At 40.9% G+C, this 57,671-nt stretch carries 61 protein-coding genes (1 of these 61 running past the window's edge); 38 read left to right on the plus strand and 23 right to left on the minus strand.

Annotated elements, in window-relative coordinates; translation table 11 throughout:
• Nucleotides 1-167: 167 nt before the first annotated feature.
• From aat to RBR61_RS05035, 3 genes are read right to left on the minus strand one after another with little or no spacing between them, the layout of a single operon-like run.
• Nucleotides 168-863, minus strand: a complete 696-nt coding sequence (gene aat, locus RBR61_RS05025) for a leucyl/phenylalanyl-tRNA--protein transferase (protein WP_320342518.1) — start codon at nt 861-863, stop codon at nt 168-170.
• Nucleotides 860-3,040 (minus strand): ATP-dependent Clp protease ATP-binding subunit ClpA, encoded by a 2,181-nt coding sequence (clpA, locus tag RBR61_RS05030; RefSeq protein ID WP_320342519.1) that lies wholly within the window; start codon nt 3,038-3,040, stop codon nt 860-862. The genes aat and clpA overlap by 4 nt, the downstream gene beginning before the upstream one ends.
• A complete protein-coding gene (locus tag RBR61_RS05035; protein WP_320342520.1) occupies nt 3,040-3,339 on the minus strand; it encodes an ATP-dependent Clp protease adaptor ClpS in 300 nt (99 codons plus the stop codon). Before RBR61_RS05035 ends, clpA begins: the two co-directional genes overlap by 1 nt.
• A gap of 137 nt (nt 3,340-3,476) precedes the next feature.
• On the opposite strand from RBR61_RS05035, the gene bioD reads away from it, so the two are divergent.
• The 17 genes from bioD to dxs all read left to right on the plus strand — a co-directional run bounded on the left by bioD (nt 3,477) and on the right by dxs (nt 21,481).
• Entirely contained in the window at nt 3,477-4,124 is a 648-nt protein-coding gene (gene bioD, locus RBR61_RS05040; protein ID WP_320342522.1) for a dethiobiotin synthase, read from the plus strand.
• A gap of 22 nt (nt 4,125-4,146) precedes the next feature.
• Entirely contained in the window at nt 4,147-5,037 is an 891-nt protein-coding gene (locus tag RBR61_RS05045) for an aspartate carbamoyltransferase catalytic subunit (RefSeq protein ID WP_320342523.1), read from the plus strand.
• Entirely contained in the window at nt 5,027-5,965 is a 939-nt protein-coding gene (locus tag RBR61_RS05050) for an aminodeoxychorismate synthase component I (RefSeq protein WP_320342524.1), read from the plus strand. Before RBR61_RS05045 ends, RBR61_RS05050 begins: the two co-directional genes overlap by 11 nt.
• A 14-nt stretch (nt 5,966-5,979) precedes the next feature.
• The gene (locus tag RBR61_RS05055; protein WP_320342525.1) at nt 5,980-7,377 is read left to right on the plus strand and encodes an ATP-binding protein; all 1,398 of its coding nucleotides are present in this window, start codon (nt 5,980-5,982) and stop codon (nt 7,375-7,377) included.
• A gap of 44 nt (nt 7,378-7,421) precedes the next feature.
• Complete coding sequence (locus RBR61_RS05060; protein ID WP_320342526.1) at nt 7,422-8,402, plus strand: transaldolase; 981 nt, start codon at nt 7,422-7,424, stop codon at nt 8,400-8,402.
• Nucleotides 8,399-9,595 carry a PilT/PilU family type 4a pilus ATPase gene (locus tag RBR61_RS05065; protein WP_320342527.1) on the plus strand — a complete coding sequence of 399 codons (1,197 nt, stop codon included), beginning with the start codon at nt 8,399-8,401 and terminating at the stop codon, nt 9,593-9,595. Before RBR61_RS05060 ends, RBR61_RS05065 begins: the two co-directional genes overlap by 4 nt.
• Before the next feature lie 63 nt (nt 9,596-9,658).
• Nucleotides 9,659-10,195: a 50S ribosomal protein L25/general stress protein Ctc gene (locus RBR61_RS05070; protein WP_320342528.1), complete on the plus strand. Its 537-nt coding sequence runs from the start codon at nt 9,659-9,661 to the stop codon at nt 10,193-10,195.
• Complete coding sequence (gene pth / locus RBR61_RS05075; protein WP_320342654.1) at nt 10,195-10,755, plus strand: aminoacyl-tRNA hydrolase; 561 nt, start codon at nt 10,195-10,197, stop codon at nt 10,753-10,755. Before RBR61_RS05070 ends, pth begins: the two co-directional genes overlap by 1 nt.
• Nucleotides 10,756-10,785: 30 nt before the next feature.
• Nucleotides 10,786-11,856 carry an LptF/LptG family permease gene (locus RBR61_RS05080; RefSeq protein WP_320342529.1) on the plus strand — a complete coding sequence of 357 codons (1,071 nt, stop codon included), beginning with the start codon at nt 10,786-10,788 and terminating at the stop codon, nt 11,854-11,856.
• A 64-nt stretch (nt 11,857-11,920) separates the two neighbouring features.
• Nucleotides 11,921-13,132, plus strand: coding sequence for a diaminopimelate decarboxylase (gene lysA, locus RBR61_RS05085; protein WP_320342531.1), 1,212 nt, complete (start codon nt 11,921-11,923; stop codon nt 13,130-13,132).
• 1 nt (nt 13,133) lies between these two features.
• Nucleotides 13,134-13,910 (plus strand): HAD-IIA family hydrolase, encoded by a 777-nt coding sequence (locus RBR61_RS05090; RefSeq protein ID WP_320342533.1) that lies wholly within the window; start codon nt 13,134-13,136, stop codon nt 13,908-13,910.
• Nucleotides 13,907-15,001, plus strand: coding sequence for a prephenate dehydratase (gene pheA / locus RBR61_RS05095; protein ID WP_320342536.1), 1,095 nt, complete (start codon nt 13,907-13,909; stop codon nt 14,999-15,001). The genes RBR61_RS05090 and pheA overlap by 4 nt, the downstream gene beginning before the upstream one ends.
• Nucleotides 14,988-16,082 (plus strand): histidinol-phosphate transaminase, encoded by a 1,095-nt coding sequence (hisC, locus tag RBR61_RS05100; RefSeq protein ID WP_320342537.1) that lies wholly within the window; start codon nt 14,988-14,990, stop codon nt 16,080-16,082. Before pheA ends, hisC begins: the two co-directional genes overlap by 14 nt.
• A gap of 18 nt (nt 16,083-16,100) precedes the next feature.
• A complete protein-coding gene (gene fliF, locus RBR61_RS05105) occupies nt 16,101-17,801 on the plus strand; it encodes a flagellar basal-body MS-ring/collar protein FliF (RefSeq protein ID WP_320342538.1) in 1,701 nt (566 codons plus the stop codon).
• Nucleotides 17,802-17,814: 13 nt separating this feature from the next.
• A complete protein-coding gene (gene fliG, locus RBR61_RS05110; RefSeq protein WP_320342539.1) occupies nt 17,815-18,843 on the plus strand; it encodes a flagellar motor switch protein FliG in 1,029 nt (342 codons plus the stop codon).
• 1 nt (nt 18,844) lies between these two features.
• Nucleotides 18,845-19,648 (plus strand): flagellar assembly protein FliH, encoded by an 804-nt coding sequence (gene fliH, locus RBR61_RS05115; RefSeq protein WP_320342540.1) that lies wholly within the window; start codon nt 18,845-18,847, stop codon nt 19,646-19,648.
• A 9-nt stretch (nt 19,649-19,657) separates the two neighbouring features.
• Nucleotides 19,658-21,481, plus strand: coding sequence for a 1-deoxy-D-xylulose-5-phosphate synthase (gene dxs, locus RBR61_RS05120; protein WP_320342542.1), 1,824 nt, complete (start codon nt 19,658-19,660; stop codon nt 21,479-21,481).
• On the opposite strand, the gene pgeF is transcribed toward dxs, so the two are convergent.
• Nucleotides 21,462-22,187: a peptidoglycan editing factor PgeF gene (gene pgeF / locus RBR61_RS05125; protein WP_320342543.1), complete on the minus strand. Its 726-nt coding sequence runs from the start codon at nt 22,185-22,187 to the stop codon at nt 21,462-21,464. The genes dxs and pgeF overlap by 20 nt on opposite strands.
• Nucleotides 22,188-22,215: 28 nt before the next feature.
• Here pgeF and ovoA point away from each other — a divergent pair, with 28 nt between their 5' ends.
• The 6 genes from ovoA to RBR61_RS05155 all read left to right on the plus strand — a co-directional run bounded on the left by ovoA (nt 22,216) and on the right by RBR61_RS05155 (nt 27,632).
• Nucleotides 22,216-24,315: a 5-histidylcysteine sulfoxide synthase gene (gene ovoA, locus RBR61_RS05130; RefSeq protein ID WP_320342545.1), complete on the plus strand. Its 2,100-nt coding sequence runs from the start codon at nt 22,216-22,218 to the stop codon at nt 24,313-24,315.
• Entirely contained in the window at nt 24,312-25,493 is a 1,182-nt protein-coding gene (locus RBR61_RS05135; RefSeq protein WP_320342546.1) for a pyridoxal phosphate-dependent aminotransferase, read from the plus strand. Before ovoA ends, RBR61_RS05135 begins: the two co-directional genes overlap by 4 nt.
• Nucleotides 25,490-25,729 (plus strand): hypothetical protein, encoded by a 240-nt coding sequence (locus RBR61_RS05140; RefSeq protein ID WP_320342547.1) that lies wholly within the window; start codon nt 25,490-25,492, stop codon nt 25,727-25,729. Before RBR61_RS05135 ends, RBR61_RS05140 begins: the two co-directional genes overlap by 4 nt.
• Nucleotides 25,716-26,144 carry a pyridoxamine 5'-phosphate oxidase family protein gene (locus tag RBR61_RS05145; RefSeq protein WP_320342548.1) on the plus strand — a complete coding sequence of 143 codons (429 nt, stop codon included), beginning with the start codon at nt 25,716-25,718 and terminating at the stop codon, nt 26,142-26,144. Before RBR61_RS05140 ends, RBR61_RS05145 begins: the two co-directional genes overlap by 14 nt.
• Before the next feature lie 222 nt (nt 26,145-26,366).
• Nucleotides 26,367-27,059, plus strand: a complete 693-nt coding sequence (locus tag RBR61_RS05150) for a dUTP diphosphatase (RefSeq protein ID WP_320342549.1) — start codon at nt 26,367-26,369, stop codon at nt 27,057-27,059.
• Nucleotides 27,060-27,062: 3 nt separating this feature from the next.
• Complete coding sequence (locus RBR61_RS05155) at nt 27,063-27,632, plus strand: ATP-binding cassette domain-containing protein (protein ID WP_320342551.1); 570 nt, start codon at nt 27,063-27,065, stop codon at nt 27,630-27,632.
• Here RBR61_RS05155 and crcB read toward each other — a convergent pair.
• The 7 genes from crcB to RBR61_RS05190 are packed head-to-tail and all read right to left on the minus strand — an operon-like array spanning nt 27,622 to nt 32,752.
• Complete coding sequence (crcB, locus tag RBR61_RS05160) at nt 27,622-28,011, minus strand: fluoride efflux transporter CrcB (protein WP_320342553.1); 390 nt, start codon at nt 28,009-28,011, stop codon at nt 27,622-27,624. The two genes, RBR61_RS05155 and crcB, sit on opposite strands and share 11 nt — an antisense overlap.
• Nucleotides 27,980-28,678, minus strand: coding sequence for a lysophospholipid acyltransferase family protein (locus RBR61_RS05165; protein WP_320342554.1), 699 nt, complete (start codon nt 28,676-28,678; stop codon nt 27,980-27,982). Before RBR61_RS05165 ends, crcB begins: the two co-directional genes overlap by 32 nt.
• Complete coding sequence (locus RBR61_RS05170) at nt 28,656-29,801, minus strand: GW dipeptide domain-containing protein (RefSeq protein WP_320342555.1); 1,146 nt, start codon at nt 29,799-29,801, stop codon at nt 28,656-28,658. Before RBR61_RS05170 ends, RBR61_RS05165 begins: the two co-directional genes overlap by 23 nt.
• Nucleotides 29,798-30,472, minus strand: coding sequence for a phosphoribosylformylglycinamidine synthase subunit PurQ (gene purQ, locus RBR61_RS05175; protein ID WP_320342556.1), 675 nt, complete (start codon nt 30,470-30,472; stop codon nt 29,798-29,800). Before purQ ends, RBR61_RS05170 begins: the two co-directional genes overlap by 4 nt.
• Nucleotides 30,469-30,711 carry a phosphoribosylformylglycinamidine synthase subunit PurS gene (purS, locus tag RBR61_RS05180; RefSeq protein ID WP_320342558.1) on the minus strand — a complete coding sequence of 81 codons (243 nt, stop codon included), beginning with the start codon at nt 30,709-30,711 and terminating at the stop codon, nt 30,469-30,471. The genes purQ and purS overlap by 4 nt, the downstream gene beginning before the upstream one ends.
• Before the next feature lie 5 nt (nt 30,712-30,716).
• Nucleotides 30,717-31,430 (minus strand): phosphoribosylaminoimidazolesuccinocarboxamide synthase, encoded by a 714-nt coding sequence (gene purC, locus RBR61_RS05185; RefSeq protein ID WP_320342559.1) that lies wholly within the window; start codon nt 31,428-31,430, stop codon nt 30,717-30,719.
• Between the two features lie 5 nt (nt 31,431-31,435).
• The gene (locus RBR61_RS05190) at nt 31,436-32,752 is read right to left on the minus strand and encodes a S41 family peptidase (protein ID WP_320342560.1); all 1,317 of its coding nucleotides are present in this window, start codon (nt 32,750-32,752) and stop codon (nt 31,436-31,438) included.
• A gap of 141 nt (nt 32,753-32,893) precedes the next feature.
• On the opposite strand from RBR61_RS05190, the gene RBR61_RS05195 reads away from it, so the two are divergent.
• The 8 genes from RBR61_RS05195 (at nt 32,894) to RBR61_RS05230 (ending at nt 42,053) form a co-directional block, all read left to right on the plus strand.
• Nucleotides 32,894-33,334 carry a hemerythrin domain-containing protein gene (locus tag RBR61_RS05195; RefSeq protein WP_320342562.1) on the plus strand — a complete coding sequence of 147 codons (441 nt, stop codon included), beginning with the start codon at nt 32,894-32,896 and terminating at the stop codon, nt 33,332-33,334.
• Nucleotides 33,335-33,349: 15 nt separating this feature from the next.
• On the plus strand, nt 33,350-34,648 hold the full coding sequence (locus RBR61_RS05200; protein WP_320342563.1) for a hypothetical protein: 1,299 nt from the start codon (nt 33,350-33,352) through the stop codon (nt 34,646-34,648).
• A gap of 2 nt (nt 34,649-34,650) precedes the next feature.
• Entirely contained in the window at nt 34,651-35,166 is a 516-nt protein-coding gene (locus RBR61_RS05205) for a shikimate kinase (RefSeq protein ID WP_320342565.1), read from the plus strand.
• Complete coding sequence (locus RBR61_RS05210) at nt 35,159-35,581, plus strand: DUF255 domain-containing protein (RefSeq protein ID WP_320342566.1); 423 nt, start codon at nt 35,159-35,161, stop codon at nt 35,579-35,581. The genes RBR61_RS05205 and RBR61_RS05210 overlap by 8 nt, the downstream gene beginning before the upstream one ends.
• Nucleotides 35,578-36,870: a histidinol dehydrogenase gene (gene hisD / locus RBR61_RS05215; RefSeq protein ID WP_320342567.1), complete on the plus strand. Its 1,293-nt coding sequence runs from the start codon at nt 35,578-35,580 to the stop codon at nt 36,868-36,870. Before RBR61_RS05210 ends, hisD begins: the two co-directional genes overlap by 4 nt.
• Before the next feature lie 210 nt (nt 36,871-37,080).
• On the plus strand, nt 37,081-37,719 hold the full coding sequence (locus tag RBR61_RS05220) for a 4Fe-4S dicluster domain-containing protein (RefSeq protein WP_320342568.1): 639 nt from the start codon (nt 37,081-37,083) through the stop codon (nt 37,717-37,719).
• Nucleotides 37,719-38,624: an NrfD/PsrC family molybdoenzyme membrane anchor subunit gene (nrfD, locus tag RBR61_RS05225; protein ID WP_320342569.1), complete on the plus strand. Its 906-nt coding sequence runs from the start codon at nt 37,719-37,721 to the stop codon at nt 38,622-38,624. The genes RBR61_RS05220 and nrfD overlap by 1 nt, the downstream gene beginning before the upstream one ends.
• Before the next feature lie 12 nt (nt 38,625-38,636).
• Nucleotides 38,637-42,053, plus strand: coding sequence for a molybdopterin-dependent oxidoreductase (locus RBR61_RS05230; RefSeq protein ID WP_320342570.1), 3,417 nt, complete (start codon nt 38,637-38,639; stop codon nt 42,051-42,053).
• Nucleotides 42,054-42,133: 80 nt separating this feature from the next.
• Here RBR61_RS05230 and RBR61_RS05235 read toward each other — a convergent pair whose 3' ends face one another.
• From RBR61_RS05235 to RBR61_RS05270, 8 genes are all read right to left on the minus strand, one after another.
• Nucleotides 42,134-42,640: a protein disulfide oxidoreductase gene (locus RBR61_RS05235; protein WP_320342572.1), complete on the minus strand. Its 507-nt coding sequence runs from the start codon at nt 42,638-42,640 to the stop codon at nt 42,134-42,136.
• A gap of 14 nt (nt 42,641-42,654) precedes the next feature.
• Nucleotides 42,655-44,304 carry an anion permease gene (locus RBR61_RS05240; RefSeq protein WP_320342574.1) on the minus strand — a complete coding sequence of 550 codons (1,650 nt, stop codon included), beginning with the start codon at nt 44,302-44,304 and terminating at the stop codon, nt 42,655-42,657.
• Nucleotides 44,305-44,394: 90 nt separating this feature from the next.
• Complete coding sequence (locus RBR61_RS05245) at nt 44,395-44,934, minus strand: peptidylprolyl isomerase (RefSeq protein ID WP_320342575.1); 540 nt, start codon at nt 44,932-44,934, stop codon at nt 44,395-44,397.
• Between the two features lie 161 nt (nt 44,935-45,095).
• Nucleotides 45,096-45,380, minus strand: a complete 285-nt coding sequence (locus RBR61_RS05250) for an HU family DNA-binding protein (RefSeq protein WP_137015307.1) — start codon at nt 45,378-45,380, stop codon at nt 45,096-45,098.
• Nucleotides 45,381-45,475: 95 nt separating this feature from the next.
• Nucleotides 45,476-45,709 carry a hypothetical protein gene (locus tag RBR61_RS05255; RefSeq protein ID WP_137015309.1) on the minus strand — a complete coding sequence of 78 codons (234 nt, stop codon included), beginning with the start codon at nt 45,707-45,709 and terminating at the stop codon, nt 45,476-45,478.
• A 4-nt stretch (nt 45,710-45,713) separates the two neighbouring features.
• The gene (locus RBR61_RS05260) at nt 45,714-45,953 is read right to left on the minus strand and encodes an XRE family transcriptional regulator (protein WP_320342577.1); all 240 of its coding nucleotides are present in this window, start codon (nt 45,951-45,953) and stop codon (nt 45,714-45,716) included.
• A 242-nt stretch (nt 45,954-46,195) separates the two neighbouring features.
• Nucleotides 46,196-47,869 (minus strand): flagellar assembly protein A, encoded by a 1,674-nt coding sequence (locus RBR61_RS05265; RefSeq protein ID WP_320342579.1) that lies wholly within the window; start codon nt 47,867-47,869, stop codon nt 46,196-46,198.
• Nucleotides 47,850-48,527, minus strand: a complete 678-nt coding sequence (locus tag RBR61_RS05270; RefSeq protein WP_320342580.1) for a hypothetical protein — start codon at nt 48,525-48,527, stop codon at nt 47,850-47,852. The genes RBR61_RS05265 and RBR61_RS05270 overlap by 20 nt, the downstream gene beginning before the upstream one ends.
• Before the next feature lie 116 nt (nt 48,528-48,643).
• On the opposite strand from RBR61_RS05270, the gene fbaA reads away from it, so the two are divergent.
• Complete coding sequence (gene fbaA, locus RBR61_RS05275) at nt 48,644-49,717, plus strand: class II fructose-bisphosphate aldolase (protein ID WP_320342582.1); 1,074 nt, start codon at nt 48,644-48,646, stop codon at nt 49,715-49,717.
• A 16-nt stretch (nt 49,718-49,733) separates the two neighbouring features.
• Here the strand turns inward: fbaA and RBR61_RS05280 are convergent, their stop codons facing one another.
• Nucleotides 49,734-50,075: a hypothetical protein gene (locus RBR61_RS05280; RefSeq protein WP_320342584.1), complete on the minus strand. Its 342-nt coding sequence runs from the start codon at nt 50,073-50,075 to the stop codon at nt 49,734-49,736.
• Nucleotides 50,076-50,154: 79 nt separating this feature from the next.
• Here RBR61_RS05280 and cmoA point away from each other — a divergent pair, with 79 nt between their 5' ends.
• Entirely contained in the window at nt 50,155-50,862 is a 708-nt protein-coding gene (gene cmoA, locus RBR61_RS05285; RefSeq protein WP_320342586.1) for a carboxy-S-adenosyl-L-methionine synthase CmoA, read from the plus strand.
• 223 nt (nt 50,863-51,085) lie between these two features.
• Here cmoA and RBR61_RS05290 read toward each other — a convergent pair whose 3' ends face one another.
• Together RBR61_RS05290 and nth are read right to left on the minus strand one after the other, a co-directional pair.
• Nucleotides 51,086-51,262: a hypothetical protein gene (locus tag RBR61_RS05290; RefSeq protein WP_320342658.1), complete on the minus strand. Its 177-nt coding sequence runs from the start codon at nt 51,260-51,262 to the stop codon at nt 51,086-51,088.
• 101 nt (nt 51,263-51,363) lie between these two features.
• On the minus strand, nt 51,364-52,005 hold the full coding sequence (gene nth, locus RBR61_RS05295; RefSeq protein ID WP_320342587.1) for an endonuclease III: 642 nt from the start codon (nt 52,003-52,005) through the stop codon (nt 51,364-51,366).
• Nucleotides 52,006-52,091: 86 nt separating this feature from the next.
• Between nth and RBR61_RS05300 the strand changes: the two genes are divergently transcribed.
• A complete protein-coding gene (locus RBR61_RS05300) occupies nt 52,092-52,922 on the plus strand; it encodes a peptidylprolyl isomerase (protein WP_320342588.1) in 831 nt (276 codons plus the stop codon).
• An 11-nt stretch (nt 52,923-52,933) separates the two neighbouring features.
• Nucleotides 52,934-53,785, plus strand: a complete 852-nt coding sequence (locus RBR61_RS05305) for a 1-aminocyclopropane-1-carboxylate deaminase (RefSeq protein WP_320342589.1) — start codon at nt 52,934-52,936, stop codon at nt 53,783-53,785.
• On the opposite strand, the gene RBR61_RS05310 is transcribed toward RBR61_RS05305, so the two are convergent.
• Nucleotides 53,778-54,455: a nitroreductase gene (locus tag RBR61_RS05310; RefSeq protein ID WP_320342591.1), complete on the minus strand. Its 678-nt coding sequence runs from the start codon at nt 54,453-54,455 to the stop codon at nt 53,778-53,780. The genes RBR61_RS05305 and RBR61_RS05310 overlap by 8 nt on opposite strands.
• A gap of 144 nt (nt 54,456-54,599) precedes the next feature.
• Here RBR61_RS05310 and RBR61_RS05315 point away from each other — a divergent pair, with 144 nt between their 5' ends.
• From RBR61_RS05315 to rnpA, 3 genes are all read left to right on the plus strand, one after another.
• The gene (locus RBR61_RS05315; protein ID WP_320342593.1) at nt 54,600-57,176 is read left to right on the plus strand and encodes an AAA family ATPase; all 2,577 of its coding nucleotides are present in this window, start codon (nt 54,600-54,602) and stop codon (nt 57,174-57,176) included.
• 116 nt (nt 57,177-57,292) lie between these two features.
• Complete coding sequence (rpmH, locus tag RBR61_RS05320; protein WP_137015337.1) at nt 57,293-57,427, plus strand: 50S ribosomal protein L34; 135 nt, start codon at nt 57,293-57,295, stop codon at nt 57,425-57,427.
• A protein-coding gene (rnpA, locus tag RBR61_RS05325; protein WP_320342656.1) for a ribonuclease P protein component crosses the window boundary here: on the plus strand, nt 57,415-57,671 show its 5' portion. The gene runs 97 nt beyond the window's last position; 257 of the gene's 354 nt are visible here — the first part of the coding sequence; it begins with the start codon at nt 57,415-57,417; its stop codon lies off the right edge, out of view. The genes rpmH and rnpA overlap by 13 nt, the downstream gene beginning before the upstream one ends.

Raw genomic sequence — 57,671 nt, forward strand, 5'->3', positions numbered from 1 at the left:
CCCATTCCGAACCCAGAAGCTAAGCCTCTCATCGCTGATAATACTGCACCTTTCAGGTGTGGGAACGTAGGTCGCTGCCTAGTTGGTCATTTCCTCTACAATATAAATAATCAAAACAAAAGCATGAAAACTTATTCAATCAATCCAATTTATTTAAATCAAATCTTTTAATCAGTTAGCAACGACTTTTCAATATTCCATCTATGTTCTATATTGTGCATATTTACTCTTTTTAATCTATCCAAAAAGTACTCTCTTGCGACCTCTTTTGCACCTAGGCTTTTTAGATGCTCTGTCGGTACCTGACAATCTATAAAGTCATATCCCCAAAATTTTAGATGTTTTACCAAAACTCCGTAAGCAGATTTTGATGCATCGTTTACGAGAGAGAACATGGACTCTCCGCAAAATACTTTACCTACGACAACCCCATAAAGCCCGCCTACAAGTTTTCCATCTTTATAGCTCTCAACGCTATGTGCCATACCCATACCATGAAGAAGGGTGTACGCTTCTATAATATCGTCTTGTATCCAAGTACCGTTTTGGTTATCTCTCTTTACAGTGCTGCACTGTTTTATAACCTCTGTAAAGTTTGTATCAAACCTGTACTCGAATTTTTTCATGCTTTTTTTTAAAGAGCGGCTTAGTCTGAAATCATCCAACTCCATAATAAGCCTGGGGTCGGTTGACCACCATATAACAGGGTCATCTTTGCCGTACCACGGAAATATGCCGTTTTGGTAGGCGCGAATGAGCCTAGACGGATTTAAATCGCCTCCCCAGGCGACTATGCCGTCTTCGTTTGCGCTGTTTGGGTCAGGAAAGAGCAGGTCGTATTTTGAGAGTTTTGGTATATTCAAACGCCGGACTCTTTAAATTTTAAAATCAATTTTTTGTTAAAAGAGACATTTACACTTCCGCCGTTTTTCAGTTTGCCAAAGAGTATCTCATCACTGAGCTTGTTTGTTATATTGTCATGAATATATCTTTTGATCGGTCTTGCACCCATTTCAGGAGAGTAGGCGCTTTTGGCGATAAACTCTACGGCTTTTGGGGATAGTGTTACGGTTATTTTTTTCTTTTTTAGGTCACTGTTTAGCTCTTCTATAAATTTCTCTACAATGCCTTTGACAATTTCACTATTTAGTTGAGAAAACTCTACAACCGCATCAAGCCTGTTTCTGAATTCCGGGGTAAAAAAGAGTTTAAGCTCCTCATTTTTCGAGAGCGAATCATCTTTATTAAATCCCATAACGCTTCTGGCAGTCGCACCTACATTTGATGTCATTATTAATATAACGTTTTGAAAATTAGCCTTGTATCCGTTATTGTCGGTCAGGGTTGCATTATCCATGATCTGAAGTAAAATATTTACAAGATCAGGATGTGCTTTTTCGATCTCATCTAGGAGTAAAACAGTATATGGGTGTCTTTTTATAGCTTCTGTCAAAAGACCTCCCTGCTCATATCCGACGTAGCCAGGAGGTGCTCCGACAAGACGGCTTACGGCATGCTTTTCCATATATTCGCTCATATCAAATCTCTCAAAATTTATGCCTAGAGTTTGACTGAGAGAGAGGGCTAGTTCCGTTTTGCCGACTCCGGTTGGGCCGGAGAACAGAAATGATGCAATAGGTTTGTTCTGCGGAGTAAGACCTGCTTTGGATATTTTTATCGCTTTTGCAACTTCTGCTACAGCTCTGTCCTGTCCTATTACTTTTTTACGTAAATTCTCTTCCAGATTTGCAAGAGAGAGTGTTTCGTCATGAGTCACTTTTGAGTTTGAAATACCGACAATTTTTGAGATGGTGTTTTCGATATCATTTGAACCTACAACTCTTTTTTTCTTGTTTTTAAGATGAAAAGATGCGGCGGTCTCATCTATAAGGTCGATCGCTTTGTCCGGCAAGAATTTATCAGTAATATATCTTTTGGAGAGATCAATAGCAGTTTTTAAAGCCTTGTCGGTAAAGGTCACATTGTGATATTCTTCATATTTGCTCTTTAGCCCTTTTAATATTTTATATGTTGTTTTAGCAGACGGCTCGTTGATATCTACTTTAGAGAATCTTCTGCTTAGAGCCTTGTCTTTTTCAAAACCGTTTCTGTACTCTGCAAATGTAGTCGCGCCCATGCACTTTAGTTCGCCTGATGCAAGGGCAGGTTTTAGCTGATTTGCCGCATCCATAGTTCCGCTTGTCGCACCCGCACCTATAAGAGTGTGGATCTCATCTATAAAAAGAATGGCATTTGGGATTGATTTTAACTCATCCATAACGCCTTTTAGACGTTTTTCAAAATCTCCTCTATATTTTGTTCCTGCAAGCATTGCTCCCAGATCAAGTGCATAAAGCTCTGTATTTTGTATGATGGGAGGAACTTTGAGAGCGACTATGTTTAGCGCCAACCCCTCTGCAATAGCTGTTTTTCCGACACCAGCCTCTCCTACTAAAATAGGGTTGTTCTTTTTTCTGCGGCATAGTATCTGTGTGACTCTTTGTATCTCGTCGTCTCTGCCGATCACCGGGTCTATTTTTCCCTCTCTTGCTTTTAGAAGCAGATTTATAGAGTATTTTTCAAGGTATGAGTCATTCTCTTTTAAGTTCTCTTTCTCGTTGGTATGTGAAATAACTTCCAAAATATCCAGTCTTGAAATATGAGACTCTTTTAAGAGTGCGTAAGCAAAGGAGTTCACTTCATCATAGATGGCAACTAGCAGGTCTCCTATATCAGCGCTCTGCTGACCTGAGCCTTGAATATGTTTTATCATTCTCTCGATCAGTCTTGAGAGTGCAAGACTCTCAAATGGCTCCTCTTCTATATTTTGCTCAAGTGTACCTATGTTTGTGTCTATATAGTTTTTCATAAGCTCTTTCATCTTAGCTACGTCTCCGCCGCATGCGAATATGATCTTCGCACCTTCGGGTGAGTTTAGTATCTGGTAAAAGACGTGTTCAATGGTAATATACTCATGTCTAAGCTCTTTTGCATATAGAATAGATTTTTGAAAAACTTCGTTTAATGTATAACTTATCACTACTCTTCCTCCATCTCGGCTCTGAGAGGAAATCCGCTCTCTCTGGCTCTTTTATGCACCTGCATAACCTTGGTCTGTGCTATCTCGTGGGTATAGACACCACAAATACCTTTGTCTTTTTTATGAACTTCAAGCATGATAGCCTCTGCTTCCTCATAACTTTTATGAAATATGCTCATGAGAACATCTACGACAAAGTCCATAGAAGTATAGTCGTCATTTAAAATAAATACTTTATATTTTTTAGGATATTTCAGCGATATCTCGTTGATGGTCTCTAAATCTGTATTTGTTGCCATAATTTTCCTATAATAAATTTTCTTACAAAACCAAAAACAGATTCGCTGAGGCTTCGCTGGGCTGCAGAATCGCTCACTTAGTTTTTAATTTTGTAAGCAGTCTAATTGTTAAAAATTATAACAAAATAGAGATAACTATGACAAAACGAATTTTCGTAACTGCTACAAACACAAATATAGGCAAAACATATACGACAAAACTTCTTCTTAGAGAGTATGCTTCCCGCGGTCTTAAGGTAGGCGTAATAAAGCCGATAGAGACCGGTGTCGTCAACGGATATGCAGAGGACGCTGAGGAGCTTTTGGAGGAGGTGAAAGAGCTAAATACCAAACTATGGCATCTTGAGGCCGAGGATATAGCACCGATCATCTATGAGATGGCAGCAGCTCCGTTTGTCGCTTCAAACAATGCACCGCTTGATCTGAAAAAAATATTGACAAAAATAGAGGAGCTTGAAGCCTTCTGCGACATCATTATCATTGAAGGTGCCGGCGGGCTTTACGTTCCCATTGATGAGAAGTATATGATGGTCGATCTTATCTCGCTGCTTAATGCAAAAGCTCTTCTTGTAACTCACTGCTCTCTTGGCTGCATAAACGACACGCTGCTAAGCAAAAAAGCTTTAGAAGAGAGAAAAATAGAGCACGCTGTGGCGTTTAACTGCAAAGAGGATGATGAGAGCTTCTCTAAAATATCCGAGCCCTACTTTTTAAAAACGGATTTTAGGGTTTTAAAACTCTCCCGTGATATTGATATTATATGTGATGTCTTGTATAATTTATGAATTATTTTAAAAAAAGAGCGTTATGAAACATTTAACTACGACTGCAGATTTTACGGTTAAAGAGATAGAGGCAATATTACAAGATGCCGACCTGTTTGGCAAGAGCATAAAAGATGGTGCAAAGCTTGATAAGATATTAGAGGACAAGATCATAGTCACGCTCTTTTTTGAAAACTCTACAAGGACAAGAAGCTCTTTTGAGATAGCAGCAAAGAGGCTTGGAGCGGAAGTTGTGCATCTGGATGTCGCGAACAGCTCTACCAAAAAAGGCGAAACACTCGTAGATACGGCAATGAATCTTGATGCAATGAGCCCGCATGCTATAATTGTCAGACATCAAAACTCCGGTGTTCCTAAAATCCTCTCAAATCATACCAACGCTTCGATAATTAATGCCGGAGACGGTGCTCACGCTCATCCTACTCAGGCACTTTTAGACCTTTTTACGCTTAAGAAGCATTTTGGTGATGTAAGGGGAAAAAAGATAGCGATCGTGGGTGATATAAAAAATTCAAGAGTTGCAAACTCCAATATTGAACTGCTTGGCAGATTCGGCATGGAGGTCATTTTAGTCGCTCCTCCGCAGTTCTTGCCAAAGACAGATCTAAGAAGTACACATTTTTTAAAAGAGATCATTGATGAAGTGGATGTCATCATGAGTCTAAGAACACAGACCGAGAGACACTCTTCCCAGACCTACGCATCTCTAAAAGATTATGCAAGCGACTTCTGTATAACGACCGAGCTTTTGGGGGAGAGAGATATAGTGCTGCTTCACCCTGGGCCGGTGCATAGAAATATAGATATTTGCGACGCACTGTTGGCAGATAAGAGGTGCAAAGTTTTAGAACAGGTCTCAAACGGCGTAGCGATCAGAATGGCAGTGCTTAAAAAACTTATTTATGACGTTTGATGATCTAAACTCTCTGGGCAAAAAGAGGGAGCCTTTTTTATTTATTTCCGACTTTTGGGCAAAAAACCTCAAAGTCATCCCTCTTGGCGAACTTGACTCACAAGACGTCGAATACTCCACTACAAAAAACTACTCTATAAAATCTCATGCGGACTTTTTTGATAAGCAGACAGTCTCATTTGGCGACTATAAAAAAAAGTTTGACCTTGTGATAGATAGAATAAAAGCGGGCGACACCTATCTTTTAAATCTCACACAGCCTACAAAAGTAAAGAGCGAGATGAGCCTAAAAGAGATGTTTGTATGTGCAAATGCGCGCTATAAGCTTAGATACAAAGATGAGTTCGTCTGCTTCTCTCCCGAGCAGTTTGTTGAGATAAAAGGCTCTAAGATATCAACCTTTCCTATGAAAGGCACCATAGATGCCTCAATACCAAATGCAAAAGAGCTTATATTGAACAATCCAAAAGAGATGGCTGAACATGTTATGGTAGTGGACCTGCTAAGAAATGATCTCTCCATCATGGCAAAAAATGTCAAAGTAGAGGAGTTCAGATATATAACAAAAATAGAGGCGGGAGATAAAGAGCTTCTGCATGTAAGCTCGCACATAAGCGGAGATGTGGGGAGCGATTGGCATGCAAAAATCGGGGATATTTTAAAAACGCTCTTGCCTGCGGGAAGTATAAGCGGAGCGCCAAAAAAGAGCACTTTAGATATAATTGACGAGGTTGAAGATTATGAGAGGGGATACTTCAGCGGAGTATTCGGTGTCTATGACGGCAAAACGTTTGAGAGTGCGGTTATGATAAGGTTTATCGAGAAAACCAAAGACGGCTATATCTACAAAAGCGGCGGAGGAATAACTCTGGAGAGTGATGCCAAAAGCGAGTATGAAGAGCTTTTAAACAAAGTTTATCTGCCATAAAAGAGGAGATAGTAATGCTTAAACTAGATGGTTTTTTTACAAGTGGATGGGATTTTAACGAGACACAGCAGGACCTGAAAAACAGATATCAGATGGTAAATATCGGTATACTGCTCTCCGGAGGCGGACTGATATACGGGATAATAGGAAACTATGTAAGAGAGATCCCAGGTTTTATCCCCATAGAGATCACCCTTTTATTTATGAATATCATAATGTTTTTTGCTCTAAGAAGGTATCGCCACTTTTTTGAGTTCTTTGCAATGACCATGACGCTGCAATATACTTTTTTATTTCTGTTTCTCATCTATACTGGTGAGCCAAGCGATCTTAAGCATCTCTGGATCTTCACATACCCCATAATACTTCTATATTTTCAAAAGACCGTACATGCGGTATATTGGCTTCTCTTCGTTCTTTTTATGCTTATTATAGCGCCTCTGCAGAGCCTTTTGGATATAAAATATACGATGTACCAAGTTACATACATCTCTTTTGTTTTGGTCATAATCAGTATAATTATCTACTTTTATCAAAAGAAGATAGATGAAGCGAGATCTGTTATTGTAGAGCAGCAAGAGATGCTGCGAAACTTTAACTCTGAGCTTGAAAAGCAGGTAAAAGACAAAACTACAGAGCTTACCAAACTTAACGAGTCGCTGGAGCTAAAGGTCGAGCAGAAGCTTGAAGAGCTAAGAAGCAAAGATCAGATATTGGAGGCTCAGTCAAAACAGGCGGTGATGGGTGAGATGATAAGTATGATAGCGCATCAGTGGAGGCAGCCGCTCTCTACGATTACGCTGCAGATAGCCAACCTTCAGTTTAAGCAGCTGCTTGGGCAGGACAGAAGCGGTGAAGATATTGATGAAGCCCTTAGCAATATCAGTGATACCATAGTCTATCTATCCGATACGATCGATGATTTTCAGACCTATTTTCATCCAGATAAAGAGATGCAGAACATCGAGATACATGACCTGCTTCAAAGGGCTCTAAACTTTGCAATGTCTAGAGTAAGCGACAGAGGGATAAAGATATCAATCAGCAGGAGCGAGGAGATAGAGGTTAAGACCTATATAAATGAGCTCGTACAGGTCGTGCTAAATATTTTAAACAATGCTATAGACGCACATAACGAGGTCAAGAAAAATGACTCTTTTATAAATATCGGTGCAAAAATAGTCGGCGAGAGGGTCTTTATATATATCGAGGATAACGCAGGCGGCATAGATAGTCAAAATTTGCCGCACCTTTTTGAACCGTACTTTAGCACCAAAGGCAAAAACGGAACGGGGCTGGGTCTTTATATGAGCCAGATGATAATAGAGAAGCAGTTCGGCGGAGAAATAGGAGTAGAGACATCTAAGGATGGATCACTTTTTATTATAAAGATTCCTAAAAATATTGCTTAAGAGTTTTTGAGCTATAATTTACCAAAATGACTTAAGGTTTGTAGATGTATTTGAAAGATTTGAAGTTCTCTTTGTGGGCAGATTTTATAGAGAGAGACTACTTGGACAGAGAGTTTAAAGAGCTGATAGAGAGCGGTATCGTAAACGGTGCAACGTCCAATCCGGCAATATTTAAAAATGCAATTTTGACTTCAAGCGCGTATAAAGAGCAGCTCTCAAAACTCGGTTCATTGTCGCCCAAAGAGAAGTATGAGGCTCTTGCGATCTACGATATACGAAAAGCCTCAGAAATACTCGAGCCTTTGTATAAAAAAGGTGATGACGGCTATGTGAGCATAGAGGTAGATCCATATCTTTGCGACGATGCCGATGCTACCATAGAAGAAGGCAAGAGGCTATACTCTGAGATAGAGCGCAAAAACGTGATGATAAAAGTTCCCGCTACTGAGGCCGGCTACGTTGCAATGAGAGAGCTTGTAGGAAGCGGGATACCGGTAAATGCCACCTTGATATTCAAAAAAGAGCAGGCTGTCTCATGTGCAGATGCTTTTAGAGAGGGTCTGGCACAATATGGAGCGAAGGTAGATACCGTTATAAGCGTATTTGTAAGCAGGATAGACAGAGCACTTGATGAGGAGTTAGCTAAAGGCGGAGTAGAGGTTGCACTCAGCGGAATCTACAACAGTGCAGATATCTACTCGGAAGTAGAGTCAATGGGAGTAGAGGGGTGCAGGACTCTTTTTGCAAGCACAGGCGTAAAGGATGATTCGCTTCCTCCTCACTACTATGTGGAGAAACTTTTAGCATACAACAGCGTAAATACTGCTCCGGTAGATACGATAAAAGCGTTTCATCAAAACGGCCTGAAGCAGAGTGCTTTACCGATCCCAACCCATACAATAAAGGAACATTTTGAAAAGGTCAGAGGTTTAGGCATAGATTTTGATTCTCTGCTGGATAAGCAGATAGCTGATGGATTGAAATCTTTCAAAGATGCATTTAAAGATATATTGGAGTCATTATGAGCGAAAATAGAAATGAAGTGGATGTAAGTCAATTAACGTTTGAGCAGATCAAAAAGATCAGAGCTTATCTTAAAAAGCTCATTGAAAACGGAGGAAGTGACTTGCATGTCAAGTCAAACGGTGTTATCAGAGCGAGAATCAACGGAACCATTGTTCCGTTTTCTGGCAGTATTTTCTCCTACGACGATGCTATGACTTTGGCTAAAGAGATACTAAGAGGCAGGTATGCGGAGCTTGTTGAGAATAAAGAGGTCGACCTTGTCTATCAGTTTGACGAGCGTAACCGTTTCCGTGTAAATATCTTTTTTCAAACAGACGGTCCCTCTTTTGTATTCCGTGTTATTCCTATGACCATTCCTACGATCGATGAGATGAAATATCCGGAGATGATAAGAACTTTTACCAAAGAGACGCGCGGGCTTATCCTGGTCACCGGAACAACGGGTAGCGGTAAGTCAACTACGCTTGCGGCAATGGTGCATGAGATCAATACAACTCAAAAAAAGCATATTATAACCATTGAAGATCCTATTGAATTTGTGCATAAAGATAGAGGATGTATCATAAATCAACGCTCGTTAGGACAAGATACTCTCTCTTTTGATAGAGCTCTAAGAGCTGCTTTACGTGAAGACCCGGATATTATACTTGTCGGGGAGATGAGGGACCGCGAGACCATAGAGCTTGCACTTCATGCGGCAGATACGGGACACCTGGTCTTCTCAACGCTTCACACACTTGATGCAAAAGAGACCATTAACCGTATTATCGCAATCTTTCCAAATGAGGAGCAGAATCGTGTTCGTCTCTCTCTTGCCGGCGTTTTAAAAGGGGTAATATCGCAAAGACTTATTCCTACAAAGGAGGATAAGCGAATTGCGGCTATGGAGATACTTGTTAAGACGCCTACGATTGAGAAGCTGATACTCGAAAACAGGGATTATGAGATCAAAGAGGCGATAGAAAAAGGTCGTGAGCACTATAAGTCTCAAAGTTTCGATCAGCATATTCTGGATATTTACAATGCTGGAATCATCACAAAAGAGAGAGCTAAAGATTATGCTACAAGTGCGTCTGATCTTGAGCTGAAGATGAGCGGACTCAACAGCGGTAATGCGGCGGATGTACTTAAAAAAGCGGAGCGAAACGGCAATGCAAGAAGCATTGATGAGGATGTTTTTGATTTAAAATAAGTTTTAACTACAATTAAAGCTTAAATAAGTATAATTCCAAACATTTTTTATTAAGGATTTAACATGTTAGAAGGCATTATTAGAGAGAGTATTGGCAAACAAAGCACGAAAGCGCTTCGCCGCGATGGTTATCTAATTGCAAATATTTACGGAAAAGGGCTTGAAAATATTCACGCTGCATTCAAAGAGAATGAGTATATCCGTACTGTTCGCAACAAAGAGACTTTATCGTTCCCGGTAAAAGTTGGATCAAAAGAGATGAATGTTGTTGTTCAGTCGTATGAAGCACATCCCGTAACATCTAAACTTTTACATGTTGACCTGATGGTAGCACAACCAGGTGTTGTGACACACTACCATGTACCAGTTGTTCCACAAGGTGAAGCAATAGGACTTAAGAACAAAGGTCTTGTACACATTTCAAAACCTCGTCTAAGAGTAAAAGCTGCGATCGAGAACGTTCCTAATGCCATCAATGTTGATGTTACAAAAATGGACGTAGGCGATGCAAAAATGGTACGTGATCTTGCAAAGGTAGATAACGTTACATTCACAGATTCTGATCGCGTATCTGTACTGAGTGTAATCAAAGCTAAGTAATCATGCTTATAGTCGGTCTGGGTAATCCTGGCCCGAAGTATGAAAAGACTCGTCATAACATAGGTTTTATGGTTATTGACGAGCTTGCTAAAAGGCTTGACGCCCAAAAGCTCTCTTCCTCGTCATTTAACGGCGAACTCTTCAAGTTTTCAAATCATTATCTATTAAAACCACTTACTTTTATGAATCTATCAGGCATATCTATTGCAGCCGTAAAAAAGTTCTATAAAATCGAAGAAGTAGTTGTAGTACATGATGATTTAGACCTGCCATTCGGCACGCTTCGTTTTAAAAAAGGAGGCGGTCATGGCGGACATAACGGACTTAAATCAACGGATGAGAATATCTCAAGAGAGTATATAAGAGTGAGAATGGGCATAGGAAAGCCCGAACATAAAGGGGAGGTCTCCTCTTATGTTTTGAGTGATTTTAACAAAGATGAGCAGGAGCATTTGGCCAAATGGATATCTTTTGCGTCTGAAGCCGTTGAATCTTTGCTTGAGCATCCGTTAGAAGATGTAAGCGCTAAATATACAATTAAAAAATTTCAGCTAAAATAGCACTACATTTTTTAATTGGACTTGCACACTATGTTGGCGTTTAAATATATCTCTTTTCATTACATAAAATACTTTCTTATTATTTTAAGCGCACTTGTGATGTTCCTGGTCGGATTCGACTATATGGGAAGTGCCGAAAAACTCGACATTTCTGCGAACCTTCTTCTTATCTACCTTGTCTATAAGACCTTTTTTGCCATCGATATGCTTCTGCCGCTCTCGCTTGTCTTTGCAATGATAAGCACCAAGATATTTCTTATCCGCTCAAATGCTTTGGTCTCTTTTTACTCTTTGGGCTACTCAAGGGTTGATATTCTCAAGCCATTTGTTGTGGTATCTACTGTAATAATTCTTATTTTTATATCACTGCATTCGGTCTCAAACTTTGCAAGAGCGGATGAGATGGCTAAAAACATTCGCAAAAATGCTCAATACCTAAGCCCTACAAGGGATCTTTTCTTTACATACAAAGACAAGTTCGTCTACTTCTCAAAGATGCTCCCGCTGCAGGAGAGCGCAGTGGATGTAAGGGTATTTAGTTTCAGCAACAACTCTCTAAAAGAGGTTCTGGTTGCAAAAAGAGCGAGATACCGGGATGATGCGTGGCATATAAATGCAGCGGATATAATTACAAAACCTGATGAGATCAACTTTGACTCTTTGGGGATAAAAGTCACAAAAGAGAAAGATTTAAAGATACTTCAAGGCTTTCGTCCTAAGATGCTCGACCAGGTTTACGAGGGTAAAGTGAACTTTACCATAAAAGATGCGATCGATGCGTATATGCTCCTTAATGAGCAGAAGATAAATACGGATGTCGTCAAAAGTTCACTATACAAGATATTTGTATACCCGTTCTTTGTGCCGAGCCTTGTTGTTATTATCTTCTTTTTCGTGCCAATCAGTGTAAGATTTTTAAATATTTCTCTCTTTAGTTTTGCAGCAATAATATCTTCATTGATGATATGGGCAGTGCTGTTTGCGCTAATTGAGCTCTCAAGCCACAAAACACTCGCAAGCGAAGTAGGAATCATACTTCCCGTCTTTATTCTCTTTTTGATAGCTCTTCGGCAGTGGAGAAGATATCGCCTCGCTACTTAAGGGTTTATAACAAAAATATAAGTACTTTTTGGATAGAATGCCCTAAAAAATATTCGGGACTTTTATGATCAATTTTAGAGAACTTGCATCCAAATACAAAACACCGCTTTATATATATGACCTGGATTATATGACAAAGCAGTACGAAGAGCTTAAAGAGGCTTTTAAAGGGAGAAAATCCCTTCTGGCATATGCAATAAAATCAAACTCCAATCTCAGCGTCATCAACCATTTCGCCCAAATGGGAAGCGGAGCCGACTGTGTCTCCATCGGAGAGGTGCGCCGTGCATTTTTGGCTGGTGTTCCAAGCTATAAGATAATTTTCTCAGGCGTAGGAAAGAGCGATGAAGAGATACGCGAAGCGATTGAGAAAGACATACTCTACATAAACGTAGAGAGCGAGGCTGAGCTTGGACGTGTAGAGCTTATTGCAAAAGAGCTTGGCGCAAACTGCAGGATCAGCATAAGAGTAAATCCGAATATTGACCCGTTGACGCATCCATACATCTCTACAGGACTTCATGACAACAAGTTCGGAGTAGACATAGAGAGTGCGAAGAGAATGTATATCCGCGCGAACAATTCAGAGCATCTCGACCCTGTCGGAATCCATTTTCACATAGGGTCTCAGCTGACAGAACTAAAGCCTATCTACGAGTCTGCCGAGATTGTATCTGATATGGTGCGCTCACTTCAAAGCATAAAGATAGAGTTGAAGTTTTTTGACATCGGCGGAGGACTCGGTGTGACCTATAAAGATGAGGTTACCATAAAACCTTACGATTACGCACAGGCGGTACTTGGAACTTTAAAGGGACTTGACCTGACGATAGTGTGTGAGCCTGGAAGATTCTTGACCGCAAATGCAGGATATTTTTTAACAAAAGTACTCTATGAGAAGAAGAACGGAGCGAAGAGATTTGTCGTAGTTGACGGCGCTATGAACGATCTTCTGCGTCCGAGTCTTTATAAGGCGTATCATAAGATCGAGGCAATAACCCAGAGTAAAGGTGAGCTTAGTGAGGCGGATGTGGTCGGTCCTGTTTGCGAGAGCGGCGACTTTTTTGCAAAAGAGTGTATGCTGCCGACTCTGGAGCATAACGACCTGCTTGTTATCCACAGTGCCGGAGCTTACGGTTTTGGAATGGGAAGCAACTACAACACAAGAGGAAGAAGTGCCGAAGTTGCTATAAAAGGCGGCGAATCAAGAGTTATTCGCAGACGCGAGGAGTTTGAAGATCTTATAGCGCTAGAGAAAGATTATTTGGTTAAATAAGATGTATTTTATTGATGTTCAAGGTACTCTCATCAGCGACGAAGATAAATCTCCTATAAGAGGGAGCATTGAGTTCATAGACAGACTCAATGAAAAAAATATTCCCTATATGATCCTTACCAACAACACCAAAAAAGCATCTTTGGATTTTTACAACTTCCTTCGCTCAAGTGGTTTTAATTTTGATTTTTCACGCTACCTTGACCCTTTGATGCTCCTAGAATCACGCGTTGCAAAAGAGAGTGTCGCGGCATACGGCGCTGCAGAGTTCTTGGAAGTTTTAAAAAAGATGGGCTACACACTCAACTATGAAAACCCAAAGAGTGTTTTGATCGCCATAAAAGAGGATTTTTCTGCGCAGGAGTATGCGCAGATAATCGACTTTTTGCTAGGAGGCGCATCTCTGGTCGGGATGCATGAGACCTCAATATATGCTAAAAATGCCAAAAGATACCCCGGAGTGGGAGCGATATTGAAGATGCTTGAGTTTGCGACATCTTGCAGCTACGACGTTGTTGGAAAGCCGAGCACCTCTTTTTACTCCGAGGCGTTGGCGGCGATTAGAAAGCAGCAAAAAGATGCGGAGTTTAGCGATATAACTATCATAAGCGATGATGTAAAGGGAGACTTGGGCGGAGCAAAAGAGCTCGGGATGAAAACAGTGTTCGTTACAAGCGGAAAGTATAAGAGTGCCGGCGAGATAATCCCCTTTTTAAAAGAGGAGCTAAGACCTGACGCGGTTTATGCAGATATGCAAGAAATTTTGGAGGCGTTATGAAAACATTAGATGATTGCAGAGTAGCGATTGATGCTATAGATGATGAGATATTAAAACTGCTCAATCAAAGAATGGAAGTTGTCAAACATGTGGGCGAGATCAAAAAAAGCTCTAACGGTGCAATCTACAGACCCGAGAGAGAAAAGGCGATTATTCAGAGATTGACCGAGCAGAGCATTGAGCAAAACGGAGCATTGAATGCTGCTGCAATCGAGGCTATATTCTTGGAGATATTTGCGGTCTCAAGAAATCTAGAACTTCCCGAGCGTATAGCGTATCTGGGCCCTGAGGGGAGTTTTACCCATCAGGCAGCAGAGAGCCGTTTTGGAGCTATGAGCGACTACCTCTCTCTTAGCTCTATCCACTCTGTTTTTAAAACGCTAGAAGCAAAGAGGGCAAAATTCGGCGTTGTCCCGATCGAGAACTCAAGAGACGGAGTTGTAGGCGAGACGCTGGACCTGCTTGCAAAAAGCCCGGTTAAAGTTGTTGCAGAGCTCTATATGCCGATCCATATGTCATTTGCTACAAAAGCGAAAAAACTGAGTGAAATTACAAAGATATACTCAAAAGACAAGGGGTTTGGACAGTGCAGAGAGTTTTTGCAGGAACACAACTTGGTCAATGTTGAACAGATTCCTGTCGAGTCGACCGCAAAGGCCGCTATAATGGCAGCCGAGAATCCAAATGCGGCTGCGATCTGCAGTCATATTGCCGCAAAGCTATACGGCGTTCCGACGATGTTTGATCATGTCGAAGACGACATAGGCTCGCAAACCCGCTTTGTAATATTAAGCGACTTTAAAAATCAAAAAAGCGAAGATGACAAGACATCTATCCTGGTAAGACTTAAGGACTCAGTAAAAGCAGGTTCTTTGGTCCATTTTCTACAGGATTTTGATGCAAAAAAGATAAATCTATCAAAAATAGAGTCCCGTCCTCTAAAAGAGAAGGGTGGATTTGAGTATCTGTTTTTTATGGATTTTTACGGTCATATAGATGATAAAAATGTTCAAGAAGTGCTAGAAAAACATAAAGATGAGGTAACTTGGCTAGGAAGTTACGTAAAAGGTGAAGAGATTGAAGTTCAATAAAAATTTGCAAAATATTAAAACATATGAGGCAGGAAAGCCTATAGAGTTGGTCGTAAGAGAGTTTGGTATAGAGCCAAAAGATATTGTGAAGCTCGCTTCAAACGAAAATCCTCTGGGTTGTTCGCCAAAAGTTATAGAGGCTGTCGGTGCAATATTGCCAAAGATGGCGCTCTATCCTGACGATTCGATGATAAAGCTTAAAAATGGTCTTAGTGCCAGATACGGCGTGCAAAACTCCAATGTGATAATCGGTTCGGGAAGCGATCAGGTCATAGAGTTTCTTATCCATGCAAAAGCTTCAAACGGCACAAAGATTCTAATGAACTCCATAACATTTGCCATGTATGAGATATACGCTAAGCATGTTGGCGCAGAGGTTATAAGAACTACTTCACAAGAGCATGATCTTGATGAGTTCTATGAGCTTTACAAAGAAGAGAAGCCCGAGATTATCTTCATCTGTACACCGAACAACCCTACCGGAGACGCACTTGATACCGACAAGATATATGACTTTTTAGGCAAAATAGATAACGATACTCTTGTAGTGATAGACGGTGCATATATGGAGTACGCAATTGCTAAAGAGAGTAAAAAAGAGATAGTTCCAAAAGAGCTTATAGAGAAGTTTGACAATGTTATCTATCTCGGTACTTTTTCAAAGGCATACGGTCTTGGCGGTATGAGAGTCGGGTACGGCTTGGCGGAGAGTAAAATAATAGAGGAGCTCTATAAGCTGAGACCTCCGTTTAATATTACGACACTCTCTTTGGAAGCGGCAAGCGAAGCGCTAAATGACGAGGAATTTGTGAAGAAAAGTATAACTCTAAATTTTGAGCAGATGAAACGCTATGAAGAGTTTGCAAAAGAGCAAAAAATAGATATAATAAACAGTTATACTAATTTTGTAACGCTTTGTCTTAACCCTGAGCAGGACTCTACAAAGATATCAAATCAGCTCTTGCAAAAGGGTATGATTGTTAGAAACTTAAGCAGTTACAACATGAACGCTATAAGAGTTACAGTGGGCACACATGAACAAAACAGCCGTTTTTTTGAGCTGGTAGTACAATATTTGTAATAAAAAAATTGGAAATTGATGGATTTTAAGGTACTTTTTTCACAACTGGTCGTTTTGTATGACAAGCTGACCAAACAGCAGAAGCTTATCATTGGTTTTGCGGTTGTAGGCATTGTTGCATTTTTAATCTTCATGGTTGTTTACACGGCTAAAAAAGATGCTCTAAGTCAGTATGAAGTTCTTTTTGATTCATTAACCTCTGAAGACGCTGCCAAAGTTGTAGAGCAGCTTGAAAAAGACAATGTTCCGTACGAGCTTTTTGACAACAATATCATCAAAGTCCCAAAGAGTGCGGTTTATAAAGAGCGTATAGCTATCGCATCGCTTGGTATCCCGAAAAACAGCGGCGTTGGGTTCGAACTTTTTGACAAACAGGAGTTCGGTTCAACAAGCTTTGACCAAAATGTAAAGTACCTTCGCGCTTTAGAGGGGGAACTCTCGCGTACCATTAACGCTCTGGCTCCGATAGAGCAAGCGAGTGTCAGCCTTGCTCTTCCAAAAGAGACTCTCTTTGTTGAGAAAAAAGCTGATCCTACTGCGTCTGTCATGCTTAAGCTGGTCGAGGGCAGAAGACTCTCTACCAAGCAGATCAGAGGTATAAAGAACCTTGTATCCGCTGCCGTTCCAAACCTGACTCCCGCAAATGTAATGCTTATAGACAGCGACGGCGAGACTCTAGGAGATGAGGATGAGATGACTCAGATGGGTGAGCTCTCGGCCGTTCAACAGAGCTACAAGGCCAAAGAAGAGAAGAAAAAGCAAAATAAGATCATAGAGGTTATCTCTCCTTTTGTCGGCGGTGACGACAAGGTGGTAGCTCAGGTCACTATAGAGTTCGATTTCTCTATAAAAAGCTCGACTTCCGAGGTTTATGATCCGGAAAACGTTGTAAGAAGCGAGCAGATAAGCGAAGAAAAAAGAGAGGGCGCAACTCCTGCAGAAGTAGGCGGAGTTCCCGGCACGATAAGCAATATCGGACCTGTAGAGGGGCTCTCAAACAACCAGACGACAGAGAAGTATGAGAAGAATACAGGCACTACGAACTATGAGGTAGGCAAGACAGTCTCTACGATAAAGAGCGAATTTGCACGCATAAAAAGAGTGACAGCGGCTGTCGTTGTTGACGGAAAATATAAAACAAAACTGGATGCCGATGGAAATCCGACAGACGAGATGGAGTATGAGCCTCTCTCTGAGACGGATATTGAGGCTCTGTCTGCTTTGGTGAGCCGCTCTATCGGGATAGATGAAGAGAGAGGGGATCAGATAAGCGTCCAGAATCTTCAGTTCAAGCTTCCTGAAGTCGATAAGACGCAGCAGAGAGTAAATCAGGCGGTAACATTCTCTCAAACGTATCTGGCTCCGTTTTCCGAGCTCTTTAAGTACCTTTTTGTTCTTCTGCTTCTACTTATTCTCTACAAGAAGGTCATCTCTCCGTTCGCAGAGAGAATGCTTGAGATATCAAAAGAGGAAGAGGAGGTCGGCAAACCGCTTCTTGATATCGAAAACGATGCGGACGAGGATCTTGTCGAGAAGGTTCAATCTATGCGCCGCAAAGTTGAAGAACAGCTTGGCGTTGGAGAAGGGTTCAGTGAAGATGAGCTTAAATACGATGTTCTTCTAGAGAAGGTGCGCGGCATGATAGATGAGTCACCTGAAGCGGTGGCACTTGTTCTTCAAGCATTGATGACGGAAGAAGCGGATGTATCAATTAAATAGAGGTAAGAAGTAGATGAATTTAAGTCCGACACAGCAGGCGAAATTTGATGAGATGAGCATGGCGGAGAAGATCGCGATACTGCTTATGCAGATGGGCGAAGATGCTACTGCTGCCATATTTACAAATATGAACGTTGATGCTATAACGGAAGTCTCAAAGCATATCGCTACAAACAGAAGTGTGGACAAAGCTGTAGCAATTGCTATACTTGAAGAGTTCTATGCGATTTTCCAATCAGGGCAGTTCATCACATCCGGCGGTCTTGAGTATGCAAGAGAGCTTCTTTACAGAACACTCGGCCCCGAAGAGGCAAAAAAAGTACTTGAAAAACTCTCAAAAAGTATGCAGGAGACCCAAAACTTTGCATATCTATCAAAGATCAAGCCTCAACAGCTCTCAGACTTTATTATCAACGAGCATCCTCAGACAATCGCTCTTATCTTGGCTCACATGGATGCGACAGAGGCGGCAGATACGCTTCAGTATTTTCCGGATGACCTAAGAAGCGAGGTCTCAATGAGAATGGCGAAGCTTGGCGATATATCTCCTTCGGTCATCAAAAGAGTCTCCGCAGTGTTAGAGTCAAAACTTGAGTCTCTTGCTTCGTACAAAGTCGAAGTCGGCGGTCCTCGCGCTGTTGCAGATATCTTCAACCGTCTTGGGGCAAAAGCCTCTAAAGAGACTTTGGCTAAGATCGAAGAGAGAGATGAAGAGATGTCTAACCTCATTAAAGAGATGATGTTCACGTTCGAAGATATAGAGACACTCGATAAAAATGCGATAGTCGAGATTCTAAAAGCTATTGAAAAACCTGATCTGATGCTTGGACTCAAAAGTGCTCCTGAAGAGCTTAAAGAGAAGTTCTTCAGCGCTATGAGTGAGAGAGCAAGAGAGGCATTTGAAGAAGAGATGCAGTTCATGGGCGCAGTTAAGATGAAAGATGTCGAGAGTGCCCAAAGAAGAATTGTCGAGGTGGTAAACGGCCTGGCTGAGGGCGGAGTGATCCAGCTTGGAAGTTCAACTGAAGAGATGGTGGAATAGTTTGTCAAGTATAATCACTAATCAAAGAATAGCAAAACATAATGTTGATAAGTACAACTTTAAGGTTTTAGCCTTTGGTGCTGACGATACCCAAAATGAGGCGCCTCAATCATCGCTTGTGGCTAAAAAACCTCCAATTCAAGAGGAAGTACAGCAAACAGCTGAAGACAAAGAGATCGATGCTACTGCAATGAGTTCAAGTTCAAAAGACTCTTTGATAGAGTCTCTGCTTAAAAAAACAGATGAGATGTCATCGAACTTCATCAAACTTCAGATGAAGCTTGAAAATATGAGCGAAGAGCATAAGGCGGAGCTCTCAAAGGTCAAAGAGGAGTCTTATGCCGAAGGTGTAGAAACGGGCAAAGAGCTACATGCGAAAGAGGGCGAAAAAGGCGTAACCGATGCAATCTCTATGTACTCTGCCTCCGTTGCCAAACTTGAGAGTAGTGCAAAAGAGTTTGAGAGTGCTCTGGAGGGTATCAAGGAGGAGCTTGTAAGTGCGGCTCTTGATATTGCAAAAGAGGTTATAAAGATCGAGCTTCAGGAGAACTCCAAAAAAGTGGCGTTCACCTTGGCAAAAGAGCTTATAAAAGAGCTTCAGAGCGCATCTAAAGTTGTACTTAGAGTAAACCCAAAAGATCACGGAGCAATTTCACAGGCAGTCGGTTCACTGGCACACGTAGAAGTAATTTCAGACAGCGCAGTGAGCCTTGGCGGAGTTATAGCGATAAGTGACGCTGGCAATATAGATTCACAGATATCAAAAAGATTTGAACGCGTAAAAAGAGCGGCATTAAGTGAGTAAAATTTATTTATGAATATAAAACAAAGCAGTATAGAAGAGTTAGAGACTCTTTGCACGGATATAAGAGAAGAGATTTTAAGAGTTGTTAGTAAGAACGGCGGGCATTTAAGCTCTACTTTGGGGGCTACAGAGCTTATTGTAGCTATGCACAGAGTTTTTGACTCCAAAAAAGACCCCTTTATATTTGACGTATCCCACCAATCATACGCTCATAAACTTATTACTGGCAGATGGAGGGAGTTTGACACTCTAAGAGAGTTCGGCGGATTGTGCGGATATACAAAGCCCAGCGAGAGCGAACATGACTACTTTGTAGCAGGGCACAGCTCAACATCCATATCTTTGGGTGTGGGTGCGGCCAAAGCTATCGCACTAAAAGGCGAGCAGGACTCCAGAGTTCCAGTTATTATGATAGGCGACGGTGCTATGACCGCAGGTATGGTATATGAGGCGCTAAATGAACTTGGCGATAGAAAGTACCCGATGGTCATCATTCTTAACGATAACGAGATGAGCATATCAAAACCTATCGGTGCGGTCAGTCGTATGCTCAGTTCAGCAATGGCTTCACCGTTTTACCAAAACTTTAAAAGACATACCGAGAACTTTGTAGACAATTTCGGTGAGGGTGCGAGATACATTGCAAAAAGAATGGAGGAGTCCTTAAAGCTTATAACTCCGGGCATACTCTTTGAAGAGATGGGGGTTGACTATATAGGACCGGTTGACGGGCACAATCTGACATCGCTCATAGAGATACTCCAAAAAGCAAAAGAGCTTAAAAAGCCTGTTATAGTTCATGCCCAGACCATTAAAGGCAAAGGGTATGAGATAGCAGAGGGTCAAGAGGAGAAGTGGCACGGTGTCGGACCTTTTGATATAGACAGCGGAAACGCAGCCAAAAAAAGCAGTGCAAAAAGTACTACGCAGATATATAGCGAGGCACTAATGCACCTTGCAAAACAGAATGAAAAGATAGTCGGAGCAACTGCGGCTATGCCGACGGGAACAGGTTTGGATGAGCTGATGAAAGCATTTCCTGAGAGATTTTGGGATGTGGCGATCGCGGAACAGCACGCTGTTACATCAATGGCAGCTTTGGCAAAAGAGGGGTTTAAACCCTTCTGTACCATCTATTCGACATTTTTACAGCGCGGTTATGATCAGGTTATACATGATACCTGTCTGATGAATCTTCCAGTTGTCTTTGCACTTGACCGTGCAGGAATAGTGGGCGAGGATGGAGAGACGCATCAGGGTGTTTTTGACATCAGTTTTTTAAGAGCCATTCCAAATATGACGCTTTTTGCCCCAAGAGATGAGAAGAGCTTTCATCAGGCGATGGCGTTTGCGTCCGAGTATCCATATCCGTGCTCGCTTAGGTATCCAAGAGGCTCATTTATCCAGACGGACCTGCCGGACTCTTTGCCTTTTGAGCTCTCAAAATCTCAGCTTCTGCGCTCTGAGAGCGGCGATGTTCTCTTTATAGGATACGGAAACGGAGTGGGGCGTGCTTATGAGACTTCAAAACATTTGGATTTTGAAGTAAGTATTTTGGATCTGCGATTTGTCAAGCCGCTTGACGAAGAGATGCTTTTAGAGATGTCTAAAAAACATAAAAAGTGGTTTGTATTTAGCGACAGCGCAAAGATGGGCGGAGTCGGCAGTGCTATCTTGGAGTTTTTAGCAAAAGAGAAGATTTTAGATGTAGAAGTGGTAAGCTTTGAGTACGAGGACAAGTTTATTACCCACGGAAGCACAAAGCAGGTGGAGGAGTCTTTGGGACTTCTGCCTGAGCAGCTTGCAAAAAAGGTCACTGAGTCAGTGAGATAACTCCTGCAAACCTTCCGGTTTGCCCCTCGCCTCTGTATGAGTAGTAAGACTCTGCCTTACAACATGAGCAATCATTGCAAAACTCAATATTTTCTTTTTTTATGCCGCAGGAGAGTAACTGTTTTAGTAAAATAGCACCTACATCAAGATAGAAGCTCTCGCCTCTTTTTTGCATAGCATACTCAAATCCTTTCTCTCTTGCCTCATCGTAGATCTCGCCCCCAACCTCATAACAACATACTCCGATACTCGCACCCACACTTACATATATATCTTTTGGGTCTGAAGAGAACTCGGTTTGCATCTTATCAAGAACATTTTTTACTATGTTCTTAAATGCCCCCTGCCTTCCCGCATGAGCCACCGCTATAACCTTTTTTTCATGGTCATAGAACAGAATAGGAGAGCAGTCGGCGACCATGACCATAAGAGGAGTGTTTGGTCTGTTTGTTACAAGTGCGTCACATGTTGGAGGAGTATCAAAATCCTCATCTTTGACAATATGCACGATGTCTGAGTGGATCTGTTTCATATGAACGAGTGAGTTTTTTTCATATCTAAGCTCTTTTGCCAAGATAGAGTGATTTTCTTGCACGCTTATCTCATCATCTTGGACATGAAATGCAAGGTTACCACTCTCTTTTGTAGTAAAAGCATGCAATAGTTCTGGAAATAAGCTTAGTTTTTTACTATAATAGAATTTCATCTAAAAATTATATCCAAAAGGGAGTGTTTTGAGTAAGTTTAGTTTATACCCCGTCACTTTGGACGGGTCGGATATAGAAGCAAAAAGGGAAGAGATAAGGGCATATTTTCACAACACTTTTGATATTTTTGAGAAGATATTTGAAGTTTTAAAGAGCGATGAGGTATTTTACCAAAAGTCGGAGCCTACACGCCACCCTATGATATTTTATTTCGGTCATACCGCAACCTTTTTTATAAACAAACTTGTCCTTATGAAGATAATAAAAGAGCGTATAAATCCTGAGTTTGAGTCTATCTTTGCCGTGGGCGTGGATGAGATGGAGTGGGACGATACAAATGGCACTCATTACAAATGGCCTAAAGTGGATGAGGTTAGAGAGTACCGTAAAAAGGTAAGAGCTCTTGTCGATGATCTTATAACTTCGCTTCCACTCACTCTGCCGATTACTCAAGATTCGCCCATGTGGATAATCTTAATGGGTATAGAGCATGAGCGCATCCACATAGAGACATCTTTGGTTCTGCACCGCCAGATGCCTCTTTATAATGTCAAAGAGGTCAGAGAGTTTAACATCTGTACGCATACTTCAGCGGCTCCAAAAAATGAGATGATAGATATAGATGGCGGCAGTGTTTTTCTGGGTAAAGATAAGTCGCATAATCTCTACGGCTGGGATAACGAGTATGGAGAGTTCAGTGAGATGATAGAGAAGTTCAAAGTCTCAAAATATCTTGTAAGCAACGCGGAATTTATGGAATTTGTAAAAGATGGCGGATATGAAGATGAAGAGTTCTGGGATGACGAGGGGAAGAAGTTTTTAGCCATAAGCGGTGCGAAACATCCTATTTTCTGGGTTTTAGAAGATGGTAGTTTTAGATACAGAACACTCTGCAAGCTTATAGATATGCCGCTTGACTGGCCGGTTGATGTAAACGCGCTTGAAGCGGAGGCCTTTTGCCGCTATAAAAGCAAAAAGGATGGAGTAGTTTACTCTTTGCCGAGCGAGGCGGAGTATAGGCTGATATATGAGTATGCAGGATTATGTGATATTCCGGACTTTCACGAGAGCAGGGCAAACCTGAATTTCTACCACTATTTTAGCTCCTGCCCCGTAAACGAGTTTGGTTTCAACGGCATATATGATGTCGTGGGGAATGTCTGGCAGTGGAGCCGCACGCCGATATTCGGTTTTAATGGGTTTGAAGTTCATAGCGCTTACGATGACTTTTCAACTCCTACTTTTGACAACAAACACTCTCTAATACTAGGCTCATCATGGGCAAGCAGCGGAAATCTTATAATGAAACACTCACGCTACGCATTTCGCAAACACTTCCCTCAAAATGCCGGTTTTAGATACGTTATATCAAGCGGTGATGAGAAAATTGAAAACGATATTTATGAGAGCGACGAGCTTGTATCGCAGTACTGTGAGTTTCAGTACGGCGATGAGAAGTTCGGCGTAAAGAATTTTGCAATAGAGTGTGCAAAAATCGCCTCAAAATTTGCAAAGAACCACACAAAAGCTCTTGATCTTGGATGTGCTACAGGACGTGCGACATTTGAGCTTGCCAAGAGTTTTGATGAGGTGGAGGGAATTGATTTCTCGGCTAGATTTATCGGCGTGGGGGTAAAGCTGAAAAATGATGGCTATGTAGCATTTGTTTCAAAAACAGAAGGCGATCTGGCAGAGAAAAAAAGGGTAAGCATAGATGAACTTGGTTATGATGCACTCAAAGATAGAGTCTCATTCTGGCAGGGCGACGCGTGCAACCTAAAGCCGAATTTCAACTCTTACGACTTAGTAATGGCTACAAACCTCATTGACAGGCTTTACAATCCTAGGCTATTTTTACAGAGTGTGGATGAGAGGCTAGAGAGCGAGGGCATCTTGATCCTGACTTCGCCATATACCTGGCAGGAGAGCTCAACCAAAAAAGAGCTCTGGCTCGGCGGATACAGAGATGAGAGCGGTAAGGATGTAAGAACCATAGATACGCTAAAAGAGATATTGGGCAAAAAGTTTGAGCTTCTCCATCTGCAGGATCTGGAGTTTGTCATAAAAGAGACAGCCAGAAAATTTCAGCACAGCATCGCAGAGGTTAGTGTCTGGAGAAAAAAGTGAAGTATGATTTTTCAACCTCTGTAAGCAGAGAAGAGACAAACGCGGAGAAGTACACTTTAAGAGAGAAGCTCTTCGGTACAAACGAAGTTATTCCTGCGTGGGTGGCAGATATGGACATAGAGACTCCTGCTTTTGTCCTAGATGCCGTAAAAAAACGCTTAGAGCATCCAATCATAGGGTATGAAGAGGTGCCGTCCAGTATGTTTGAAGCCCAGATAGCATGGATGAAAAAAGAGCACGGCGTAGAGTTTGCGTTAGAAGAGATGCTTTACTCTCACTCGGTCGTAGCGAGTATGAATGCGGCCATAGAGGCATTTACTGATAAGGGCGATAAAATAATAGTCCAAACACCGGTTTATCCGCCATTTTTTCACAGCGTGATTGAGCATGATAGAGAGCTTTTAAAAAATCCTCTGCGTCTTGGAGATGACGGAAGCTATACTTTTGATATAGAAGATCTAAGATCAAAGATAGATGAGAGAACAAAGCTTCTGCTTTTAAGCTCTCCGCACAACCCTGTGGGGCGCGTCTGGAGAAGAGATGAGCTTGAGGAGATACTAAAAGTTTGTTTAGAACACAACATAGTGGTCTTTAGCGATGAGATACACTGCGACCTTATCTACAAGCCAAACAGGCATATCCCGTTTGCTTCGCTTAGCAAAGACTCAAGAGAGATTAGCGTAACGGCTATTGGGGTCGGCAAGACGTTCAATATGGCGGGATTTGCCATAAGTAGTGTTGCCATACCAAGTAGAGAGTTAAGAGAGAAGTTTTTAAAAGTATATAACCGCATCCACTTCGCACAAGGCTCCTCTCTCTCGCATGTGGCTTTTGAAGCGGCATACAGAGATGGTAGGGAGTGGCTTGAAGAGCTAAAAGCACATCTTGAAAAAAACTTTTTAATGTTAAAAGAGACGTGCGAAAAATACTCCATAAATGTAACGCCGATAGAGGCTACATATCTGGCTTGGCTTGATTGCAGGGGCTTGGGATTGCGTGATCGCGAGCTTAGAGAGTTTTTTGTAAAAGAGGCTCGTCTTGGTCTTAGCCCAGGGATAAGTTTCGGCAGAGAGGGGAGCGGTTTTATGAGATTGAACTTTGCCGTTAGTTCTGATAAAATGTCGCAAATGATAAAAAACCTAGAGAATGCATTAAAGAATTTTGGGAGACAAAATTGATCGAGATAAATTGGGACGAGTTTAAATTTTTTAAGCAGTACAGTGAGAAAAAAAATGATAATTTCGAGGTGCTATTAGACTTTTTAAAAAGCTACTATAGCATGACAAATATAAAAGAGATGTATGAGACGATGGCAAACGACGACACCGCACAGCTGATGCTCAACAAGCGTGAGATACGCTCGGTGGAAGATTTAGAGAAGCATCTCTTTAGAAACTTCAATGTCGCAAAATGATCTAGCAAAGATAGAGTCGTTTTTAGCAAAACACCACGTTTTGACTCTGGCTACAACTGATGGCTTAGAGCTTAGCGCGTGCAACCTTTTTTATGCCTATGATGCAAAAAGAGTCTCATTTGTGGTTGCAAGCAGCGACGACACGACACATATAAAAAATATCTCCAAAAGTTCATCAGTTGCAGGAACTGTCGTTTTGGAGACGAAAACCGTAGGCAAGATAGAGGGAGTTCAGTTTAGGGGCGAGTTTGTAGAGGTTGAAGATGATGAGCTAAAAAAACTCTATTTTAAAACTTTTCCGTACGCTCTTGCGATGAGCCCGAAGCTTTGGCAGATAAAAGTAGACTACTTTAAGCTAACCGACAATACTTTGGGCTTTGGCAAAAAGATTATTTGGCAGGCTTCTTTTCCTTAAACATCGTACAATCGCTTCCACTGCTTTGAAAGACCAAAAGTGAGGGAATCTGCGGAGATTTAAATCCATAAGCTCGGCATCCGTGAGGTCTTGAGGCTTCCCACGTAACAAAATAGTATTCACATCTTCTACAGTTAATTCTTTTCATATCGGCTCTTAATTTAAGTGCGCTATTTTAGCATATTTGGTACAATGGGATAATTAAATTTTAAAGAGAAGCGGATGGATAAAATACTTTTAATGCTGCAACTGCAAGCATCTCTAAATGAGGCTACAAACGGCGATAAATGGACTGAGGGAATCACGAAGAACGGCAAAGTAATCAACTGGAGACGCTGCATCTATATGGAGTGTGCAGAGATGATAGACTCCTTTAGCTGGAAACACTGGAAAAACATAGACCAAGAGGCAGATTGGGACAATCTTCAGGTTGAGGTCGTTGATGTCTGGCACTTCGTTATGAGTCTGGCAATAGAGAACTACTCACAGACCCTAAGAGGGCAGGTTGAAGATCTGGCGATAAATATCTCAGAGTCAAAGAGCTTTAAAAAGATAGATACTAAAGAGGCGCTGTTTGCTTCTCAGGATGAGACCATCCAAAAGATAGAATCGATCATGATAGACACTCTCTCAAGAGGCCCGCTTGACCCTGAAAACCTTATAGCAGACTTCTTTGATCTTGTGGTTATGAGCGGTTTAAATCTTGAGAGTCTCTACAACCTCTATGTAGGAAAAAATATCCTAAACCAGTTCAGACAGGACAATGGCTACAAAGATGGCTCTTATATCAAGGTATGGGCAGGAGAAGAGGATAACGTTATAATGAAGAGAATCTTAGAGCAAAACAGCGATATTAAACCCGATGAGCTTTATAAAGAGCTTACAAAACTCTATTTGGCGTTAAATAAGAGCTAATATTTGAGTGCTATATTAGAAGTTGAAAATCTATCGTTTGGTTATAAAAAGGAGCATCTGCTTTTTGAAAATCTCTCTTTTTCTCTCAAAAAAGGAGAGATAAAAGCGATAGTGGGAGCAAGCGGAGCCGGAAAGAGCACTATTTTTGAACTTATTTTGGGCAACCTGAAACCTCTTGGCGGAAGCATTAAAAGCTCTTTTTGCTCTGAAGTGTTTCAAGACCCGTACAGCTCTTTTCATCCGAGTTATACGCTTCTAAACCAGATAAAAGATGTCGCAAAAGTTGATGAGATAGAGTCGTATTTAAAAAATATAAACCTTGATTATGAGCTTCTTTTAAAATTACCGCATGAACTCTCGGGCGGTCAGCTTCAACGTGCTTCCATACTCCGCGCTATGCTTATGAAGCCGGATCTGCTCCTGCTAGACGAACCTACTTCCGCACTTGATAATGTCATTCAGTTGGAGGTTATGAGCATGCTTGTAAAACATCTCGATAGAATGGGGATGCTTCTTATTACACACGATCTCGACCTCGCCAAGTGGTGTGCGGATGAGATCATTATGCTTTAAGAAGATACTTTACCAGGTAAAAACCTCCGCCTGCGGCAAAGACCGAGCCAAAAGCGTTAAGTCCCATATTTGCAGCTGCAAGAGCCAAGTGCCCTCCGTTTATCAGTAGAAGAGTCTCTACGGCAAAAGTCGAGTAGGTGGTCAGCGCACCGAGAATTCCAGTGGAGAAAAACGATTTTGCATGGAGGGAAAAAACGGTAGTGTACATAAAGTATGCGATAAGCACTCCCATAACGAAGCTTCCAATGAGGTTTACGCCAAGCGTTCCGTAAGGGAGTTCATGAGGCACTCTGTGAGATATAAGACCGTTTAGGTAGGCTCTAAGAACCGCGCCGATAAAGCCGCCGCTACCTATGGCGAGGATTGTTTGCCAACTCATCGTCATACACCTTTTGCATTTTTACTCTTAGATCGCTTAGCCAGTTCTCATCGCTTTTATCAGCCACAAACGACTCTAAAAAGATAGCTTTTACTCTTCCAGGTCTGTAGTAGAACTCTTTTGTGTTGTAATATTTTGCCGTTTGCATCAAAACTACGGGCTGAACACGAAGATTGTTCGAATCTGCAATGATCTTTGCACCCGATTTAAAAGGGAGCATTGTCCCCTTTGTGGAGCGTGTACCCTCCGGAAACATCGTAATGACCCTGTTTGTTTTAAGAATACGTTTCGCATCTTTTAGAAGCTTTATAAGAGATGTCTTGCTCTCCCTCTCTACGGCTATATCCTGAGGCAGTTTAAGGGCTAGACCGAAAAAAGGCATATCAAATAGCTCTTTTTTAGCGACCCAGGTAATGTCTCTTGAGGTGATTGTCTCCATCACTACGATATCAAGATCGCTTTGGTGGTTGACTAAAAACATCTGGGCTTTTGGATCCTCTTTGCCTTCAACCGTAACACTGAAAAAAGTTCCTATCCTGATAAGCCACGCAGCTATCTTTCTGCTGTATGGTCTTGGAAGAAGGTAAAAGGTAACAATCATAAAAGTTAGCGAAGTCGCAATTATAAGAGTTGCGAAAAGCCAACTAACGTGAGCAAATATCTTCATTTTTTATCCAACCTACTTTTTCTCCATCAATACGTACTTTTATCCAGCCTTCAACCTCATTCTCTTTTTGAAGATGCAGCTTCTCCTGTGTAGTCTCAAATATCGTTCCGTTATAAAGAGGAAGCAGATAGATGTTTGAGCCCTCTTTTAAACACACCTCTTTTGAAGGAAGAGCGACATATGCTATATATGCCAGAGGCAGTATAATGAAAACAAGATATATATACTTCTTTCTCCACAAGATCACAAAAAAAGCGACTACCGCCACTGCTCCTGCAATAGCCATCTTGAGCATCTCGCGAGACTGATCTTTTGGTTTTAGATCGCTTTGTGTAGCAACGCTGTCGTCATCAACTACGATGGGTATATAGATTGGGATAAACCTGTTCTTTTGCAGATTAAAGTATGAAAATGATAGGTTTTCCATATTTTTGTCAATTACCGCATAGTAGGTTATTTTGGAGTCAAAGTAGGACTCTGTAATAGACTCTACTCCCTGTTTGTAAGCACTGTTCAAATGAAGAGCGGCTATGTCGCAGTTTGTAGCGGTCGCCACGAATACGACGATATTGTGCGCGTTGTCATAGCTTGTGGTCTTGTACTCCAGTATCTCAAACGAGGAAGCTACTATATTGGAGAAATCTTTTTTAGGATTTAAGGAGATGACGTTCATGCTTTGACCAAGAAGAGTTGTGCTTCTGTATATCTCGTCATTGTTACCTATAATGGTTGCGGTAAAATCAGGAAGTCTGATGCTCTGTGAAGTAGCCAAAAAGTGAAAGGTCTCATAGAAGTACTTTGAGTCTTTTTCTCTAGAGGGAAAATCGCTTAGAAGTTTTAGACCCTCAGAGTTGGAGAGTGTGTATGAGATATCCATAAAGTCTTTAACCGTTGAGAGGCTCTTTATGGTAACGGTAAAAATCTCCCCCTTTAGGACTCTTGCGGGGACTTTTTCATAGCTTAGATACAACACCTTTGGCAGGCTTTGTATCTCATCTTCGGTAATAAAAGTGTTCTGATCTATATTTTGCGTATCAGCATAGCTCTTTGTATCTGAACTCTGCGTTGCATTTGCAAGCGAGGCTGTAAAGAGAAAAAAGCATGCTAATAAAAAGAGTTTCACGCTTTTAAAAACCCTTGAAGCATCTTAACACCGTCGCTGCTTCCAAGAATGCTCTCCATAGCTCTCTCTGGGTGCGGCATAAGACCAAAAACATTCTTCTCTTTGTTGCAGATACCCGCTATAGAGTCTACGCTTCCGTTAGGATTTTTATCATCTCCGTTTGCGTCACAGTACTTCAGAAGAACCTGATCGTTGTCGTAGAGCTCTTTTAATCCATCTTCATCTATATAGTAGTTTCCGTCATGATGGGCGATCGGGATATTTACGACATCGCCGTTTTGCAGCTCTTCTAAAAACACATTCTCGTTACTGATGACTTTAAGATGATGGTGTTTTGAGATGAAGTGCAGGCTCTCGTTTCTCTTAAGAGCACCCGGAAGAAGTCCTGACTCTGTTAGAACCTGAAAACCGTTGCAGATACCCAAAACTTTTCCGCCGTTCTTTGCATAAGCCGAAACAGCTTTCATAACAGGGCTGAACTTTGCAATAGCGCCGCTTCTTAAGTAGTCTCCGTAGCTAAAACCGCCTGCAACTACAAAGAGGTCTGTATCAGAAGGAACGCTCTGCGACTTGTGCCACAATATCTCTGTTTTGGCGCCAAGTTTTTCAAAAGCGTATTGTGTATCATATTCGCAGTTCGTGCCGGGAAACTGTAAAATAGTTACTTTCATTTTACCAGCTCTATGTTGTAATCTTCAATTACCGTATTTGCAAGAAGCTCTTCACACATCTTTGTTACATCAGCCATCGCCTTTGCCTCATCGCTCTCATCAAGCTTTAAAACTATCTGCTTTCCTACGCGTACGTCACTTACATTGTCGAAGTGCAGAGACTCCAGTGCGTGATGCACCGCTTTTCCCTGAGAATCCAAAACACCAGCTTTTAAAAATACGTTTACTATAACTTTCATAATCCCTACTTCCCTAAAATTCTATTTAAAACTTGCTCGTAAGCAACTGTCAGTCCGCCGAGACCTTGACGAAATCTGTCCTTATCCATCTTCTCACCGCTTGCCATATCCCAAAAACGGCAGTTGTCAGGGCTGATCTCATCTATTAGGATGATATTGCCGCTGCTATCCTTGCCGAATTCAAGTTTAAAGTCGACCAGATTAAGACCTTTATCTGCAAAGTAAGGCTTAAGAATATCATTTATCTGTCTTGCCATACGGCGAAGTTTGTCAAGCTCGTCTTGAAAATCAACAAGGCCGAGAATAAGTGCATGCTGGTCGTTTAGTTTAGGATCGCCCAAAGCGTCGTTTTTGTAGTCGAACTCAACAAGTGTAAACGGAAGAACGGTACCGTCTTTTATGCCGAGATTTCTACTTAGGCTTCCCGTTGCAATATTACGAACGATAACCTCTATGAGAATAACCTCTGTTCTTTTGTGAAGCATATGATTCTCATCAAGCATCTTTACGAAGTGAGTTTGTATACCCTTTTGCTCTAAAAGTTTGAAGAGTTCCGTAGATATCTTGTTGTTAAGAGCACCTTTTCCCGCTTCGCTGGATTTTTTCTCTCCGTTAAACGCAGTCAAGTCATCTTTAAACTCTGAGATAAGAAGATTTTCATCATCAGTTGTAAACAGTTTTTTTGCTTTTCCCTCGTAGAGCAGTTCTCTTTTTTGCATCTTTTTTATAGTCCTTTTGTAATGATTAATGCTTTTAAAATATCAACACCAACTTTTAGCTGCATGTCTTTGTTTATCATCTCGTCAGTGATGATATATTTTGAGTCTTTTTGAGCCTCATCCTCTTCCTTCTTGCCCTCTACTTTTTCCAGTTCTTCTTCTAAATGTTTCTTTAAGTCAGCCTCTTTTATCGCAAATTCATTTTTATTTACAGTTACTTCACCAGGGAACACCTCAATGTCCGGTTTTACGCCAAGTGCTTGTATTGTTCTTCCGCTAGGAAGATAGTATCTCGCAATTGTAAGCTTGATAGCCTCCTCTTCGGTTATAGGAAGGACAACCTGAACGCTCCCTTTTCCAAAGGTGTTTTGACCTACCACGATAGCACGTTTGTGATCCTGAAGAGAACCGCTTACGATCTCGCTTGCACTTGCACTGCCGCCGTTTACAAGCACTACGAGCGGAACATCTGTTATAGTATTTTTAGAACTCGCAGAGTATATCTCATCGTCTGCCTTGTTTCTTCCCTTTTGTGAGACTATATCTCCCTCGTCGACAAAAAGGTCAACAAGTCCGACCGCCTGATCAAGAAGCCCTCCGGGATTGTTTCTTAGGTCAAGAACAACTCCTTTTGTCGTCGGCTTTCTCTTTTTTATGGCTTTTGTCACTTCATCTACCACTTTTTTGTCAAAGCTTGTTACGCGGACATACTGGATATCGTTGCCGATTGATTTTGCATAAACAGACTCTATTGTGATAGTGCCTCTTACTATTTTGATTGTAAGAGGTTTGCTCTCACCCTCTCTTACTATCATCAGCTCTATAGGCGTACCTACTTTGCCTCTCATGATGGAGACCGCTTCATCTATCGTCATATTGAGAGTCGATTCGTTGTTTATCTTCAAGATAATATCGCCGGCTTTGATTCCCGCTTTGTCCGCAGGCGTGCCCTCTATCGGTGCTATTACCGTCAATGCGCCGTCTCTGACACCCACAGTGATACCAAGACCGCCAAATTCACCGTTCGTTTGGACTTTTAAATTTTTATAATCTTTTTGGGTAAGGTAGTTTGAGTGTGCATCCAAGTTACTCATCATCCCCTCTAACGCCTTGTCCATAAGCTCCTCGATCGTGACATCGTCTACATTGTACTGCTCTACGATACTTATGACTTTTGTGAATTTTGCCAAAGATTCAAGTCTGGAAGCCTCTTTGTCCTCACTCTTTTCATCTGTAGAGGCAAGAAGATTTGTGGAAAAGAGCAGAGCTAACGCGACCGTTACAGAGGCAAAACCTAGAGTAAGTAACTTTTTGTTTTTCATTATTTTTCCTGTATAAATTAAAAAGGACATTATAGTAAAAAGCTGTTTAAATAACAACTTGGACGAAATTGATTTGCGGTAATTTTTATTTAAATTATTTTTAATATAATACGAAAATTTTAATTATCAAGGTATATATTTATGAGCAGTATAAAAGAGTATTTAACGGCGGATCATGGTCGTTGCGATGAGCTGTTCGCGGCGATGGAGGATGCGGCAACAAACTCTATAGAGAGCGCAAAGGCGGCTTATGAGGAGTTCGCAAAAGAGACTGAGAGACATTTTCAGATGGAAGAGCGCGTGATGTTCTTGGAGTTTGAACAAAAGACCGGTATGACGCAAGGTCCTACAGCGATGATGAGACATGAACATGCGCAGATGAGAAATCTTATATCCGACATTGGCAAGGCGATCGAATCTAAAGACAAAGATAAGTTTTTTGGAAGCAGTGAGACGCTGATGATATTGATGCAGCAGCACAATATGAAAGAGGAGCAGATGCTCTATACCATGGCGCAGCAGCACTTAAGCGCAGAGTCGGACCGCATTGTGGATATGATGCGCTCAATGATCGTAGAGTAGTGAGAAGATACGGATTTGGATTTTAACGGACTCTCTGTAGATCAAGCGCCTCCGATATGGGCGCCTCTTAGATTTTTCTTAACGGCACCTCTCTTTGGAGTTCTTGCCGGTATATTGATGCTTTTTGGCGATGCTAATGTGCTCTCAAGCAGATTTTCACTGGAGTCGATCGCAATTACGCATGCACTGACCATAGGTTTTTTGAGTTTTATTATCTTTGGAGCGCTTACCCAGATGCTTCCTGTTCTGGCTGGAGTTAAAATTGCAAAAGTAAATCTTGTCTCGCTTGTGTCATATCTCTTTTTGCTTTTTGGAACTCTATTTATGATCTTTGGGCTGCTCTTTGAAGCCTCAGTGCTTATGTTTGCTGCTTCCGGACTGCTGGGAGGCGGATTTTTAATACTTATGCTCTCAATGCTTGTAGCTTTTAAGAGCGTCATAAACTTTACTCCAAGCATAAGAGCAATGATTACAAGTTTAATCTTTGCACTCTTTATAGCGCTGATGGGAATCCATCTCTTGGCATCTTACGCAAGCGGCAATTTTCTGCAATCACATCTGCTCTTTGCAAATATTCACAGCGTCTGGGCAGTTTTCGGTTTTGCAGGGATCTTGATAATCGGTGTTGCTTTTCACATACTGCCGATGTTTTACGTGGCGCCAAAATTCAAAAAGTTTTGCAAACAGAGAGTTGTATGGATCATAAGCGCAGGGCTTCTCTTATGGCTCTTTTTAAATCTATTTTTTGAGTCATACGCAGCAGTTGCAAAGATATGGGTCGCTCTTTTTTTCTGGGCTTTTGCTACAACGGTCTATATAAAACTAAATCAGCGACGCCGAAAAGTTAGCGATATTACTATCTGGTACTGGAGAAGCGGGGCGGTTTTTATGACACTTGGTGCTTTTTCATGGGTGCTTAACGACTTTTTTGATTCAGAGTATATTGTAGTGGTTTCAGTGATGATAGGCGGAGGATTTATTATCTCCATAATGTCCGGAATGCTCTATAAAATTGTCCCTTTTTTGGTCTGGTTCCATCTAAACGCAAAAGGGTATATGAGCATTCCTACTATGAATGAGATGATAAGCAAAAAGCTCTCTATTGCTCAGTTTATACTATTTATTGTATCTCTTGTAGGCTTTATAATCTCATTTTTTGTGCCGGAACTATTGGCTCTGTTTGCGCTTACATTTATTTTAAGCATGTTAATATTAGAGTACAATATCGCAGTTGCAGTGTCGGTCTACTTAAAAACTATTAAGACGAAGCCTGATTTTGACATGAGCGCATTTGCTATGAAAGTGGAAAGTTAAAAGTGAAAAATATTATTTTAGTCGGGTTTATGGGTGTCGGCAAAGGCAGCGTTGCCCGCGAGGTTATTAAAATATCTGACTACATATCTATAGATACCGATGATCTTATAGAGAGCATGGAGAACAGAAGCGTCAAGAAGATATTTGAACAGAGCGGTGAGAAGTATTTCAGAGATCTGGAGAAGAGAGTCTCTTTGTGGCTGCAAAACTCCGTAAGCAATACTCTTATATCAACGGGAGGCGGATTTTACAAACAGGATAATCTAAAAGATATAGGTATAGTTGTGTTTTTAAACTCTCCTTTTGATAAAATACTAAAGCGGATAAAAAGTCACCCCAATGCGTCAAAAAAACTTAAAAAAAGACCGCTTTTAAATGACTTGAAAAAGGCAAAAGAGCTCTATAAAGAGAGATTGCCGCAGTATATGGCCGTTGCGGATATTGTGATTGACGTAACCGACAAAAGCGCGTTAGAGTGCGCTAAAGAACTTCTAGAAAAGGTGAAAGAACATGCGTAGAATTTTTATATTTTTGGTGCTTACAGCAGCGATGAATCTCTTTGCAGCGGAGATAAATTGGGCAAAAGATTATCATGAGGGCATTGAAAATGCACAAAAGAGCGATAAGCCGGTACTTTTTGTCTCATCAAGCCACGCATGTAAATATTGTGTGATACTGGATGAAACTACATTTAAAGACGCAAGGGTGGTTGAGAGATTGAACAAAGGGTTTGTCTCGGTGATCTCATACAGTGATGAGAGAGACTATCTGCCGCAGGAACTTTGGAGACCGGGAACCCCTGCCATCTGGTTTTTGATGCCGAGCGGTCAGCCGATGTATGAGCCGCTAATGGGAGCTATGAACGCTGAGAATTTTTTAAAGGCGCTCTCCATCGTCGAAGAAGAGTTTAACAAGGAAAAGAACAAAAAATGATCTTTACAAATTCAAAAAGCAGCAGTTTTAAAGCGGAGTTCAGCGAACTACTTGGGCGCGGCAAGATGGACATAGAGTCGGTCACGGCAATAGTGGGAAACATAATAAGCGAGATAAAGAGCGATAAAAACGAGGCGCTTAAGAGACATATCACAAAGTTCGACAAATGGACTCCGTTAAAAGATGAAGATCTTAAAATATCTACGGAGCTAATGAAAAAAGCATATGACAATATTGATGAGAAATTAAAAAGCTCTCTTCACTTAGCATACGATAGAATAAAAAGCTATCACGAAAAACAGAAGCCGAAATCTTGGTTTGACAGTGAAGCAAACGGTACTATTTTGGGTCAAAAAGTCACTCCAGTCGATAGTGCAGGTCTCTATATCCCAGGAGGCAAAGCGGCATACCCATCTTCCCTTTTAATGAACGTCATCCCTGCTCAGGTAGCGGGAGTCGAAAATATAGTGGTCTGTACACCGACCCCCGATAACGAGCCAAACGAGCTCTTACTTGCGGCGTGCCATCTTTGCGGTGTGAAAGATGTTTACAAAGTAGGCGGAGCAAGTGCGATCGCGGCAATGGCATACGGAACTCAGAGCATACCTAGAGTTGACGTCATTACCGGACCTGGAAATATCTTTGTCGCTACTGCGAAAAAGATGGTCTTTGGAGATGTAAATATAGATATGATCGCAGGACCGAGCGAGATAGGGATATTGGCGGATGATAGCGCGAATGCTTCTCATATGGCAATCGACATGCTCTCTCAGGCCGAGCATGACGAGATGGCGAGTTCAATACTCATAACTCCGTCGCAAAAGTTAGCAGATGAGGTTAAGATTGAGCTAGAGAACTGGTTGAAAAAACTTCCCAGACAAGAGATTGCAAGAGAGTCGATAGAGAATCGTGGGGCAATTATTGTAACAAGTGACATGCAAGAAGCAGTTACTCTTATGAATGAAATAGCACCGGAACATTTAGAAGTTGCGACAACATCTCCTTTTGAGTTGCTTGCAAGTATAAAACACGCGGGTGCAATTTTCTTAGGACACAACACACCGGAGGCAATAGGTGACTATATTGCAGGTCCAAATCATACTCTTCCGACAGGTGGAACAGCAAAATTCTACTCTCCGCTTGGAGTAGAGAACTTTATGAAAAAATCTTCAATTATCTATTTTAGCCAAAAAGCTATAAACGAGATAGGCTCTGAGTGCGCATTAATTGCAAATACAGAAGGATTGACTGCACATGAAGAGTCAGTCAGGGTAAGGCTTAAGAGCTAAAGCACTACCCAGCTTTCTGTTTTTCAAATATTCCCAATAATAGAAAATATTATAAAATTATCACATTTTTATAACTAATTTAAGCTTTATATAGATAGTATACTCGTAGTAAGAACTTCCGTGTTTTTAAAATAAGGGTTTTTTATTCAAAGATTAACTGTAGTTATAAATCTAACATTTGTCTAATAGATTAGGCTAGAAGGAGAATATATGCAATTAGGCTTCCTAGTTGATTTACATCTGTGTATGGGATGTAAAGGGTGTGAAATCGCATGTAAAGTGGAGAATGAAGTTCCGCTTAGTACATGGAGACTTCGTGTTAAATATGTAGATGTGGGAACTTTCCCTGAGACGAAAAGAACATTTACACCGCTTAGATGTAATCATTGTGAAAATGCACCGTGTGAGAGAATATGTCCGGTTAGTGCGCTTCACTATCTGGAAAACGGTATTGTAAATATTGACAAAGAGCGCTGTATAGGTTGTGCAGGCTGTGTTATGGCTTGTCCTTACGGAGCTATCTATATTGACCCTCAGACGCATACGGCAGATAAATGTACATACTGTGCTCACCGTGTTGCTTCAAGTATGATGCCGGCTTGTGTCGTTGCATGTCCTGTTCAGGCAAATATTTTCGGAGACCTTGATGATCCTACTTCAAATATCTCTAAGTATATTCAAGTGCATCAGGGTGGCGTTCAAGTTCGTAAACCTGAAAAGGGAACAAATCCTCATCACTACTACGTAGGCGGTGGAAATGTTACTCTTAATCCTCTTGCTTCAGAGAGAGTTGACGGACACTCGCTCTTTAACAATATTACAACACTTCCGGTAGGAGGAAAACACTAATGGCAATGACACATGAAATTTTAGCAGCAACAAATGCTGTAGTTACATTAGATGCAGCGATTCCCGGGATAGTTTGGCCTTGGCTTGTAACAGTAAATATGTGGGCAAAGAGCATCGGTACAGGTGTGATTTTTATGCTTTTCTTGCTTCTTAGAATGCACCCTGAATCAGTGAAGAACTTAAGACTTCCGACAGCAATAGTAGCATTTTTATTTATTAATATCTTCTTATTGTTTACATTGGCGGACCTTCATCAGCCATTTAGAATGTGGCATATATTTGTTTACTCCAGCTGGTCATCGGCAATTGCTTGGGGTTCATTGATGGCTTCAGCATTTTTGGGTCTTTTAACGCTTCTTGCATTTCTTGCTTATAAGAAAAACAATGAAACATTTGACAAAGTGTTGTTATGGACTACTATTCTTGCGATACCTGTGACACTCTATACGGCTGCTCTTATGGCTCAGTGTACTGCACGTGAACTGTGGCAGATGCCTACAGAGTCGGCTCAAATGATTTTAGCAGCGCTTCTTGCAGGTTCTGCGGCTATGATACTTATAGGCGGAAACAAACTAAGCGCAGAAGCAAAAAACACACTAGGTGTTGTTCTTGGTCTTAGTGCTTTAATGGCATTTATAATCTATATGGCAGAGTATGTGTTTGGTCCGATGAAAGCGGAAGAAATAGCTGCTGTTGTGGGTTATATTCAGGGTGACGGACCATACGCTGTAATGTTCTGGATAGGTCAGTGGATGACTTATATTTTACCAATGCTTTTTGTTCTTTTAAGCAGAGCAGGCAAAAGTGACAGTATTTTAAAACTGGCAGCTATTTTAGCGCTGGTAGGTCTTGCTATAGTTAAGCATGTATGGCTGATTATTCCACAATTATTACCAATGAGTTAGGGAGAGATTTTAATGTATTTAGAAAGTAGAAGAACATTTTTAAAAGGTGCCGCGTTTACAGTAGCCGGTGCTTCAATTGTAAAAGGCGTGTTCACGGCCGATGCTATTGCTGACTCAGTTAGTGACAGCAAGTTTACCAACACTCCGGACTCTTTATCATTTTATCCTCCTATGAGCGAATGGGATGATTTTAAAGAGTTAGACGGAGATGATTGGAAAAGAGGCGGTATAGATCGCCATGGTGTAAGAAGTGCTTCAAATCCTGAAGGTATAGAAGTAAACGACTATATGATCGTTCCATCTGCATGTTCAAACTGTGAAGCATCTTGTGGTCTGACTGCATGGATTGACAAGAAGACTTTCACAGTTAAAAAGTATATGGGTAACCCTCTGCACCCGGCATCTCGCGGACGTAACTGTGCGAAAGGGTATGCTGCTCAGTCTCAGATGTATGATCCGGATCGTATAGCATTCCCTCTAAAGCGTGCTCCTGGTTCTGCTCGCGGTGAAGGTAAGTGGATCCGTACTACTTGGGATGAGGCGATGACTACTATCGGTAAGAAGATGCATGATGCTATCGCAGTAGGTGATGAGCTCTCTAAAAAATCATGTATGTTCCACGTCGGTCGCCCGAATGAGAACGGATTTACCGGTCAGGTATGGTCTACAATAGGTCAAGACTGTTTTAACTCGCACACAAACATCTGTTCTTCAGGTGGACGTACGCCTACTATCCAGTGGGCGAATGATGACAGAACTTCTCCGGATTGGGCAAATGCGAAACTTATTTTCCTTAACTCTTCGCATGCGGCTGATGCAGGTCACTACTTTCAGCAGTCGGCATCATTTATTGCAGATGCTAGAGCTAAGGGTGCGAAGATGGTCGTTATGGATCCTCGTCTCTCTAACTCAGCAGGTATGGCTGATCTTTGGATCGCTGCATGGCCTGGAACAGAGCCAGTTATCTATCTATACCTTGCTCAAAGAATGTTAAGCGAAGGTAAAGTAGATAAAGATTTTGTTAGAAGATGGTTAAATTGGGAAGTTTTCTTAGATAACAAAAAATATTTAGAATTTATGGTAAGCAAAGGGTATATCTCTAAAGTTCCATCTGGTGACGATTTCGATACATTCTTGGATGTATTAAAAGAGCTTTACTCTCCATTTACACTAGATTATGCGGTTAAAGAGACACACGTTCCTGCTTATAAGCTAGAAAAACTTTACGATATGTTTATCTGGGCCGGAACAGCTATATCTTCATATTTCTGGAGAGCAACAGCTGCAGGAAACCGCGGTGGATGGATGAGCGGTCGTACAGGCTATCTTTCACTTGCTCTTCGCGGTGCCATCGGACCTGAGGGTGGTACATTCTTTCACCACTGGCATGTTATCTCTGTCGGTGGAAAAGGCGGAAGCGCAACAGTAGGTCAAGGTAAACGTGGTTCTGATGTTCCAAAAATTGATGTCTATAATGAGCTTTCGTGGCCGCCTGAATGGCCATTGTCAACTTATGAGTTATCTTACCTTCTTCCACACCTTCTTGCAGATAAGAAGTGGCAGAAGAAATGGATAGACAGAGGTCTGAATGTTCCTCAAAAACTTGCAGTTTGGATTCCTCGTATGTACAATCCTGTATGGATCAATCCGGATGGATTCAGATGGATAGATACAATAAAAGATGAGTCTAAAATGGAACTTACTATGAACCTCTCTCCTGTATGGTCAGAGACTAACTGGTATGTAGATTATATTCTGCCTGTTGGACTTGCGGGTGAGAGACACGATCAGCACTCTGAAGCTACAATGCCTGCTCGCTGGACATCTTTCCGTCAGCCTGTTATGAGAGTAGCACTGGAGAAAGCTGGTTGGAAGCCTAAAAACCCTAACCGCGCTACATTAGAGGCTCACATAAAAGCTGGTCTTGGAGAAGTTTGGGAAGAGAATGAGTTCTGGTTTGATATGTGTGTTAACTACATAGATCCAAAAGGCGAGCTCTATTTAGATGAGTCAAAAACTAAAACTATCAAATCTATGTGGGAGTCTAAAAAGAACCCAGGCAAGCCTGTTACTATCGCTGAGTGGTATGATGCGGCATTTGGTGACAATCTGCCGAATCTTAAAGCGACTGCTACGTCTGATGATAGATACAAAAACTCTGAATACCCTGTATATGAGTATATGAGAGATCACGGTGCATGGATGGAAGAGAACAATATCTATTCAGCACAAGAGCGTGAAATAGTTGATGATGGCCAAAACTATATCTCTCACGGACATAAATACAGCAAAAAAGATGTAACTATAGATAAGAGAACAGGTGTTATGACTGCTAAGAGCCACGGTAAAGAGAAAGCTATCGGTATTGTCGTTGACGGCAAAAAGATGGAAGGTTTTGCAACGCTCGACAAGAAGCTTGACTTCTTCTGTGAATGGCTTGCTGAAGATTGGAAATGGCCGGAGTATGCTATTCCGTTCTACCCAAGAAACGAGAAAGAGAAAAAAGAGATGGAGCATATAGTATCGCATGTAAACCACTCTTATATGACTGAGAAGAACTCTTATGCTCTAAACACTGTATTTAGATTGCCATATAACATTCATACGCGTTCTGCGAACTCTAAGCACTTGATGGAGATCTCACAGAACCACGATCCGATCTGGATATCTACAGGAGATGCAGCTCGTCAAGGATTCAAGCGCGGTGATGCAATTCGTGTAAAAATTGTTGACAGTGTTACTGGCTTAGAGTCTGGCTACTTTGTAGCTATGGCAGTTCCAACAGAGGGTGTTCTACCTGGTACGCTTGCTTGTTCACACCACGGCGGAAGATGGAAGCTTGTAAACTCCGTGAGCATTCCTAACGGTGTAACGGACGGAAAAGTTGATTCTCAGCCGGTTGCAAGAAATATGAACGATCCTAAGTTTATGGCTCACTCACCTGAAAATGCGGGTAGAGAAGGCGGACAGATCAAGATAGAAGATTATAACGGAGAGGGCGGTATAAACAGCTTCGGTGTTCCTACTGCAGAACTTCAAATGGATGGCAAAGAGGGTAAACTCAAGTATGTTGACGGTATCAAACCTTTCCATGCAAACAGATTTGCAGACTACAATAAAGATAGTGGAAATATATGGTGGGACGGTCTTAGCGGTTCATGGCAAAATGCCGTTGCTGCTCCGCACCCTGACCCGATCTCAGGTATGCACTGCTGGCACCAAAAGGTAATCTTAGAGCCTGCACAAGCCGGCGATAAGATAGGTGATATCTTTGTAAACTATGACAACAACTTCAAAGTTTATGAGGGTTGGAGAGATCAGTTGACTCGTGGATTGGATGAGAACTCTACGCTTCGTCGTCCAGAGCACATTAAGCGTCCTTGGGTACCTCTGTCTCATAAAGCATATGTTGTTAAAATCAGCAAGTAAATAACTCTATAAAGCCTCTTTAGAGGCTTTATAATACACTCTCTTTATTCTTTAAGTAAAAATATCAAGCTGACAAAACTTTATAGCCCTGCCAGCCACATCCTTACCCATAATCCAAATGTAGTCGTATAACCCACTTCGCTAAAGAGCTCATTGCCGTCTTTGTCGTAGATAATGGTAGTAGGAAATACAGAGACCGAGTATCTCCCAGTTATCTCCCCGTTGCCGTCATTTACTGTTTTAAATGTAAGCTCGCGGCTTTTTAAGTACTCTTCTATCTCTTCATCGCTGCCAGATTTAAGAGCGATTGTTAAGACGTTGAAACTCTTTGATATTCTCTGTATATTTTGAGCTTCTGCTTTGCAGGTAGGGCACCAAGAGGCCCAGAAGTGAAGTAGTATGGGTTCATTGTTTGGCACTTTGTATATGCTGCCATCTAGAAGAGTTGCCTCTTTGAGGTTGATGGGCTCTTTGTTTAAACTGCTGCTTCTGTAGAAGCTTAGTATGTTGGCAAATATTGCCATCACAACAATAAAAAGAAGAGCCTCCTTTAGATATTTTATAAGTTTATGCTTTGTTAAGTCCATACAAAACAGCTCTGTTAAAGCATAATCCCTCTTATGGTAAAAAATAACATGCCGGCAAGAACAGCAGTAGCAGGTACTGTAATAAGCCATGCGGCAACGATCTTCTTGATCGCGTCTCTTCTTACGTATTGTATCTTTTTAGCTTTTTTGATGCTCTTTTTAGTTGATTTTATTATCTTTTTCTCATTAGCTATGAGTTTATAGAGCTCTGCGATTCTTGTATAATCACCCTGAGACTTCTCCTCTTTTTGTTCAAGTGCTTTTAATTCATGCTCATAAGCGCTCTTGGTCAGTTTCTCATCCTCAATAGCTAGTATATCATCCTCTATAGTATGATTCTTTTCATCTTTTGCGTAGAGCCACTCTCTTAAGAAACCGACACCAAAGACACCACCTATAGCTATATGCGTGGAGCTTACAGGCAAGCCCAGCTGAGAAGCTATAATAACGGTTATAGAAGCAGCCATCGCAATTGAGAAAGCTCTCATCTGATCAAGGTCTGTGATCTCGGTTCCTACAGTCTTGATAAGGCCAGGTCCATAAAGAGCCAAGCCAAGAGAGATTCCCAATGCACCGACAGCCATAACCCAAAGTGGGATAGAAGCGGCTGATGACACACCTCCGTTAACAACTGCATCGTTAATCGCCGCTAACGGCCCAATTGCGTTTGCAACATCGTTCGCACCGTGAGCAAAACTAAGAAGTGCAGCTGCAAAAATAAGTGGAATGGTAAATAGTGTATTTACAGACTCTCTAGAGTTTTGAAGAGCGGTGGTATTTGAGCCGACTCTTTTTTTAACAAACATATATACGAACACGGCTATTATCAAACCTATGATAAATGCAGTCGCGAATGACGGCTTTTTTGTGATCTCCAGTGATATTAGAGGCAGTGCATTTAAAAGCTCCAGTATCTTCGGCCAGATGTGTTTAACACCCTTGAGTATAAGATACGTGACAAAAGCCCACGACATAATTGCAACAAAGATGGGAACATATCTTTTAGCAGCTTCGATCTTGTCATCTTTAAAGACTATCGATTTTTTGATCGCAAAAAGGAACGTTGCAGCGATGACGCCGCCCAAAACAGGAGATATAATCCATGATGCAACTATGCCTCCCATGGTTCCCCAGTTTACTATGCCAACTCCCGCAGCTGCAATTCCGGCACCCATTACACCACCGACAATTGAGTGAGTCGTAGATACAGGAGCTTTCATCATAGTTGCAAAATTAAGCCATAGTGCAGCTGCCAGAAGAGCCGCCATCATAGCCCATATAAAAGGATCAGGGTTTCCGCCAAAAGCCGTGATATCTATAATTCCGTTTTTGATAGTCTTAACAACGTCGCCGCCGGCGATAAGTGCGCCTGCAGCTTCGAAAACAGCAGCGATAATAATGGCAGTAGTAAGAGTAAGCGCTTTTGCTCCAACGGCAGGGCTTACATTATTGGCAACATCATTCGCACCTATGTTCATAGCCATATAAGCACCGATAAGGGCTGCTACAGCAAGAAAGAGGTTATTTGAGACTCCGCCGTTGCTTAAAAAACTAAATGTCAAAACACCTATCATGAAAAATAGGGCAAAACCTAGTCTTGTGAAATCTGTCGCACTCTTTTTGAGTGCCTGCTTTTGAATTTTATCGACAGTACGAATTTCCATTAAATACCTTTTTATTGATGGTGCAATTATATTGTAAAATTAATTATAGAATAATTACACACTATTACTTAACAGAAAAAATGACACCGCCTATTTGATGTATGCCTTAAAGATCTTCTGCTCCTCTATCGGTCTGTCACCGCCGGCTCTTCCAGTGGTCGCAACGCTTTGAAGTCTGTCAATTACAGCCATTGATTGTGCGGTAGCTTGACCGAATATGGTATGTCTTCCGTTTAACCATGGAGCAGGAGCCGTTGTTATAAAGAACTGGCTGCCGTTTGTGTGAGGACCTCTGTTTGCCATAGCCAAAATGCCGGCTCTGTCAAACATTTTATTTGTAAACTCATCTTTGAAGTCCTCCTTCCAGATGCTCTCGCCGCCTCTGCCTGTTCCTGTCGGATCGCCGCCTTGAATCATAAAGTCTCTGATAATACGATGAAAAACGACACCGTCATAATAGCCGTTTTTTACATGTGTTAAAAAATTCTCAACTGCAAGAGGTGCGATATCAGGGAAGAGTCTAAGCTCTATACTCCCCTGCGTCGTCTCCAGAACAACATGCGGCTCACTGTTTTGGGCACTAAGATTTACAGAAAAAAACATAAGTAGAATAAGTAGAATTTTTTTCATTCTATCTCCTTTGTATGATAATTATATTGTATCTATTTTTATTGAATTTAAAAAGACTTTATGAGGTTTGTTTAGAGATTGATTATATAGAGTGTTTAAGTAGCAAGGATTATATTTTAGAAGAGTTTTGCCGCAAAATGAATTTGCGGCAAATAGAGGTCTTATTTACCAGCAGCAACGCGGTCTTTAAGACCTTTGCCAGCTTTAAATTTAGGAACCATCTTGTCTTTAGTAGTATAAGTCTTGCTTGTACCAGGAACTTTACCACTTTTTCCTTTTTGTAGTGAAGCACTAAAACTTCCGAACCCTACAAGAGAAACATCTTCTTTTTTTACTAATGCAGACGCTACTGCATCTGTAAATGCTCTGATAGCTGCTTCAGCTTCAACTTTAGTTTTGTAATTACCGCTTGCTTGCACTAGTTCAACGAATTGAGCTTTATTCATAAATCTACCCTTGAATTTATAAAGATTTTCCGAAACTACGCATCTTTAAAAGATGATTTTAAAGTTACGCAATTCAGCTACAGACACTTTATAGTTTATTTGCTTAAAGATTTCTTCTTTTTATCTAAAAATGATAAAAAATGTGAACTTTTTCTCTTTTTTAGTCCAAATTTTGCACGTTTGAGTAGTTTTGAGAGGACACTGCTGATCTCATCAGCTATAATAAAAGACGATAATTCTTTTAGTTTTTTATATTTATTATTGCCTGTATGTATAGATAAAAATACATCTTCTAAAGCATCTTTTTCTTGTTTTGTCAGTGTACTCATAATCTCAATCCTTAAGTTTGTTTATTTTTCTTACAGCTCTAATGATCTCATCGTCTTCTAGTCTGCCTAACATCTCCATCACAGTAATAGCAGCTTGAGGCTTGGCACGTCCCAGCTTCCAATCCTGATATGTACGCATAGATATCCCTAATGAATCAGCCATATCTTTAAGAGATATTTTCTTTCCATTGTTTTGAGACTCTAGTGAGTTATGAAGAATATTAAACAGGTCATTAATTTGCATAAGAGATTGTACGGAATAAATACTTAAATATACATTTAATTATAAATAAAATACATTAATCATTATATAATATGATAATTAACATATATTATATAATAATAAATATATATTTTATTATATAAATATTATATTTTATACGGAATACCGTGTTATAATTGTATTGAAAAATCTTCTATATGTTATGAAAACAATAAGAAATTAAAAGATTGAAAAAGTGGGGGCAGAAGAGAGGTTTTAGAAATTTACTTTTCTATTAGAATCTTCTTCTGTGTTGGGTGCAGAGTGATATAGTCGCCAGATTCAACTAAATAGAACGGCTCATAAGCCGCTTCATCCGTTTTATAGGTAAGTTCTTCGCCGTCTGCAAATGTGAAAGTGATGGTGTTAAGACCCCTAAATGGTTCTTGTACGCTTATTTTTGCATGTTTAACGCAGTTGATTATTTTTTCTTGCTCTGTTTTTAGCTCATTTATCTGCTCTTTTAAAACAGGGACATCTGAAGGGGTGTGTCTTAGAGCTCCCTCAAGTTTATACTTTAACTCTTCCATCTCCTGAGCTAAGAAGTTGTATTTGCTGTTTAGTGTCGGGATGTCTTTGTAGCTGATTTTAAAGAGATTGTCCTCTCCGCTTACACGCTTTATGGTTATTGAGTTGGATGCATATACTTTTAGATTACTTTTAACGTTTTGTATAGTTACGTTTTCTGCATAGACCGTACCGCCAAGAGAGTTCTCTATCTCAACGTTTGTCGCGTGAACTTCACCGCCTTCTAAAAGGGTTATTTTAGCGCTATGGCATCTAAGTCTGCCTTTGTGTCTGTTTATTGTGGCAAACTTTGCCTCTTGGCTGGAGTCTTTGTGCGTTGCGCCGTCTATGGTAAGATTAACTGCTCTCAGAGTCGATTTTGCTCCGACATGGCCATTTATATGTATCGTCTCCGAGGTAAGCTCAACTCCCTCTCCAAGACTGTCCAATGATGTGTCGTTTTGAGATATTATTACCTCTATGTTGTTGGCTTCATCTTTTGCTACGGAGTCCTGAACACGTGATAGATGTTCCATTTTAATCTTGTTGTCGACATAGAAGTTGTTTTCATCAAAGTGAACATAGCCTTTTAGTCTGCTTTTATAGATCTTTTTATCTTCGTTCTCTACGATCTCAATGCTTTTCTTATCAACGTGACACTTCAGGTCTTCACTGTTTTTTAAATAGTCGTTATTGACGATCTCCCCGAAGGCATTTAGCCCGTTTTTGCCAAAAACAGGTTTTATAAAATCAACTAAGACCTCGCCTTCGTCGACCTCTATCACCTGATGGTTCGTCTCTTTTTGTAAAAAACGCATGACAAGCTTGCTGTTTCTTCTTACCTCCGGTTCAACTCCGTTAAAGAGAGGAATTTTTATTTTTTTGACGAATTTGCCGCCATAGAGATACTTTACAAAGGCTTTTAGCTTCTCTTTCATCTGCGTATCAAAGATATTTATGAGGATTCCGTTTAGGGCTTTTATGTTGTTAAGCTCTTTTAAAAGCAGCAGATATATCTCTTTTGGCTTATATTTTTTATAGGGAATATCAGATTCGGGATGAAGTATTATCGCAGGAGAGACATTGTTGTCGGAGAAGTTAATGCTGTAGTTGAGTTTAACTATCTTTTTTGGGGTCTCTTTTACAGTAATGGTATATATCTGCCTGATCCTGACATGTTCGTTTATAAGCTTGTCGTGATCTTTATAGTAGTCGTGTATATCTTCGTTATAGAGCACAAAGGTGTCTTCCGCAACAGTTTTTATATAGGTCTCTACACCGTTTATGTTAAATGAGAACTCAAGTGGCGAGCGATCATTTTCTGAAGCGAACTTCTCTATAGTGGCACTGATATTTTTAGTTTTAAATTTTTTAGTAAGCAAGCAGATCACTATAGTCGTATTTTGAAAAATCGAGGTAGAGCTTTCCGTCTTTGTGTATTACTCTCACATCGTTGTCATAAGCATCCAGAAATCTTCTTTTTATCGCTTTTTTTTGTGATGATTTGAGGTCCAAGCGTTTTAGATACTCTTTTAACTCTACTATTTCAAGGTTGCCCGGAGGCACTATCTTGTTATGATGGTTAAAGCTCTCTACCTCATGTATGGTAGTAGCTTCCTGTTCAAACTTCATCTTCTTGTTCACAAGTTCCAAGATATTTTTTAACTGCTCGTCTTTTGAGCTGTATATCTGCTCTATCTTGTCTCTCTCGGCGCGGAGCATCTGCTCTTTGTCATCTATGAGCTTGTCTATTTTTGCTTCAAGCTGAACTATTTTGTTTTTTAGAAAGTTATTCTCTTTTTGGTAGAGTGCCAAAACGGTCGCCACTGTTGTTTTAGGCTTTATTATCTGCGTCTCTTCGCTTGGAGCGCTCTTTTGTTCTTCGTTTATCTCTTCTCTTTTGTCTCTCTCAAGCGAGCTTCTTGTCACGATGATATACGTTTTGCCCTCTTCAATAATATAGTTTAATTTTTTTGCTCTAATCTTCGAGTTTACCATCTCTTTAGACATCTTAAAATATTTGCAATATTCATCTACCGTTAGTCTCATTTGAAATCCCGATTATTTTTTCGGATATTTTAGCATAATAATGGTTTTATGAAAGTTATTTTAAATGAAGACTATAATACAATTAGGCAAAAAATTTATCAAAAAAGAGTTTAATAATGGGTGTTTTAGATATTGTAAAGCCGGGTGTACTATTTGGCGACGATGTGCAAAAAGTTTATCAATATGCTAAGGAGAACGGTTTTGCCATTCCTGCAATAAATGTTGTCGGAACTGATTCTATAAACGGTGTTTTAGAAGCTGCTGCCAAAGTAAAATCTCCCGTGATCATTCAATTCAGTAACGGCGGGGCTTCATACTATGCAGGCAAAGGGTTAAGCAACGAGGGAGAAAAAGCGGCAATTGCTGGTGCGGTCTCTGGTGCGATCCATGTTCATATGATGGCAGAAGCCTACGGTATCCCAGTGATCTTGCATACTGATCATGCCGCAAAAAAGCTTCTTCCATGGATAGATGCTCTTCTTGACGCAGGAGAGAGCCACTACAAAAGCAACGGTAAACCTCTCTACTCTTCTCATATGCTCGATCTCTCAGAAGAGAGCTTGGAAGAGAATGTGGCAATTTGTAAAAAGTATCTGCAAAGAATGAGCAAGATCGGTATGAGCATCGAGATAGAGCTTGGAGTTACAGGCGGAGAAGAGGATGGAGTAGATAACTCAAATATCGACAACTCTCTGCTTTATACACAGCCTGAAGATGTGGCGTTTGCATATAAGGAGCTGAGTGAAGTTTCGCCTAATTTTACGATAGCAGCATCATTCGGTAATGTTCACGGTGTCTATAAGCCAGGAAATGTTGTTTTGACCCCAAAGATATTAGACAACTCCCAAAAGTATATTGAGGAGAAGTTCGGTACTAAAGAGAAGCCGGTTAACTTTGTTTTTCATGGCGGTTCAGGCTCAACGCTTGAAGAGATTCGCGAAGCGATAAGCTATGGCGTTATAAAGATGAACATCGATACAGACACACAGTGGGCTACTTGGATAGGCGTTAAAGATTATTACGAGAAAAACAGGGATTATCTCCAAGGGCAGATCGGAAACCCTGAGGGCGAAGATAAGCCGAACAAGAACTATTACGACCCTAGAAAATGGCTCAGAGCAGGTCAGTTGACTCTTGTGCAAAGAGTCGAGAGCGCATTTTCAGACCTAAATGCCATAGGTAAAAACTAATAAAAAACAGTCAGTTTTAGCTCTCTTTATAAATATCCTCTATACTCTTTAGATGCGGATTTTGTAAAAAATATGAAGAGAGCTCTCTGTTTAGCCTGTTTTCATTAAATCTCCAAAACTTCTCTTTATCAAACTCCTCATCTGATATCATCAAACTGAAAAGTTTTTTGCTGTCAATATCTCCGCCGTTTTTCTTTATGACCTTTATCATTAGGTTATGCAGCTCTTCTTGCGCCTCTTTGGTCATATCGTCATCTTCAAGCTGCTTGTTGGGCAAAAATGCATATATCTTCCAGAAGCTGATCGCAAAAAAGAGTATAAAAAATATCATCATAAGATGAGAAGTCTCTATCTCCATCCATCTGCCTTTAGTTTTTTACAGATTATATGGTTTGTATCATAATATTTTGGTTAAAATTTCAGCCTAGGAAATTAAAATGAATGATAAAGTATTTACAAAACCGATAAAAAAACAGTTTGAGTTCGATGAAGAGGTCGCTGCAGTCTTTGATGATATGCTTCAAAGAAGTGTGCCTTTTTATAAAGAGTCTCAGAAGATCACGGAGTTTTTTGCCCTAAAACAGTTAGAAGAGGGCGGAGTTGCTTATGATCTGGGATGCTCGACCGCAACACTTCTTATAAACATAAGCAGAAAACTAAAAAAAAGCGCGACTCTAATCGGGCTTGACAACTCAGAAGCGATGCTTGAACAGGCCAGAAAGAAGTGTGAAGCATTCAGGGCTGACATTGAGCTTGCAAACGCAGATATACTTGAGTATGAGTACAAAGAGGCAGAGCTGTTCATCAGCAACTATACGCTGCAGTTTATACGCCCGCTGATTCGTGAAGAGCTTGTCAAGAAGATATCCGCTTCACTAAAAAAAGGCGGGATTTTTATATTTAGCGAAAAGGTAATAAGCCATCACCCAAAACTGAATAAAGATCTGATCGAGTGCTATTATGATTTTAAAAAAGAGCAGGGCTACTCAGAGTATGAGATAATGCAAAAGAGAGAAGCGCTTGAAAATGTTCTGGTGCCTTACAGTGAGGATGAAAATATCAAAATGGCAAAAAACTGCGGTTTCTCGCATTGTGAGGTGGTATTTCGCTGGGCAAATTTTGCAACTTTCATAGCTATAAAATAAAAATACTGCACATTTTGTCGTTGATTTGTTTCAATTTACCATAGTAAATCTTCAACAAGTCGCCTAAAACTGTTTTGTATTTTCCATTTACATTTCATTATTATGCGAAGTGAACGATTCTGCAAGGGAAGGGTCAAATCTAGCAGTGCTAGATTTGGGGTACCCACCGTGAAGCCTTAGTGAGCGAGCATGGTTATGAAAGGACTCTTTTACAGAAACCAATTTACCAGACATTCCCTTTTGGCTTCTCTTCTTCGGTTCCGACGACATAGTCGATGGCTTCATCCGCTTTCTTCTCAAGTTCTTTATAAGTTACTATATCATCTTTGCCGCACTCTTTGTGGTAGTATCCCTGAACGTCATAATACTCCTCGCAGTCGCTGTAGTATTTGAGTGACACGCCGTGCTTATTGACACACCCGGAGAAGATAAATAGTGCTGATATTGTGAGTAAATATTTTGTCATAGCTCTTTTCAAGCAAAAATTAATCCATATTTAGACTAAACTTTGAAACTCTCTTTTGTTTTGCAGTACTGCGTTAAAAAGCACTCGTCGCATTTGGGGTTTTTTGCCTTGCAGATGTAGCGTCCAAAAAGCACCATTCCCTGGTGAAGCGTGCGCAGATCGGTCTTAAACTTTTTTACAAGGGTCGCTTCTGTCTTTATTGCCGTATTGTCATCGCTTAGACCAAGCCTGTGGGAGACTCTAAAGACGTGTGTATCAACCGCCATCAGATTTGCGCCTGTGTACTCTATCATAACGACGTTTGCCGTCTTTTGCCCAACTCCTGCAAGCGTTACTAGTTCCTTCTCATCCATCGGGATCTCACCGCCGTAAGCCTCTTCGACCCTTTTTGCCATCTCTATGATGTTTTTGGCTTTGTTGTTGAAAAATGAACAACTGTTAATGATGGATTTTACATCTTCTATGTCAGCTTTTGCCAATGCTGATGGAGTCGGATATTTTGCAAACAGAGCTGGAGTGATAAGATTTACCCTGACATCCGTACATTGCGCAGAGAGTGCGACCGCGACTACGAGTTCGTAAGCGTTTTTGTAGTTTAGTTCGGTCACCGCATCGCTGTATTTTTCTATAAAAAGGTCGTGAATCTCTTTTATTTCTTTTTTTGTGGCTTTTTTCATGGCGTAATTATATACAAAATGCGCTCCGTTTAATAATCATTAGCATTAACTAACTAAAATTTTTTTACATAAAGAAGGAAGTATTAATGAAAAAAGTAACACAACTAGTAGCCTCGTTAGCTATTGTATCGACAATGTCTATGGCTCAGACCCTGGTGACCGTAAACGGCACTGAAATTACTCAAGAAGATGTAGACAAGGAGCTTATGACTGCAACGCAGGGAAGACTCAATCAAGTTCCTCCTGAAAAGCAGGCAGAATTTAGAAAGCAGGTTTTAGAGCAGCTCATAGCTAAAGAGCTTGTTTATGATGACGCTAAAAAATCAGGACTTTTACAGGCACCTGACTTTAAAGAGAGATATGAAGAGGTAACAAGCAGAATTAAAAAAGAGGTTGCTATTCAGGTTTGGCAAAAAAGAGAGTTTGACAAGATAGCTATCTCTGAAAAAGAGAAGAAAGATTACTATGATGCTAACAAGGAAGAGTTCGCTGAAGATGAGAGCGTCAGAGCTCGCCACATTCTGGTAGAGAAAGAGAGTGATGCTAAAAATATTATCGCTCAGCTGAAGCCTCTAAAAGGTGATGCTCTTAAAAACAAGTTTATGGAGATCGCAAAAGAGAAATCGACTTGTGCAAGTGCTCCTGAGGGCGGCGACCTTGGTTACTTCTCAGAGGGGCAGATGGTTCCTGAGTTTAACGACAAGGCGTTTTCGATGAAAGCAAAAGAAATCACTCTGGAGCCTGTAAAAACTCAATTTGGGCACCATGTTATCTATATCGAAGACAAAAGACCTAAGACGACAAGAAGTTTTTCTGAAGTAAAAGCAGCGATCGAGCAGAGACTAAAAGTAGAAAAAGCTAAAAGTGTTATGCTTGAGAAGATGAAAGAGCTAGAGAAAAAAGCAAAAATTCAATAGATTCTAAATTTATGTATTCTCCTATCTCAGAACTATATGTTGATGGGAGACGTTTTTATGTTAAAAGAGATGATCTTATAGATCCTTTTTTAGCAGGAAACAAATACCGCAAACTATACACGCTTCTACAAACACCACCTCAAAAACTCAAAACTGTTATATCTTACGGCGGAACACAGTCAAATGCAATGCTTGCAATTGCAGCTATGTGCAAAAGCAAAGGGTGGGAGTTTGTCTACTATACAAAACCAGTGAGCCATGCACAAAAGGATGAAAATTGCGGCAATTTTTATCATGCAAAGAGACTCGGGATGAAGCATGTGGAGATCGCTCGTGACTTCTACAGAGATTTTATAGCCTCTTTGAGATTGAACCTTGATGAAGAGACATTTGTGATAGATCAGGGCGGAGCTGTAGAGGAAGCAAGGCTTGGGCTGGAAGTTTTGGCCAAGGAGATAAGAGAGCAAAGTTTTCATCTAAGATCTTTAGCCACCCCATCCGGAACAGGAACAACAGCGCTTTTTCTGGCTCTTTCGCTGCCCGAGTACAGAGTTTACACGACTCCGTGCGTAGGTGATGCCGACTACTTAAGAGAGCAGATGAGCGCACTTCATGAGATACCGGATAATCTTACTATTTTAGAACCCAAAAAGAAGTATCACTTTGCAAAGCCGTATAGAGAGTTTTTAGAGATACAGCAAAAACTTTTAAGCGGCGGAGTAGAGTTTGACCTTATATATGCTCCCGGTATGTGGAGAACACTTTTAGAACAGACCAATGAGGAGATTTTGTACATTCACAGCGGCGGAGTGAGCGGCAACGAGAGCATGTTGCAGAGGTATAAGCAGAAGGGCTTTATATAAACACAACGTTCTCTTCTATGCCTACTCTGTTTGGCTTATAGGTGTTGATCTTTGCATCTTTGTCTTCATAGCCCAGAACAACGCTGTACAGAAGTGCAAGGTTTTCAGGCAACTTTAAAACATCTGCTACGACTCTTCCAAACTCTGTAGTTGAACCCTGAGGGCAGCTATCTATGCCAAACTCTTGAGCCGCAAGCATAATTGTCTGCATATATGCACCGCAATCAATAAGAGCGCCTTGCGCGCCGTCTATCATAGATTTATCCGTAAAGACAAAAAATACCGTGCCTGCACCAAACCATCTAAAGTTGTCATGCCACATCTTTGTTCGTGTCTCTACATCTTTTCTATCCACGCCCATTAAGCTGTATAGTCCCACCCCAGTCTCTATTCTTCTCTTTTTATAGGGTGCTTTCCAGTTTAGCGGATAGTACTGGATGAACTGGTCGTTCTCTACACCGCTGTTCATTTTATCTATGATAGCATCACCGATATTTTTTAAGACATTTTCATCGCTGATAGCGTATGTGATCCAAGGCTGCATATTTGCTCCGCTTGGCGTCATAGCAGCAGCTTTTAAAATTTTTTCTTGAATATCACGCGGCACCGGCTTTGGTAAAAAAGCTCTTTTAGATGAGCGATTTACTATAGCATCTACAATTGTCGGCATATAAAATCCTAATAAAATTTTTTTGGAATTATAATATAAATTAAATTAAAAGCCACTATAATACAACTAGACTAAAAAGACTTGACAAGATATCACTCAACTTGATATAATATTCTTCAAAATCATAAAGAGGAATTTATAACAATGAATAATATATTTGAAAAACTAACGAACAATATGAGCGAATCGATTGAGTCTGCGGTCTCGTTGGCACTATATAATAAAAACCAAGAGGTAGAGCCTATACACTTTTTATGGGCGCAACTTACAAACTCCAACTCGGTATTGAACCAACTATTTAACAAAATGGGCATTGACAAAGTAGCAATAGAACTTGATGTTAAGAGCATGAGCGAGAAGCTTCCTAAATCTTCTACCGTCTCAAAAGAGAGCATAAGGATCTCTAAAAACTTTGTACAAACGCTTGAGAACGGCGTAGGACTGATGACAAAAAACGGAGATTCTTTTCTGGCCGTCGATACATATCTTTTAGCAAATCTAAAAAATGAGCCTTTCTTTAGCCTTTTGAAAAAGTATATAGACATCTCAGAACTTGCGAAGAATATTGAGGCTTCAAGAGGAAATACTAAGATAGAGTCTCAAAGTTCTGATGAGACTTTGGAGTCGCTTAAAAAGTATGGAATAGATTTAACGCACGAAGCAAAAGAGGGGAAACTCGCTCCAGTTATAGGGCGTGATGAAGAGATCACCCGTATGATGCAGATACTTATCCGTAAAACCAAAAACAATCCTATGCTCTTAGGTGAACCGGGTGTAGGTAAAACAGCATTGGTCGAAGGACTTGCTCAGAGAATAAGTGACGGCAAAGTTCCGACATCTCTGCAAAATAAAAAGGTGATAGCTCTTGATATGAGCGCGCTAATAGCAGGTGCAAAGTACAGAGGAGAGTTTGAAGACAGGCTTAAAGCTGTAATTGATGAGGTAAAAAAGAGCGGAAACATTATACTTTTTATAGATGAGATTCACACGATTGTAGGAGCAGGGGCAAGTGAGGGGAGCATGGATGCGGCAAACATTTTAAAGCCAGCACTTGCACGTGGAGAACTTCACACTATAGGAGCGACTACGCTAAAAGAGTATAGAAAATATTTTGAAAAAGATATGGCGCTTCAGAGACGTTTCTTGCCTATTAATCTTGATGAACCGACGGTCAATCAGTCGCTCCAGATACTGCGCGGTATAAAAGAGCGCCTAGAGACACATCATAACGTAACTATTACCGACAGCGCTTTAGTTGCCGCGGCAAAACTCTCCGACAGATATATTGCGGACAGATTTCTGCCTGATAAAGCAATCGACCTTATTGATGAGGCAGCGGCAGAGCTGAAGATGCAGATAGAGTCAGAGCCGCATGCTCTAAGCAACGCCAAGATAAAAAGTTCCGAGCTTCATGTTGAGCAGGAAGCGCTTAAGATGGAGGATACTCCTGCAAATACAAAACGTCTCGAAGAGATAAAAAAAGAGCTTGCGGATGTTGAAGAGAACATCAGAAGCCTGGAGGCGCAGTTCACATACGAGAAAGAGGTCTTTGGAAAGATATCAAGCATTAAAAATGAGATCGAGGCAAAAAGAAGAGAGGCAAACCTGGCTAAAAATGCGTCAGAGTTCAATAAAGCTGCAGAGATAGAGTATGGTCAGATACCGCAGCTTCAAGCCGAAGAGAAGAAGTTAAGCGAAGATTGGGCCAGAATGCAAAAAGAGGGAACGCTTCTTAAAAACAGCGTTGATGAGGAGTCTATCGCTTCGATAATCTCAAGATGGACGGGAATCCCAGTTAAAAAGATGCTCCAAGCCGACAAAGACAAGATACTTAATGTCGAAGAGGAGTTAAACAAGGAAGTTGTAGGGCAGAGCAAAGCTACTCATGCCGTCGCACGCGCGATCAAGAGAAACAAAGCAGGTCTTTCAAGCGGCAACTCTCCGATCGGGAGTTTTCTCTTTTTAGGGCCTACGGGTGTCGGTAAAACGCAGACGGCAAAGACGCTTGCCAAGTTTCTGTTCGACTCGCCTGATGCTATGATCCGCATAGACATGAGCGAATATATGGAGAAGCACGCAGTATCAAGACTTGTGGGAGCCGCACCGGGATATGTGGGTTATGAAGAGGGCGGACAGCTGACAGAAGCGGTCAGAAGAAAGCCTTACAGCGTAATTCTTTTTGATGAGGTCGAGAAGGCTCATCCTGATGTTTTCAACATCTTGCTGCAGGTTTTAGATGACGGTAGATTGACCGATAACAAAGGCGTAACGGTTGATTTTACAAATACCATTATCATACTCACTTCAAACATTGCAAGTGACAAGATAATCAACAACCCTAACTCCGATGCGCTTCAAGAGATGGTTATGGGCGAGCTGAAACAGGCATTTAAGCCGGAGTTCTTAAACAGACTCGATGACGTAGTTATATTCAATGCGCTTGGACGTGAGCAGATAGTTGGAATTGTAGATATATTCTTTAGCGAGATAGCTCAAAAGGTAGCCTCTAGAGATATAACGCTCACACTCAGCAAAAGTGCAAAAGCCTACATAGCCGAAGCGGGGTTTGACCCGGTTTACGGGGCAAGACCTCTTAAACGCGCTCTTTATGAGATAGTCGAAGACAGACTTGCGGAACTTATTCTTGAGGGTAAAGTAGAGGAGGGCTCAAACGTAGAGTTTGATTTTAAAGATGGCGAGATAGAGGTTAAAATATCTTAATAACTATCTTTAGATGTTACATAAGTGTGGTTAATTGCCTTGATGTGCAAATCTTAACCACGCTTTAAGTAACTTTCTTATATGATTTCGGACTTAATTTTAAAGAAGGATATGTCATGAAAAGAACATACCAGCCTCATAACACGCCAAGAAAGAGAACTCACGGTTTTAGATCAAGAATGGCAACAAAGAATGGCCGCAATGTAATCAACCGCCGCCGTGCAAAAGGTCGTAAAAAATTGTCGGTTTAGGAAATTTCTATACGCTAAAACTCCACAAAGAGTTTCAGTATATATATAGAAAAGGAAAAGATGCACACTCTGATAGCGTAGTGCTATTTTTTCTTCCCGCTAACGAGATTCATAAAGTGGGTTTTACGGCCACCAAAAAAATAGGCAATGCCGTAAAAAGAAATAGAGCTAAAAGAAGACTTAGAGCTCTATTTCGTGAATTCTCACCAACTCTCAAAGACGGCACGTATATTTTCGTAGCCAA

The organism is Sulfurimonas sp., from assembly GCF_034005705.1.
In the GTDB taxonomy this organism is placed as follows: domain Bacteria; phylum Campylobacterota; class Campylobacteria; order Campylobacterales; family Sulfurimonadaceae; genus Sulfurimonas.

Bases quoted from the DNA above. Each gene is read 5' to 3' on its own strand.
- RBR61_RS05220 (WP_320342568.1), top strand. From the start codon at position 37,081: ATGCAATTAGGCTTCCTAGTTGATTTACATCTGTGTATGGGATGTAAA.
- RBR61_RS05165 (WP_320342554.1), bottom strand. From the start codon at position 28,678: ATGAAGATATTTGCTCACGTTAGTTGGCTTTTCGCAACTCTTATAATT.
- RBR61_RS05045 (WP_320342523.1), top strand. From the start codon at position 4,147: ATGAAACATTTAACTACGACTGCAGATTTTACGGTTAAAGAGATAGAG.
- RBR61_RS05150 (WP_320342549.1), top strand. From the start codon at position 26,367: ATGGATAAAATACTTTTAATGCTGCAACTGCAAGCATCTCTAAATGAG.
- RBR61_RS05270 (WP_320342580.1), bottom strand. From the start codon at position 48,527: ATGAGACTAACGGTAGATGAATATTGCAAATATTTTAAGATGTCTAAA.
- RBR61_RS05305 (WP_320342589.1), top strand. From the start codon at position 52,934: ATGTATTCTCCTATCTCAGAACTATATGTTGATGGGAGACGTTTTTAT.
- RBR61_RS05310 (WP_320342591.1), bottom strand. From the start codon at position 54,455: ATGCCGACAATTGTAGATGCTATAGTAAATCGCTCATCTAAAAGAGCT.
- rpmH (WP_137015337.1), top strand. From the start codon at position 57,293: ATGAAAAGAACATACCAGCCTCATAACACGCCAAGAAAGAGAACTCAC.
- RBR61_RS05055 (WP_320342525.1), top strand. From the start codon at position 5,980: ATGCTTAAACTAGATGGTTTTTTTACAAGTGGATGGGATTTTAACGAG.
- RBR61_RS05070 (WP_320342528.1), top strand. From the start codon at position 9,659: ATGTTAGAAGGCATTATTAGAGAGAGTATTGGCAAACAAAGCACGAAA.
- pgeF (WP_320342543.1), bottom strand. From the start codon at position 22,187: ATGAAATTCTATTATAGTAAAAAACTAAGCTTATTTCCAGAACTATTG.
- RBR61_RS05315 (WP_320342593.1), top strand. From the start codon at position 54,600: ATGAATAATATATTTGAAAAACTAACGAACAATATGAGCGAATCGATT.
- RBR61_RS05035 (WP_320342520.1), bottom strand. From the start codon at position 3,339: ATGGCAACAAATACAGATTTAGAGACCATCAACGAGATATCGCTGAAA.
- fliF (WP_320342538.1), top strand. From the start codon at position 16,101: ATGGATTTTAAGGTACTTTTTTCACAACTGGTCGTTTTGTATGACAAG.
- purS (WP_320342558.1), bottom strand. From the start codon at position 30,711: ATGAAAGTTATAGTAAACGTATTTTTAAAAGCTGGTGTTTTGGATTCT.
- RBR61_RS05255 (WP_137015309.1), bottom strand. From the start codon at position 45,709: ATGAGTACACTGACAAAACAAGAAAAAGATGCTTTAGAAGATGTATTT.
- bioD (WP_320342522.1), top strand. From the start codon at position 3,477: ATGACAAAACGAATTTTCGTAACTGCTACAAACACAAATATAGGCAAA.
- RBR61_RS05240 (WP_320342574.1), bottom strand. From the start codon at position 44,304: ATGGAAATTCGTACTGTCGATAAAATTCAAAAGCAGGCACTCAAAAAG.
- nth (WP_320342587.1), bottom strand. From the start codon at position 52,005: ATGAAAAAAGCCACAAAAAAAGAAATAAAAGAGATTCACGACCTTTTT.
- dxs (WP_320342542.1), top strand. From the start codon at position 19,658: ATGAATATAAAACAAAGCAGTATAGAAGAGTTAGAGACTCTTTGCACG.
- RBR61_RS05080 (WP_320342529.1), top strand. From the start codon at position 10,786: ATGTTGGCGTTTAAATATATCTCTTTTCATTACATAAAATACTTTCTT.
- RBR61_RS05210 (WP_320342566.1), top strand. From the start codon at position 35,159: ATGCGTAGAATTTTTATATTTTTGGTGCTTACAGCAGCGATGAATCTC.
- pheA (WP_320342536.1), top strand. From the start codon at position 13,907: ATGAAAACATTAGATGATTGCAGAGTAGCGATTGATGCTATAGATGAT.
- crcB (WP_320342553.1), bottom strand. From the start codon at position 28,011: ATGAGTTGGCAAACAATCCTCGCCATAGGTAGCGGCGGCTTTATCGGC.
- RBR61_RS05230 (WP_320342570.1), top strand. From the start codon at position 38,637: ATGTATTTAGAAAGTAGAAGAACATTTTTAAAAGGTGCCGCGTTTACA.
- cmoA (WP_320342586.1), top strand. From the start codon at position 50,155: ATGAATGATAAAGTATTTACAAAACCGATAAAAAAACAGTTTGAGTTC.
- RBR61_RS05260 (WP_320342577.1), bottom strand. From the start codon at position 45,953: ATGCAAATTAATGACCTGTTTAATATTCTTCATAACTCACTAGAGTCT.
- RBR61_RS05060 (WP_320342526.1), top strand. From the start codon at position 7,422: ATGTATTTGAAAGATTTGAAGTTCTCTTTGTGGGCAGATTTTATAGAG.
- RBR61_RS05235 (WP_320342572.1), bottom strand. From the start codon at position 42,640: ATGGACTTAACAAAGCATAAACTTATAAAATATCTAAAGGAGGCTCTT.
- RBR61_RS05145 (WP_320342548.1), top strand. From the start codon at position 25,716: ATGTCGCAAAATGATCTAGCAAAGATAGAGTCGTTTTTAGCAAAACAC.
- purC (WP_320342559.1), bottom strand. From the start codon at position 31,430: ATGCAAAAAAGAGAACTGCTCTACGAGGGAAAAGCAAAAAAACTGTTT.
- hisD (WP_320342567.1), top strand. From the start codon at position 35,578: ATGATCTTTACAAATTCAAAAAGCAGCAGTTTTAAAGCGGAGTTCAGC.
- purQ (WP_320342556.1), bottom strand. From the start codon at position 30,472: ATGAAAGTAACTATTTTACAGTTTCCCGGCACGAACTGCGAATATGAT.
- RBR61_RS05245 (WP_320342575.1), bottom strand. From the start codon at position 44,934: ATGAAAAAAATTCTACTTATTCTACTTATGTTTTTTTCTGTAAATCTT.
- lysA (WP_320342531.1), top strand. From the start codon at position 11,921: ATGATCAATTTTAGAGAACTTGCATCCAAATACAAAACACCGCTTTAT.
- RBR61_RS05065 (WP_320342527.1), top strand. From the start codon at position 8,399: ATGAGCGAAAATAGAAATGAAGTGGATGTAAGTCAATTAACGTTTGAG.
- RBR61_RS05195 (WP_320342562.1), top strand. From the start codon at position 32,894: ATGAGCAGTATAAAAGAGTATTTAACGGCGGATCATGGTCGTTGCGAT.
- RBR61_RS05190 (WP_320342560.1), bottom strand. From the start codon at position 32,752: ATGAAAAACAAAAAGTTACTTACTCTAGGTTTTGCCTCTGTAACGGTC.
- fbaA (WP_320342582.1), top strand. From the start codon at position 48,644: ATGGGTGTTTTAGATATTGTAAAGCCGGGTGTACTATTTGGCGACGAT.
- RBR61_RS05280 (WP_320342584.1), bottom strand. From the start codon at position 50,075: ATGGAGATAGAGACTTCTCATCTTATGATGATATTTTTTATACTCTTT.
- RBR61_RS05090 (WP_320342533.1), top strand. From the start codon at position 13,134: ATGTATTTTATTGATGTTCAAGGTACTCTCATCAGCGACGAAGATAAA.
- RBR61_RS05300 (WP_320342588.1), top strand. From the start codon at position 52,092: ATGAAAAAAGTAACACAACTAGTAGCCTCGTTAGCTATTGTATCGACA.
- RBR61_RS05050 (WP_320342524.1), top strand. From the start codon at position 5,027: ATGACGTTTGATGATCTAAACTCTCTGGGCAAAAAGAGGGAGCCTTTT.
- fliG (WP_320342539.1), top strand. From the start codon at position 17,815: ATGAATTTAAGTCCGACACAGCAGGCGAAATTTGATGAGATGAGCATG.
- RBR61_RS05250 (WP_137015307.1), bottom strand. From the start codon at position 45,380: ATGAATAAAGCTCAATTCGTTGAACTAGTGCAAGCAAGCGGTAATTAC.
- nrfD (WP_320342569.1), top strand. From the start codon at position 37,719: ATGGCAATGACACATGAAATTTTAGCAGCAACAAATGCTGTAGTTACA.